Annotated in this window: 60 protein-coding genes (1 of these 60 running past the window's edge); 34 read left to right on the top strand and 26 right to left on the bottom strand. The window is 73.5% G+C overall.

What is annotated here, in order from left to right; all coding sequences use genetic code 11:
- Window positions 1-389 carry the 3' portion of an MFS transporter gene (locus Q8791_RS06820; RefSeq protein ID WP_330090733.1) on the top strand. It extends 922 nt beyond the left edge of the window, so only the last 389 of its 1,311 coding nucleotides appear in the window; the start codon falls outside the window, past its left edge; its stop codon occupies window positions 387-389.
- Between the two features lie 25 nt (window positions 390-414).
- Here the strand turns inward: Q8791_RS06820 and Q8791_RS06815 are convergent, their stop codons facing one another.
- Window positions 415-1,290, bottom strand: a complete 876-nt coding sequence (locus Q8791_RS06815) for an AraC family transcriptional regulator (protein WP_330090732.1) — start codon at window positions 1,288-1,290, stop codon at window positions 415-417.
- A 257-nt stretch (window positions 1,291-1,547) separates the two neighbouring features.
- Here Q8791_RS06815 and Q8791_RS06810 point away from each other — a divergent pair, with 257 nt between their 5' ends.
- On the top strand, window positions 1,548-2,684 hold the full coding sequence (locus Q8791_RS06810; RefSeq protein WP_330090731.1) for a baeRF2 domain-containing protein: 1,137 nt from the start codon (window positions 1,548-1,550) through the stop codon (window positions 2,682-2,684).
- Window positions 2,685-2,774: 90 nt separating this feature from the next.
- Here Q8791_RS06810 and Q8791_RS06805 read toward each other — a convergent pair whose 3' ends face one another.
- The 6 genes from Q8791_RS06805 to Q8791_RS06780 form a co-directional block, all read right to left on the bottom strand.
- Window positions 2,775-3,824: an exonuclease domain-containing protein gene (locus Q8791_RS06805; protein WP_330090730.1), complete on the bottom strand. Its 1,050-nt coding sequence runs from the start codon at window positions 3,822-3,824 to the stop codon at window positions 2,775-2,777.
- A 219-nt stretch (window positions 3,825-4,043) separates the two neighbouring features.
- Entirely contained in the window at window positions 4,044-5,372 is a 1,329-nt protein-coding gene (thrS, locus tag Q8791_RS06800) for a threonine--tRNA ligase (protein ID WP_330090926.1), read from the bottom strand.
- 161 nt (window positions 5,373-5,533) lie between these two features.
- Window positions 5,534-5,866, bottom strand: a complete 333-nt coding sequence (locus Q8791_RS06795; protein WP_330090729.1) for a rhodanese-like domain-containing protein — start codon at window positions 5,864-5,866, stop codon at window positions 5,534-5,536.
- On the bottom strand, window positions 5,863-6,129 hold the full coding sequence (locus tag Q8791_RS06790; RefSeq protein WP_330090728.1) for a hypothetical protein: 267 nt from the start codon (window positions 6,127-6,129) through the stop codon (window positions 5,863-5,865). Before Q8791_RS06790 ends, Q8791_RS06795 begins: the two co-directional genes overlap by 4 nt.
- A complete protein-coding gene (locus tag Q8791_RS06785) occupies window positions 6,126-6,581 on the bottom strand; it encodes a hypothetical protein (protein ID WP_330090727.1) in 456 nt (151 codons plus the stop codon). The genes Q8791_RS06790 and Q8791_RS06785 overlap by 4 nt, the downstream gene beginning before the upstream one ends.
- A gap of 21 nt (window positions 6,582-6,602) precedes the next feature.
- The gene (locus tag Q8791_RS06780) at window positions 6,603-7,022 is read right to left on the bottom strand and encodes a MarR family winged helix-turn-helix transcriptional regulator (protein ID WP_330090726.1); all 420 of its coding nucleotides are present in this window, start codon (window positions 7,020-7,022) and stop codon (window positions 6,603-6,605) included.
- Window positions 7,023-7,289: 267 nt separating this feature from the next.
- Here Q8791_RS06780 and Q8791_RS06775 point away from each other — a divergent pair, with 267 nt between their 5' ends.
- Genes Q8791_RS06775 through Q8791_RS06760 form a run of 4 tightly spaced genes read left to right on the top strand, consistent with a single transcriptional unit; the run spans window position 7,290 to window position 11,005 of the window.
- A complete protein-coding gene (locus Q8791_RS06775) occupies window positions 7,290-8,207 on the top strand; it encodes an ABC transporter ATP-binding protein (protein WP_330090725.1) in 918 nt (305 codons plus the stop codon).
- Window positions 8,204-9,082, top strand: coding sequence for an ABC transporter permease (locus tag Q8791_RS06770; protein ID WP_330090724.1), 879 nt, complete (start codon window positions 8,204-8,206; stop codon window positions 9,080-9,082). The genes Q8791_RS06775 and Q8791_RS06770 overlap by 4 nt, the downstream gene beginning before the upstream one ends.
- Before the next feature lie 29 nt (window positions 9,083-9,111).
- Window positions 9,112-10,380 carry a sensor histidine kinase gene (locus tag Q8791_RS06765; RefSeq protein WP_330090723.1) on the top strand — a complete coding sequence of 423 codons (1,269 nt, stop codon included), beginning with the start codon at window positions 9,112-9,114 and terminating at the stop codon, window positions 10,378-10,380.
- Window positions 10,361-11,005, top strand: coding sequence for a response regulator transcription factor (locus Q8791_RS06760; RefSeq protein WP_330090722.1), 645 nt, complete (start codon window positions 10,361-10,363; stop codon window positions 11,003-11,005). The genes Q8791_RS06765 and Q8791_RS06760 overlap by 20 nt, the downstream gene beginning before the upstream one ends.
- An 88-nt stretch (window positions 11,006-11,093) precedes the next feature.
- On the opposite strand, the gene Q8791_RS06755 is transcribed toward Q8791_RS06760, so the two are convergent.
- The 4 genes from Q8791_RS06755 to Q8791_RS06740 form a co-directional block, all read right to left on the bottom strand.
- Window positions 11,094-11,963, bottom strand: coding sequence for an alpha/beta fold hydrolase (locus Q8791_RS06755; protein ID WP_330090721.1), 870 nt, complete (start codon window positions 11,961-11,963; stop codon window positions 11,094-11,096).
- Window positions 11,960-12,436 carry a GbsR/MarR family transcriptional regulator gene (locus Q8791_RS06750; RefSeq protein ID WP_330090720.1) on the bottom strand — a complete coding sequence of 159 codons (477 nt, stop codon included), beginning with the start codon at window positions 12,434-12,436 and terminating at the stop codon, window positions 11,960-11,962. Before Q8791_RS06750 ends, Q8791_RS06755 begins: the two co-directional genes overlap by 4 nt.
- 108 nt (window positions 12,437-12,544) lie before the next feature.
- The gene (locus Q8791_RS06745; RefSeq protein ID WP_330090719.1) at window positions 12,545-13,372 is read right to left on the bottom strand and encodes a lipase family protein; all 828 of its coding nucleotides are present in this window, start codon (window positions 13,370-13,372) and stop codon (window positions 12,545-12,547) included.
- A 549-nt stretch (window positions 13,373-13,921) separates the two neighbouring features.
- A complete protein-coding gene (locus Q8791_RS06740; protein WP_330090718.1) occupies window positions 13,922-14,965 on the bottom strand; it encodes an NAD(P)/FAD-dependent oxidoreductase in 1,044 nt (347 codons plus the stop codon).
- A gap of 217 nt (window positions 14,966-15,182) precedes the next feature.
- On the opposite strand from Q8791_RS06740, the gene Q8791_RS06735 reads away from it, so the two are divergent.
- The 3 genes from Q8791_RS06735 to Q8791_RS06725 are packed head-to-tail and all read left to right on the top strand — an operon-like array spanning window position 15,183 to window position 17,763.
- Complete coding sequence (locus Q8791_RS06735; protein WP_330090717.1) at window positions 15,183-16,121, top strand: metal ABC transporter substrate-binding protein; 939 nt, start codon at window positions 15,183-15,185, stop codon at window positions 16,119-16,121.
- Window positions 16,122-16,126: 5 nt separating this feature from the next.
- Window positions 16,127-16,873, top strand: coding sequence for a metal ABC transporter ATP-binding protein (locus Q8791_RS06730; RefSeq protein WP_330090925.1), 747 nt, complete (start codon window positions 16,127-16,129; stop codon window positions 16,871-16,873).
- Complete coding sequence (locus Q8791_RS06725; protein WP_330090716.1) at window positions 16,861-17,763, top strand: metal ABC transporter permease; 903 nt, start codon at window positions 16,861-16,863, stop codon at window positions 17,761-17,763. Before Q8791_RS06730 ends, Q8791_RS06725 begins: the two co-directional genes overlap by 13 nt.
- Window positions 17,764-17,945: 182 nt before the next feature.
- Here the strand turns inward: Q8791_RS06725 and Q8791_RS06720 are convergent, their stop codons facing one another.
- A complete protein-coding gene (locus tag Q8791_RS06720) occupies window positions 17,946-18,926 on the bottom strand; it encodes an NAD(P)-dependent alcohol dehydrogenase (protein ID WP_330090715.1) in 981 nt (326 codons plus the stop codon).
- Window positions 18,927-19,033: 107 nt separating this feature from the next.
- Between Q8791_RS06720 and Q8791_RS06715 the strand changes: the two genes are divergently transcribed.
- From Q8791_RS06715 to Q8791_RS06705, 3 genes are all read left to right on the top strand, one after another.
- Window positions 19,034-19,645, top strand: coding sequence for a TetR/AcrR family transcriptional regulator (locus Q8791_RS06715; protein WP_330090714.1), 612 nt, complete (start codon window positions 19,034-19,036; stop codon window positions 19,643-19,645).
- Between the two features lie 170 nt (window positions 19,646-19,815).
- Window positions 19,816-20,802 (top strand): RNA polymerase subunit sigma-70, encoded by a 987-nt coding sequence (locus Q8791_RS06710; RefSeq protein ID WP_330090713.1) that lies wholly within the window; start codon window positions 19,816-19,818, stop codon window positions 20,800-20,802.
- Window positions 20,803-21,107: 305 nt separating this feature from the next.
- The gene (locus Q8791_RS06705; RefSeq protein WP_330090712.1) at window positions 21,108-21,551 is read left to right on the top strand and encodes a hypothetical protein; all 444 of its coding nucleotides are present in this window, start codon (window positions 21,108-21,110) and stop codon (window positions 21,549-21,551) included.
- Here Q8791_RS06705 and Q8791_RS06700 read toward each other — a convergent pair.
- On the bottom strand, window positions 21,521-22,150 hold the full coding sequence (locus Q8791_RS06700) for a CGNR zinc finger domain-containing protein (protein WP_330090711.1): 630 nt from the start codon (window positions 22,148-22,150) through the stop codon (window positions 21,521-21,523). The genes Q8791_RS06705 and Q8791_RS06700 overlap by 31 nt on opposite strands.
- Before the next feature lie 119 nt (window positions 22,151-22,269).
- Between Q8791_RS06700 and Q8791_RS06695 the strand changes: the two genes are divergently transcribed.
- Entirely contained in the window at window positions 22,270-23,013 is a 744-nt protein-coding gene (locus Q8791_RS06695) for a metallophosphoesterase (protein WP_330090710.1), read from the top strand.
- Window positions 23,014-23,171: 158 nt separating this feature from the next.
- Here Q8791_RS06695 and corA read toward each other — a convergent pair whose 3' ends face one another.
- Window positions 23,172-24,146 carry a magnesium/cobalt transporter CorA gene (gene corA / locus Q8791_RS06690; protein ID WP_330090709.1) on the bottom strand — a complete coding sequence of 325 codons (975 nt, stop codon included), beginning with the start codon at window positions 24,144-24,146 and terminating at the stop codon, window positions 23,172-23,174.
- A 304-nt stretch (window positions 24,147-24,450) separates the two neighbouring features.
- Here corA and Q8791_RS06685 point away from each other — a divergent pair, with 304 nt between their 5' ends.
- Entirely contained in the window at window positions 24,451-24,990 is a 540-nt protein-coding gene (locus tag Q8791_RS06685) for a putative immunity protein (protein ID WP_330090708.1), read from the top strand.
- On the opposite strand, the gene Q8791_RS06680 is transcribed toward Q8791_RS06685, so the two are convergent.
- The gene (locus Q8791_RS06680) at window positions 24,918-25,253 is read right to left on the bottom strand and encodes an alpha/beta hydrolase family protein (protein ID WP_330090707.1); all 336 of its coding nucleotides are present in this window, start codon (window positions 25,251-25,253) and stop codon (window positions 24,918-24,920) included. The two genes, Q8791_RS06685 and Q8791_RS06680, sit on opposite strands and share 73 nt — an antisense overlap.
- A gap of 75 nt (window positions 25,254-25,328) precedes the next feature.
- On the opposite strand from Q8791_RS06680, the gene Q8791_RS06675 reads away from it, so the two are divergent.
- Entirely contained in the window at window positions 25,329-25,892 is a 564-nt protein-coding gene (locus Q8791_RS06675; protein WP_330090924.1) for a DUF3887 domain-containing protein, read from the top strand.
- A gap of 53 nt (window positions 25,893-25,945) precedes the next feature.
- Window positions 25,946-26,917: a CPBP family intramembrane glutamic endopeptidase gene (locus tag Q8791_RS06670; RefSeq protein ID WP_330090706.1), complete on the top strand. Its 972-nt coding sequence runs from the start codon at window positions 25,946-25,948 to the stop codon at window positions 26,915-26,917.
- Window positions 26,918-27,107: 190 nt separating this feature from the next.
- Here the strand turns inward: Q8791_RS06670 and Q8791_RS06665 are convergent, their stop codons facing one another.
- Complete coding sequence (locus tag Q8791_RS06665; RefSeq protein WP_330090705.1) at window positions 27,108-27,914, bottom strand: thioesterase family protein; 807 nt, start codon at window positions 27,912-27,914, stop codon at window positions 27,108-27,110.
- Between the two features lie 135 nt (window positions 27,915-28,049).
- On the opposite strand from Q8791_RS06665, the gene Q8791_RS06660 reads away from it, so the two are divergent.
- Window positions 28,050-28,826 (top strand): MerR family transcriptional regulator, encoded by a 777-nt coding sequence (locus Q8791_RS06660; protein ID WP_330090704.1) that lies wholly within the window; start codon window positions 28,050-28,052, stop codon window positions 28,824-28,826.
- A gap of 182 nt (window positions 28,827-29,008) precedes the next feature.
- On the top strand, window positions 29,009-29,551 hold the full coding sequence (locus tag Q8791_RS06655) for an NUDIX domain-containing protein (RefSeq protein ID WP_330090703.1): 543 nt from the start codon (window positions 29,009-29,011) through the stop codon (window positions 29,549-29,551).
- Between the two features lie 110 nt (window positions 29,552-29,661).
- Here Q8791_RS06655 and Q8791_RS06650 read toward each other — a convergent pair whose 3' ends face one another.
- On the bottom strand, window positions 29,662-30,156 hold the full coding sequence (locus Q8791_RS06650) for a hypothetical protein (RefSeq protein WP_330090702.1): 495 nt from the start codon (window positions 30,154-30,156) through the stop codon (window positions 29,662-29,664).
- A gap of 130 nt (window positions 30,157-30,286) precedes the next feature.
- Here Q8791_RS06650 and Q8791_RS06645 point away from each other — a divergent pair, with 130 nt between their 5' ends.
- Complete coding sequence (locus Q8791_RS06645; protein WP_330090701.1) at window positions 30,287-30,922, top strand: hypothetical protein; 636 nt, start codon at window positions 30,287-30,289, stop codon at window positions 30,920-30,922.
- On the opposite strand, the gene Q8791_RS06640 is transcribed toward Q8791_RS06645, so the two are convergent.
- A complete protein-coding gene (locus Q8791_RS06640; RefSeq protein ID WP_330090700.1) occupies window positions 30,876-31,868 on the bottom strand; it encodes a GNAT family N-acetyltransferase in 993 nt (330 codons plus the stop codon). The genes Q8791_RS06645 and Q8791_RS06640 overlap by 47 nt on opposite strands.
- Before the next feature lie 91 nt (window positions 31,869-31,959).
- Complete coding sequence (locus Q8791_RS06635) at window positions 31,960-32,370, bottom strand: DUF2000 domain-containing protein (protein WP_330090699.1); 411 nt, start codon at window positions 32,368-32,370, stop codon at window positions 31,960-31,962.
- A 108-nt stretch (window positions 32,371-32,478) separates the two neighbouring features.
- On the opposite strand from Q8791_RS06635, the gene Q8791_RS06630 reads away from it, so the two are divergent.
- The 5 genes from Q8791_RS06630 to Q8791_RS06610 all read left to right on the top strand — a co-directional run bounded on the left by Q8791_RS06630 (window position 32,479) and on the right by Q8791_RS06610 (window position 38,640).
- Window positions 32,479-32,934: an Lrp/AsnC family transcriptional regulator gene (locus Q8791_RS06630; RefSeq protein ID WP_330090698.1), complete on the top strand. Its 456-nt coding sequence runs from the start codon at window positions 32,479-32,481 to the stop codon at window positions 32,932-32,934.
- Between the two features lie 213 nt (window positions 32,935-33,147).
- Complete coding sequence (locus Q8791_RS06625) at window positions 33,148-33,381, top strand: hypothetical protein (protein WP_330090697.1); 234 nt, start codon at window positions 33,148-33,150, stop codon at window positions 33,379-33,381.
- 212 nt (window positions 33,382-33,593) lie between these two features.
- On the top strand, window positions 33,594-34,982 hold the full coding sequence (locus Q8791_RS06620; protein ID WP_330090696.1) for a nitrate/nitrite transporter: 1,389 nt from the start codon (window positions 33,594-33,596) through the stop codon (window positions 34,980-34,982).
- Window positions 34,979-37,051, top strand: a complete 2,073-nt coding sequence (locus tag Q8791_RS06615; RefSeq protein ID WP_330090695.1) for a molybdopterin oxidoreductase family protein — start codon at window positions 34,979-34,981, stop codon at window positions 37,049-37,051. The genes Q8791_RS06620 and Q8791_RS06615 overlap by 4 nt, the downstream gene beginning before the upstream one ends.
- Before the next feature lie 134 nt (window positions 37,052-37,185).
- Window positions 37,186-38,640 carry an FAD-dependent oxidoreductase gene (locus Q8791_RS06610; RefSeq protein ID WP_330090694.1) on the top strand — a complete coding sequence of 485 codons (1,455 nt, stop codon included), beginning with the start codon at window positions 37,186-37,188 and terminating at the stop codon, window positions 38,638-38,640.
- Between the two features lie 175 nt (window positions 38,641-38,815).
- Here Q8791_RS06610 and Q8791_RS06605 read toward each other — a convergent pair whose 3' ends face one another.
- Complete coding sequence (locus tag Q8791_RS06605) at window positions 38,816-39,889, bottom strand: alkene reductase (protein WP_330090693.1); 1,074 nt, start codon at window positions 39,887-39,889, stop codon at window positions 38,816-38,818.
- A gap of 102 nt (window positions 39,890-39,991) precedes the next feature.
- Here Q8791_RS06605 and Q8791_RS06600 point away from each other — a divergent pair, with 102 nt between their 5' ends.
- Window positions 39,992-40,363, top strand: coding sequence for a MerR family transcriptional regulator (locus Q8791_RS06600; RefSeq protein ID WP_330090692.1), 372 nt, complete (start codon window positions 39,992-39,994; stop codon window positions 40,361-40,363).
- Window positions 40,364-40,402: 39 nt separating this feature from the next.
- Here Q8791_RS06600 and Q8791_RS06595 read toward each other — a convergent pair whose 3' ends face one another.
- The 5 genes from Q8791_RS06595 to Q8791_RS06575 form a co-directional block, all read right to left on the bottom strand.
- Window positions 40,403-40,891, bottom strand: a complete 489-nt coding sequence (locus Q8791_RS06595) for an anthrone oxygenase family protein (RefSeq protein ID WP_330090691.1) — start codon at window positions 40,889-40,891, stop codon at window positions 40,403-40,405.
- A 241-nt stretch (window positions 40,892-41,132) separates the two neighbouring features.
- The gene (locus Q8791_RS06590; RefSeq protein WP_330090690.1) at window positions 41,133-42,299 is read right to left on the bottom strand and encodes a PP2C family protein-serine/threonine phosphatase; all 1,167 of its coding nucleotides are present in this window, start codon (window positions 42,297-42,299) and stop codon (window positions 41,133-41,135) included.
- A 428-nt stretch (window positions 42,300-42,727) separates the two neighbouring features.
- Complete coding sequence (locus Q8791_RS06585; RefSeq protein WP_330090689.1) at window positions 42,728-43,855, bottom strand: hypothetical protein; 1,128 nt, start codon at window positions 43,853-43,855, stop codon at window positions 42,728-42,730.
- Window positions 43,856-44,087: 232 nt separating this feature from the next.
- Window positions 44,088-44,729, bottom strand: a complete 642-nt coding sequence (locus tag Q8791_RS06580) for a DsbA family oxidoreductase (RefSeq protein WP_330090688.1) — start codon at window positions 44,727-44,729, stop codon at window positions 44,088-44,090.
- A 15-nt stretch (window positions 44,730-44,744) separates the two neighbouring features.
- Window positions 44,745-44,906 carry a hypothetical protein gene (locus tag Q8791_RS06575; protein WP_330090687.1) on the bottom strand — a complete coding sequence of 54 codons (162 nt, stop codon included), beginning with the start codon at window positions 44,904-44,906 and terminating at the stop codon, window positions 44,745-44,747.
- A gap of 85 nt (window positions 44,907-44,991) precedes the next feature.
- On the opposite strand from Q8791_RS06575, the gene Q8791_RS06570 reads away from it, so the two are divergent.
- Together Q8791_RS06570 and Q8791_RS06565 are read left to right on the top strand one after the other, a co-directional pair.
- A complete protein-coding gene (locus Q8791_RS06570) occupies window positions 44,992-45,393 on the top strand; it encodes a winged helix-turn-helix transcriptional regulator (protein ID WP_330090686.1) in 402 nt (133 codons plus the stop codon).
- Between the two features lie 293 nt (window positions 45,394-45,686).
- Entirely contained in the window at window positions 45,687-46,379 is a 693-nt protein-coding gene (locus tag Q8791_RS06565) for a hypothetical protein (RefSeq protein WP_330090685.1), read from the top strand.
- A gap of 151 nt (window positions 46,380-46,530) precedes the next feature.
- On the opposite strand, the gene Q8791_RS06560 is transcribed toward Q8791_RS06565, so the two are convergent.
- A complete protein-coding gene (locus tag Q8791_RS06560; RefSeq protein ID WP_330090684.1) occupies window positions 46,531-47,427 on the bottom strand; it encodes an ADP-ribosylglycohydrolase family protein in 897 nt (298 codons plus the stop codon).
- Window positions 47,428-47,729: 302 nt separating this feature from the next.
- Between Q8791_RS06560 and nirB the strand changes: the two genes are divergently transcribed.
- From nirB to Q8791_RS06525, 7 genes are all read left to right on the top strand, one after another.
- Window positions 47,730-50,240, top strand: a complete 2,511-nt coding sequence (nirB, locus tag Q8791_RS06555) for a nitrite reductase large subunit NirB (RefSeq protein WP_330090683.1) — start codon at window positions 47,730-47,732, stop codon at window positions 50,238-50,240.
- A complete protein-coding gene (gene nirD, locus Q8791_RS06550) occupies window positions 50,237-50,611 on the top strand; it encodes a nitrite reductase small subunit NirD (protein WP_330090682.1) in 375 nt (124 codons plus the stop codon). The genes nirB and nirD overlap by 4 nt, the downstream gene beginning before the upstream one ends.
- A 125-nt stretch (window positions 50,612-50,736) precedes the next feature.
- The gene (locus tag Q8791_RS06545) at window positions 50,737-51,843 is read left to right on the top strand and encodes a uroporphyrinogen-III synthase (RefSeq protein WP_330090923.1); all 1,107 of its coding nucleotides are present in this window, start codon (window positions 50,737-50,739) and stop codon (window positions 51,841-51,843) included.
- Window positions 51,844-51,895: 52 nt separating this feature from the next.
- Entirely contained in the window at window positions 51,896-52,588 is a 693-nt protein-coding gene (locus Q8791_RS06540) for a sirohydrochlorin chelatase (RefSeq protein WP_330090681.1), read from the top strand.
- A 309-nt stretch (window positions 52,589-52,897) separates the two neighbouring features.
- Window positions 52,898-54,052 (top strand): dual specificity protein phosphatase family protein, encoded by a 1,155-nt coding sequence (locus tag Q8791_RS06535; protein ID WP_330090680.1) that lies wholly within the window; start codon window positions 52,898-52,900, stop codon window positions 54,050-54,052.
- Between the two features lie 194 nt (window positions 54,053-54,246).
- The gene (locus Q8791_RS06530) at window positions 54,247-54,960 is read left to right on the top strand and encodes a septal ring lytic transglycosylase RlpA family protein (RefSeq protein WP_330090679.1); all 714 of its coding nucleotides are present in this window, start codon (window positions 54,247-54,249) and stop codon (window positions 54,958-54,960) included.
- 196 nt (window positions 54,961-55,156) lie between these two features.
- A partial coding sequence (locus tag Q8791_RS06525; protein WP_330090678.1) for a hypothetical protein occupies window positions 55,157-55,463 on the top strand: 307 nt, incomplete at its 3' end.

Genomic DNA, 55,463 nt, shown 5'->3' with positions numbered 1-55,463 from the left:
CCGCCGCCTACACCGCCGTCGCGGTGGTGCCCGGGATCGCCGTGTTCGCGGTCCTGTGGATGCTGGTCGGCTTCAGCACCGTGTGGTGGAACGTGCTCACGGTGTCCCTGCGCCAGCGCATCATCCCCGACCGGCTCCTCTCCCGTGTCCTGTCCGCCTACCGCACGATCGGTTGGGGGACCGCGCCCGTGGGGATGGCGCTCGCCGGGGTGATCGCCTCCGGGCTCGAACCGGCGCTGGGCCGCGCGGCCGCCCTGTCCGCGCCGTTCCTGGTCGCGGGAGGCATCAGCGCCGTGCTGGTGCTGTTCTCCGCCAGGTACCTGACCACCGCGCGGATCCGCGCGGCCCTGGCCGAGGCCGAAGGGGACCGCGCGGACCGAGGGGCCTAGATCGTCACCGGGCCCCGGACGGGCGTCAGCGCGCCCGTTCGACGGGAAGCCACAGCTCCCCCTCGGCGGCCGTGGGGTCCTCCCCGTACTCCACCCGCAGGAGCTCCGGCCCCTCAGCGGTCCGGTAGGACGGGTGGGACGGGAACCAGTGGGCGAACGCGTCCGCCCACATCCGCTGCAACGACTCCGGGAAACTGCCCGAGGGACCCGAGAACGGGAAGACCACCCAGGTCCCGGCGGGCACCTCCAGGACCTCCATGCCCTCAGGCGCGGGGGCGGACGTGGCCGCCGCCTGGTAGTAGTCCAGCTCACTGCCCTCCTCACGGGAGGGGTCGACGTGGGCGCTCACCGACAGGACGCCGTGCGGCTCCTGGTCGGACAGCCGCCCCACCTCCTCCAGCGCGGCCCGGCCCAACCCCTTCGTGAACGCGACGACGGCCGGGTTGGGCCCCTCGTGCACGAGGGGGACCCGGGCCCTGTGCCCCACGAGGCGGAACGCCTCCTTCTCCACGATCCGGTAACGCATGGTGGTGCTCCCTTCGACGGTCAAACGGAACGTCATCCGCGGTTGGGAGGCGAGGACCGCACCGGTCCTGCGGGCCTCGCCCGGGCCCACGCCGTGCAGGGCCCGGAACGCCCGTGCGAACGCCTCCGCCGACCCGTAGCCGTGGCGGACGGCGATGTCGAGCAGGGGGGCGTCGCCGTGGATCACCTCGGCGCCGGCCAGCGTCAGCCTGCGCCGCCGCGCGTACTCCGACAGCGACATCCCCGCCAGCGCCGAGAACAGCCGGCGCAGGTGGTGCTCCGAGGTCAGCGCGTCCCGCGCCATCCCCGCCACGTCCAGCGGCGTGCCGGGGTCCTCCTCGACCCGCTCCAGGGCCCTGTTCAACCGGTCCAGCACGGCCTCTCCTCCCTCTCGCGTTCCGACTCCACCGACGTTAGGGACGGGAACCCCTTCCGCGCCCGACACTTCCCGTGCCTCTCCGGTCGGGGGACCACCGTTCCGTTCCGGGGCAATTCGAGGGAATTCTTCGACAAGGAGCGTGTCGTCCTCGACGTCTCGTACGTACGGTTAGCACCATTGGCCCGAGGATGGCCCGCAGACCGACTCCCGAGAAGGAGGTGGGCGGGGCGGGGGGAACCACGCCCCGCGGATACATGGACATGGGTTTTCTGCGACCTCTGTACGAGAGCGGCGCTCCTGTGGCTTCGGTTCACATGGACACCAGCCGCGACACCACCGACGCCGACAAAAAGATCGAACTGCGCTGGCGGCACCTGCGTGAGGAACTCGCAGCGCTGGGCACGGACGAGACCACCCTGGACGTCCTGGAGCAGGCCGTCGGGGAGGGGTCGTCCCGTTCCTACGGCGACCACGGCCAGGCCCTCTTCGCCTCCGAGGGGAACCTCCTCGGAGCGCACACCCTGAGCGAGGCCCCCGTCCAGGACCGGGCCTCGTACCTTCCCATCCCGGACGTGCTCCCCCTGGCCGTCGACCGGGGCCGACGCCTGCCCTACGTGCTGGTGGCCCTGGACCGGGTCAACGCCAAGGTCACGGCCTACGCCTCCCATCCCACCGCGGAGCCGGTCCTGGAGGCCGACTCCACCGGTGAGTCCCTCCGCAACATCGACGGCCTGGGCGGACGAGGCGGCCGCGGCCGGCGCAACAACCCCGGCGGCCCCGGCGCCGACTCGCAGGCCGCCCAGGAGCTGTGGCGGGAGAACACCGCGAAGGTCGCCGAGCACGTGCGCTCGGCCGTACGGAAGGTCGGCGCCGAGCTGATCATCGTCGGCGGTGACGAGGAGGCCATCGCCTACCTGCGCGACAACCTGGGCCCGCGCCAGCTCACGACCCCGATCCGGATCGTCCCGGGAGGGCGCGGCGGAACCGACGCCGAGGAGCGGCTGCACAAGGCCGCGGAGGACGCCCTGCGCGAGTTCGTCGTGGAGAGGCACGACGCGTTCCTGGACGACTACCAGCGCAAGCTCGCCCACGACCAGGCGGTGCGCGGAACCACGCCCCTCCTGCCCATGCTGTCGGAGGCGCGGGTGGAGACCCTGCTCCTGGGCGCGGAGCGCGACGGTGAGCCCGAGCTGTGGGGGTCGTTCACCGAGCCTCTGCTCGTGGACACCGATCCCAAGGGCCTGGACGACCCGAACGGGGCGTTCCGCGCCCCGGCCAGCGCCCTGATGCTGCGCTCGGCGGTGATGGCGGACGCGGCGTTCACCGAACTCCTCGACCACGGCCGGACCAGTGCCGAGAGCGGGGCCACCCTGCGCTTCCCGAAGCAGTAGGCGGCCTCTGGCCGGAGCCGCCCGCGTCCCCTCCGGGGGTGCGGGCGGCTCCGGCGTTTCCACGGGTCCCACGACGGGCCACGTCCCCGGTCAGGGGCCGGTGGTGGTCATCCCCAGCAGGGCCAGGAGTTCGGCCTCGGTGACGAGATCGATGCGCTGGCCGCGCTCGCGGTACGTCTCGGCCTGGCGGTGCTTGGAGGTCTTGCCGGCGCCGTCGTGGCCGCCGAGCACGAGAACGTCGGTCTTCTTGGTGACGTTCTTGGCCGGATGCCCGCCCGCCTCGGCCACGCGCCGCCACACCTCGGGTTTGTCCATGGAGGCCAGGTCGCCGGAGACGCACACGGTACGTCCGTACAGGGGTCCGGCCGGGTCGGCGTCGGGGGAGGGATCGGGGAGCGGGGTCTGAGCGACCCGCTGCCACCTGCTGAAACGGTCCTCCCCCGACGCGGGGGCGGGAGCCGTCATGGTGCGGGCCGGGGCGGACGGGCCGACCGCGGCCCGCTCGGAGACGGCCGGGGCGGCGGCCCCTTGCGCCACGGGCAGCGCCTCCTGGACCGGGAGCGCACGAGCCGCCTCCATCCGGCGCAGGTTCAGGCCGGCGGCACGGGCGAGGTCGGTGAGGGAGGACGTGCCGTAACGGGTCATGGCGGCGATCATGATGCTCGCGGCGGCCTCGGCGTCGGCGTCGGCCCGGTGGTGGTGTGTCACCAGGTGGCCGATGTGGGCGCACACCGTGGGCAGCTTGTGGTCGGGCAGGTCCGCCCAGGTGCGCCGGGACAGTGCCAGGGTGCACGCGTACTGCCACGCCGGTCGGGCCAGTCCGGTGTGCTCGCAGGCCTGGCGCAGCACGCCGACGTCGAAGGCCGCGTTGTGCGCGACCAGCGGGTCCCCGTCGGCGAACTCCACGATGCGGGCGTGCACCTCGGGCCAGGCGGGGGCGTCGGCGACGTCGGCGGGGGTGATGCCGTGGACGGCGATGTTGTGCCGGGAGAAGAAGTCCACCTGCCGGGGCGGCCGGATCAGGGTGGTGAACCGGTCCGCGACCGCGCCGTCACGGACGCGCACCAGGCCGACCGCGCACGCGCTGCCGCGGTCGTGGTTGGCGGTCTCGAAGTCGATCGCGGTCCAGGTGTGGGACACCACGTGCCTCCTGCAACGTACGGGGAATCGGGTCGAGGTTACCCGCGCCGGGGCCCCGCCGGGGACCGAACGGTCGCCCCGGGCGCCCCTGCCGGTCCCGTGCGCCTCCCACCGCCGGCGGCCCGGGCCGGGCGATGGGAGGCATCGGGGCACGCCACCGGGGTATTCCGGCCTCCGGGCCCCGTCGGGGGCCCTGAGGCCGTGCGGCGGCGGGTGCGGTCAGGCGGTCCCGTCCCACAGGTCGGTGCTGTGGGCGCCCACCAGCGCCCGGATCCGCTCCAGGACCTCTCCTGCCGGGAGCGGGTCGAGGCGGCGGCCGTCGCGCAGGCGCAGGGCCACCTTGCCGTCGACGGCCTCCTTCGCCCCGATGACCGCCTGGTAGGGCACCAGCCGGGCGGCGCGGATCCGCGCCCCCAGGCTGCCCCTCTCCGGGCCGCTCACCCGGACGCGCAGGTCCGGTTCCCCGCACCTGCGGGCGAACTCCTCCGCGGCGGGCACCTGGTCGCCGCTGACAGGAAGGACCTCCATCTGGGTGGGGGCGAGCCAGGCGGGGAACGCCCCTCCGTGCTGTTCGATCAGGTGGGCCACCGCCCGCTCCACGCTGCCGACGATGCTGCGGTGGACCATGACCGGCCGGTGCCCGGCGCCGTCCGCGCCCACGTAGCGCAGGTCGAACCGCTCGGGCTGGTGGAAGTCGACCTGAACGGTGGACAGGGTGGATTCGCGCCCCGCCGCGTCGGCGACCTGGACGTCGATCTTGGGCCCGTAGAACGCGGCCTCCCCCTCGGCCGCCTCGTAGGCCAGCCCCGAGCCGTCCAGGACGTCGGTGAGCAGGGCGGTGGAGCGCCGCCACAGGTCAGGGGAGCCGACGTACTTGCCACCCGGGCCGGGCAGGGACAGCCGGTACCGGGCCGGGACGATCCCCAGCGCACGGTAGGCCCGGACGATCAGCTCCAGCGCCGCGCCGACCTCCTCGGCGACCTGGTCCGGGGTGCAGAAGACGTGCGCGTCGTTGAGCTGGATGGCGCGGACACGGGTGAGTCCGCCGAGCACGCCCGACGGCTCGGACCTGTACATGCCGCCCAGTTCGGCCATGCGCAGGGGGAGTTCCCTGTGGCTGCGGGAGCGGGACCTGAAGATCACCGCGTGGTGGGGGCACAGGCTCGGCCGCAGGACGACCTGCTCGGAGCCGTCCCGACCGGCGTCCCCCGCCTCCGGGGCCATGGGCGGGAACATGTCCCCGCGGTAGTGGGACCAGTGTCCGGAGATCTCGTACAGCTCCCGTTTGCCCAGGACGGGGGAGTAGACGTGCTGGTAGCCCGCTCGCCTCTCGACGGTGCGGACGTACTCCTCCAGTGAGTGCCGGACGGCGGCGCCGTCCGGGAGCCAGTAGGGAAGGCCCGCGCCGATCAGCGGGTCGGTGCCGAACAGCTCCAGCTCACGGCCGAGCCTGCGGTGGTCGTACATGGCGGTCTCCTCGCGTGGGTGGAGCGAGTGACCGTACGACGAAGCCCCGGGGCACTCGCCCCGGGGCTTCGAACAAGACAGATGTCAGCGCGCCGGGACACTCTCCGGCGTCGTCGTCATGGCAGCGCGCTTCATGGGGCCGACGTTAGCAGAACCTTCGCGGGTGCGCCCGGGGCGTCCTGGGCGGGGCGGGAGCCACGCACCGGGCGCGGGGGCTCCCTCGTCCACGCGGCGCCGACCGGTCACCCGGTGGTGAGCGGTCCGCCGGCGGCGCGCCAGTCCACGAGGCCGCGGCTCATGTTGACCGCCTCGAAGCCGTACTCGACCAGCAGGTTCGCCGCCCCCGCGGACCGGATGCCGCCGGTGCAGAAGGTGATGAGCAGACGGTCCTCGGGGAGCTCCGGGCAACGTTCGGGCAGGACCTCCAGCGGCACGTGCACGGCGCCGGGGATGCGCACCCGGTTCCACTCGAAATCGCGTCGCACGTCCACGACGAGCGCGCCCTCCGCGACGAGGCGGACCGCCTCGGCTGCGCCGACGGCCGGTGGCCGGCGCAGGTAGTGCCGCAGGCTCATGCGCTCCGCGCCTCCCGTCGCACGTTGACCATGGTGAGGGGGCCGCTCAGAAGCGGCAGGAGCGCGCCGATGCGGGTCCGCGCCGTCAGGCCGCGGCCCAGAAGTGCCGTGACGGCGACGGCCAGGTAGAGCGCGCCGTGGGTCGGGCCGAGGAGGCTCGTGAGAGTGGCGTCGTGCACGGTGGCGAGGTTGACCAGCAGCCCGAGGACACTGACGAGTTCGAGGGTCGAGAGCACGGACAGTGTGCGCAGCAGTGCGTTCATGAGTAGCTCGATCCGGGGCGCACGATCATGAGCACGACGACGGCCGCCCACAGCAGGTTGAAGACGCCGACCACCATGGCGAGGCGCCGCAGCTGGGCCCCGTCGTCGGGGGTGTCGAGCGCCTCCCGCTGTCGCGGCGTGATCTGCAGGGCGAGCAGCGCGCCGGCGACGGCGGTGAGCACCATGGCGACGACGACCCAGACCTCGGTGGTGCGGTCTTGGACGAGGGCGAGCACGAGGCCGACGACCGGGACCACGATCGCCAGGGCGCCGTAGACGCGGGTGATGCGGTGCAGCAGGCGTGCGGTGTCGAGGCTCCGCTCGACCCGCGGTGGGCCTGCGGGCGCGGCGGTCACCGGCGCGTACCGGGGAAAGAGGCTGGTGCTCACGGCGACGGGGCCGACGAAGAGGATGCCCGCCACGACATGGACGGACAGCAGTAGGGCTTCCATAACCTTCAGGCTAACTGAAGGTCAGTCGGCGCCCGACACCACCCGGGTCAAGTGGATACGCAACGCCTCGGTCAGCTCGGGGTGCTGCTCGGCGAACTCCGCGTCGAGGCGGGCCACCACCTCGGCGGCCCGCGCCAGCAGCGACTCGCCCTCGGCCGTGACCCGCAGGCTCGACGCGGCCCCCGCGTGCGCGGTCCCGTCGTCGACGAGCCCCGCCGCGACGAACGCCGCCACGGCGGTGTGCGCGCTCTGCACGGTGATGCGGGAGCGTCGGGCGAGCTCGCTGAACGAGATGCCCGGGGTGCCGCGGACGTGCCCCAGCAGCCCGTACTTGCGGGTGGTCAACCCGAGGGGTTTCAAGGCCGCGTTGAACGCGGCCTCCCACACACGGCCCACGGTGAGCAGCGTGACGGTGGGGCTGAAGGGAGGCGGCTCGGACATGGGGCCAGGCTATCCGTCGAAGGGCCGGGGTTCGCGGGGGAGTCCGACGCGCAGCCGCCGCGCGAGGCGGGCCCGGGTCCGCCGGCGCGGAGCAGCTCCTCCGCGCCCCGACTCCCCGCCGGCCCCGCCGGCCCTGCGGAAAACCGCACCCCCGGCGGGGGTGCGCGCCCCCTCCCGGCCGACGGCGCACCCCATGGCCCGGGGAGGCCCCCGGTTCCTACCGTTGTCCTGCCGCCGAAAGCCGACAGCCGACACGACAGGACGACCATGATCACCTTGCGGGGACTGACCAAACGCTACGGGGACACCCTCGCCGTGGACTCCCTGGACCTGGAGGTCCGGCCCGGCATGGTCACCGGGTTCCTCGGCCCCAACGGCGCGGGCAAGACCACGACCATGCGGATGGTCCTCGGCCTGGACCGGCCCACGTCCGGGGAGGCCCTGGTCGACGGGCGCCCCTACCGGGAACTGGACCGGCCCCTGCACCGCGTGGGCGCCCTCCTGGACGCCCGCGCCGTGCACCCGGGGCGCAGCGCCCGCTCCCACCTGCTGTCCCTGGCCCGCACGCACCGCATCCCCGACCGCCGGGTGGACGAGGTCCTGGACGCCGTGGGGCTCACCGAGGCGGCGCGCAGACGCGCGGGCGCCTTCTCGCTGGGCATGGGCCAGCGGCTGGGCATCGCCGCCGCGCTGCTGGGCGACCCGCACCTGCTCGTCCTCGACGAACCGGTCAACGGCCTGGACCCGGACGGGGTGCGCTGGGTGCGCGGCCTCATGCGCTCGCTGGCCGACGAGGGGCGCACCGTGTTCGTCTCCAGCCACCTGATGAGCGAGATGCAGCTGACCGCCGACCACCTGGTGGTCATCGGACGGGGGCGGCTCATCACCGACGCGCCCCTGGCCGAGGTGCTCGGCAACAGTGCGTGGAGCGCCGTGCTGGTGCGCGCCCCCCACCCCGAGGACCTGGTCACCGCCCTGGAGTCGGAGGGGGCCGGGGTCGAGCGCCCCGACGCGGGCGAACTGGTCGTCACCGGCGTGCCCATCGAAAGGGTCGGGGAGCTGGCCCACCGGGCGGGGGTGGCGCTGCACGAGCTGAGCCCCCGCGAGGCCTCCCTGGAACAGGCCTACCGGGAACTGACCGCCGACAGTGTGCAGTACGCGACGCCGACTGGGAGCCGACGGTGACGACCTCCACGAACACGACCGCCGCCCGGACCGGGGCCGCGCCGCCGCCGGCCGCCCGGACCGCCGGCCCCGCACGCGTCCTGTCCGACCTGGCCGCCACCGCCTCCGCCGAGTGGGTCAAGCTCCGCTCGGTGAGGTCCACCTGGTGGGGGACGGCCCTCGCCCTGGCCCTGACGGCCGCGGTCGCCCCCCTCACGGCGGTGGCCACCATCGGCAACATGCAGCGTGACCTCATCGCCTCCGCCGACGTGCCCGCCTCGGAGATGGCGGTCTACGCGGCGGTGTGGGGGGCACAGTTCGCCGTGATCGCCCTCGCCCTGCCGGTGATGACCGCCGAGTACTCCTCACGCTCCATCCATCCCACCCTCCAGGCGGTCCCCGCGCGGGTGCGCCTCCTGGCGGCGAAGACGGTCACCCTGACCGCGTTCGTCTTCGTGTCCGGACTGGTCATGGGCGCCGTCGGCACCCTGGCCGCCCACCTCGTGATGCTGCACCCGCTGATCGAGGGCTACGGAACCCTGCGCCCGGCGCAGGCGGCCGCGGACGTGGTGCGCATGTCGGTGTACCTGGCGCTGGTCGCGGCGCTCACCCTGGGGGCGGGCGCCGCGCTGCGTTCGACGGCGGGAACCCTGACCGCGGTGTTCGCCCTGCTCTTCGGCCTGCCGGTCCTGCTCCTGCTGCTGGGCGGCGGAGCGGGAGCCCACCTCGCCGACCGGCTGCCGCTCCTCGCAGGCGTGTCCTTCCTGGACAGCGTGTTCGTGGTGGGACGGACCGGGGACGCCCTCTCGCCCGGGGCCGGGGGGATGGTACTCCTGTGCTGGACGGCCGCGTCCCTGGTGGCGGGGGCGCTGGTGCTCACGCGCCGGGACGCGTGAGGCCGGGCGAACGGGGGCGAGGAGCGCGGATGGTCGAGTCGGACGGAGCACGGGAGGCGGGCGGCCCGCGTGCCCGGGCGGGGACCGTACCGCTCAGGCGGGCGGCGGGGGAGTTCGTCGGGGCGGTCCTGGGGCTGTTCACCGCCGCCCTCACCCTCGTGTGGGGCGCGGCGGCCGTTCTGCTCCTGGGGGCGGCCCTGATCCTGCCCTCCGCCCGCGGGCGGGCGCGGGCTGCCGTCGCCCGCTGGGCGGTACGCCTGTGCGATCTGGACCTGGCCCGCCTGGAGCGGTGGACGGGGTGCGCGGTCGAACCCCGGTCGGGAGTCTCGGCCCGCGTCGCCTACCTGCTCCTACGGCTGCCGCTGGCCCTGGTGTGCGGCTACCTGGCACCGTCGACGGCGTTGCTGGTGGCGGTGTTCCTGGGCGGTGCGGCACTGGAGGCCGCCACGGGCACAGGCAGCAGTGTCGCCGTCGTCCTGCCCGGCGCCCGGCTGTTCGTCTCCAGCGTCAACCTGGGGCTGACCATGGGGCTGGTCGTCCTCGCCGCGGCGTGGCTCGTGGCGGCCCTGTCCGCCACCGCCGACCGTGCCCTGGCCCGCCGCCTCCTGGGACCCAGCCGCGAGGACCTGCTGAACCGCCGGATCGACGAGCTCACCCAGACCAGGTCCGGGATCGTCCGCGCCGTGGACGAGGAGCGCCGCCGCATCGAACGCGACCTGCACGACGGGGTGCAGCAGCGGGTCGTGGCGCTGGCGATGCTGCTGGGCCGGGCCCAGCGCGGCGCCGATCCCGAACGGACGGCGCGGCTGGTCCGCGAGGCGCACACCGAGTCCCGGGTGCTGTTGGACGAGCTCCGCGACGTCGCCTGGCGGGTCTACCCGACCGCCCTGGACACCTTGGGACTGGAGGCGGCGCTGACCGAGGTGGCCAGGCGCAGCCCGCTCCCGGTGTCGGTGCGCTCGGACCTGCCCGCGCCGCCGCCGGGCGAGCTTGCCACGGCCGTGTACTTCGTGGCGCGCGAGTCCATCACCAACGCCGTCAAGCACGCCGGGGCCGGTGAGGTGATCGTGCACGTGGACGGCCACGGCGGGGTGTTGGACCTTCGGGTCCTCGACGACGGCCGGGGTGGCGCGGACCCGTCCGGGAGCGGACTGACCGGTCTGGCGCGGCGGGTGCAGGCGCTGGACGGGACACTGTCGGTACACAGTCCCGAGGGCGGGCCGACCACGGTGCGCGCCACCCTGCCCCTGCCCGACGAGCAATGGATACGGAGCCCCCATGCGCCTGGTGATCGCTGACGACTCGGTTCTCCTCCGGGAGGGCCTGGTGCGGCTGCTGGAGGAGGAGGGCCACCAGGTGGTGGCGGCCGTGGGCGATGCCGAGGCCCTGCTGGAGGAGGTCGCGAAGCACACGCCGGACGCGGCCGTGGTGGACGTGCGGATGCCGCCGACCCACACCGACGAGGGGTTGCGCGCCGCCCTGCGCATCCGGGCCGAGCACGAGGCGGTGGCGGTGCTGGTGTTGTCGCAGTACGTGGAACAGCGCTACGCCGCCGAACTGCTCGCCGGTTCGCCGGGCGGGGTCGGCTACCTGCTCAAGGACCGTGTCTCGGAGGTGGGGGAGTTCCTGGACGCCCTGGAGCGGGTGCGCGGGGGCGGGGCCGCGTTCGACCCCGAGGTGGTGCGCCAGCTGCTGGCCCGCACCACCCACGCGGATCCGCTGGCGCGGCTGACCCCGCGTGAGCGCGCCGTGCTGGAGCTCATGGCCCAGGGGTTGAGCAACGCGCTGATCGCCGAGCGCCTGTTCGTGTCGTTGAGCGCGGTGGAGAAGCACGTGAACGCGATCTTCGACAAGCTGGACCTGGGGCACACCGCCGGGTACAGCCGCCGGGTGCTGGCGGTGCTGCGCTACCTGGGCTCCTGAGGGGAGGCGCGGGACCGCCCGCGCGGGGCCGACGGCGCCCGCCACGGCCTCCCCGTCCGGAGGAGCGCGCGGGGCGGTCCGCCCGGTCTCAGGCCGGAGGTTCGGCCAGGAACTCCCGGACCAGGACGTTGACCCGGTCCGGCGACTGCCTGTTGACCCAGTGGCCGTTGCCCTCCAGGATCTCCAGGCGGGCCCCGGGCACCCTGCGGGCCGCCTCCACGGTTCTGCCGGGACGGACACCGACGTCCTTGTCACCCTGGATGAACAGGGTCGGGCAGGAGATCTCCGCCAGGCGCGGACGCAGGTCCACCCTCATCCGCCAGGGGCCGATGGAGGCGTTCTGCCAGTCGGAGGAGCCGGTCCCGCTCACGCGCGCCTCCTCCAGGACCTCCTCGACGATCGAGTCGAAGTCCTCGACCGGCCCGGCGAACAGGCCGCGCCGGAGGAAGCCCGCCACGCTCTCGCGGGTCCGGAACATCCGCTCGGGCAGGGTGCTGTTGAGGAACCTGCTCCGCGCGATCAGCCACAGCAGCTGGTGCACCCCGGGAGGGAAGGCGATGATCCCGGCGGGGGCCATGGCGACGAGCCGCTCCACCCGTTCGGGGTGGTCGATGGCGTAGGACAGTGCCATGGCCCCGCCCTGGGACATGCCCACGAGGGTCACCCGGTCCAGGTCGAAGTAGTCCAGGACGCGGGTGACGACGGCCGTCAGGGCGTCGTGGTCGGCGAGGCCGTTCCACGGTCTGCTGTGCCCCTGCTTGGGCCAGTCGGGTGCGAACACGCGGTGTTCGGCGGCCAGGGCGGGGAGGAGGTGGCGCCAGCTGAGCAGGGCGTTGTCCTGGCCGGCGCCGCTCAGCAGGACGACGGGACTGCCGTGGTCGCCCGCGGTCACCACGCTCAGCCGCCCTTCGGGGAGGTCGACGGCGGTGCGCTCGAAGGGGGTCGGGGGGTGGTTCATCGGTCGTGGTCCTCCTCTTCGTGCCGCCAGCGCCGGAGCACGGCGGGGAGTTCGGCCTCCAGGAAGCCGTAGAGACGGTTGACGTTGGCCAGGCGTTCGCGGCGCTGGGGGGAGGAGTCCTCCAGAACCCTCAGCCCCCGCTCGGTGACCTCGCGGAACCCGGCGGCCTGGGCGTAGCGGCGCTCCAGCATCCGGCTCCAGCCGTCGGCCGCGATGCGCAGGTACTCCTGGCGCTCCCCGCGGCGGCGCACCCCCTCGACCAGTCCGCTGGGGGTGAGGAGCCGGGCGGCGGTGCTGATGGAGCTGCGGCTGACCTGGAGCGCCTCGGCGATCTGGGCGGCGCTCTGCTCGGGAGGGTCGCTGATCAGCAGCCAGCCGATGACACGGCCGGAGATCAGGGGCAGACCCTCGCGCGCGAAGAACCCCGCGACGTCGTCGACGAAGGCGAGTTCGTCCTCGGTGGGTTCACTCATGGCCTCACATTACAGTCATTGCAGTAGTTACTGCAATGACTGTAATGACAGGGGTGCAAGCCTCGGGTCCCCCCGCCGCCGGGGGGCCGGTCGGCGGGGCGGGCCCCGTCAGCGGCCGGCCGTCTCCAGGCAGGCGATGTAGGCGTCCATGAAGTGGTCGGTGATCCCGTCGGCGTCGAGCTTGAACGCGGCGGCGTCCAGCGCGTAGCCCCTGGCCCGGTCCGAGAGCCCTCCCAGCAGCCCCGGCGCCTGGGAGCGCAGGCGTCCGTCGGCGTCGAAGTAGCGCTCCTCGGCCACGTGCGCGTACAGCGGCCCCGGGGGCACCTGCGCGACGATGTCGTTGTTGTTGACGAAGCGGAACGTGCGCCCCCTGAGCGCCTCGTCGTAGGCCGCGGCCAGTTCGCGGTCACAGGTGCGCGGCTGCCCGAAGGTGTACACGCCGTCGGCGAGCTGGGACGGGGTGTCGAAGTACGCGCGCGCGGCGGCGAGCATGGCCAGCGCGCCGCCCAGGCTGTGGCCGGTGAACCACAGCGACTGGCCTTCGGTGCGGAACTCCTCGACGGCCCGGCTCATCTGCGGGTGGACGGCGTCCACGGCGGTGCTGAACCCCCAGTGCACCCTTCCCTGGGCGGAGGAGTGCCTGACCATGGGGGCCTTGCTGTCGGAGAGCCAGTCCATGATCTGGGTGGGCTCGGTTCCGCGGAAGGCCGTGACGACCATGGTGTCGCTGGCCATGGTGTAGCCCTGGGTGTGGTCCAGGGCGAAGGGCGGGGCGAAGTCGGCCTCGAAGAAGCGGAAGCGGTCGAACCCCCACTCGGCGGCCTGACGCCGCGCCGTGTCCGGGTCGGCGTAGGCGAGTTTGGACGCGTGCGCCAGGCACAGGGCGTGCGGCACCCGGTAGTCGGTGGTGGTGTGGTCGAAGGCGACCGTCGTCATCGTGTGATCTCCCTGAGGCGGAACGCGGAGGCGACGCGGCTCCGGTGGAGGCCGGGCCCCGCGCCGCGCGGAGGAGGGGGCTCGCGGTGAGCCCTCTCCTCCGCGCGGCCGGTCACGTCGCGTGCCTGATCGTTTCCGAAAGACGCGCGTCACCAACGCCCGGCGCGGAGTTTCGCACAGAAGGAGGGGGCGTATCGGGTCCAGGCGGGAGAACTGCCGTGGCCGAAAAACGGTATCGGCCGCACGGGACGGGCCTTGGCGGTCGGACCCCAGCCCGCCCCGGGGAGGAGCCTCGGTCCGTCCATGACCGCTCGGAGGGGCGGGGACCGCCGGCCGTCACCCGCCGGCAGTGCTCGGCGAACCGGCGTCGGCCCCCTCTCCGCAGCCCGCGTCCGGGGCCGTGCCGGGCGCGAGGCCTCCGGCCTCCGCCACCAGCCGCGCACCGGGCCTGCGACCGCCGCCCCGGAGTCCCCGTGTCCGTGGCCGCGTCAGCGCTCCTCCCGGTACTCCTTGTCGAACTCCTGCGACACAGCGCTGTCCTCGCGTTGTTCACAGGCCATGGTTGCGGTCGCCCGTCACCAGTGCGCTCACACGTGCCTCGGACGCGGCCGAGAACGCGTCCCTGGCGGCGTCGACCGCCCGGCCGGTCTCCTCGGTGATCAGCTCCATGTTGATCTGGGCTCCCGCGCCCGCACCCGCCGCGGCGGAAGCGCCCACCTGGGCGGACAGGTCGGTCACGTTGCCCGCGACCCACACCCCTGGCACGCTCGTGCGCCCGGCGGCGTCGGCGGGGACGAGTTCGCCGACCCCCGACGGGTGCTCCACCGCCCGCAGACCGAGGTCCGCGAGGAAGCCTGCGCGCGCCACCATCCGCGAGGAGACCGCCACCGCGTCACGGTCGACGACCGTGCCGTCGGCCAGCCGCACTCCCGTGAGGCGGTCGTCGGCGACCTCCAGCGCCGCCACCTCGCCGGCCACGACCCTGATGCCCCGGGCGGCGAACTGCTCCACCTGCTCCTCGGTCAGCGGCTCCGCCGTGTGGGAGAAGAACGTGACGTCCTCGCTCCACTGGCGGAACAGCAGCGCCTGGTGCACCGACATCGGCCCGACGGCCAGCACGCCGATGGCCCGGTCGCGGATCTCCCAGCCGTGGCAGTACGGGCAGTGCACCACGTCGCGCCCCCACCGGTCCCGCACCCCCGCGATGTCGGGGAGCTCGTCGACCAGCCCCGTGGTCACCAGCAGCCGACGCGCGCGCACCGTCCGGCCGTCGGCGAGCGCCACCGTGAACCGATCTCCGTCGCGGGTCACCCCGTCGACCCGGCCGGACACCACCTGGCCGCCGTAGCGGCGCACGTCCGCCCGGCCGCGCTCCAGCAGTTCGCCGGGCGCCGTCCCGTCCAGGGCCAGCAGCCCGTGGACCCCCTCGGCGGGAGCGTTGCGCGGAGCTCCCGCGTCGACCACCACCACCGACCGGCGCGCCCGCGCCAGCATCAGCGCCCCGCTCAAACCGGCGGCGCCACCTCCCACAACGACCACGTCATAGCGGTCCTTCAACTGATCGGTCACCGCGATCACCTCCACGTCCACCATGCGCGACCTCAGGCCATAACCACAACTTCCGTTGCCGTTATGGCAAAACTACGGAGAGAGGGTCCTCGGCTAGCAGGGCGGTGCGGCCGGGGACGCCGGAACGAGAGCCCGCGCCCCCGCCCCGCCAGTCCCACGGGGTCCGCACGCCCGCCGCCGACCGTCGACCGCCGCCTCTCACCGTCGCCCAGTTTGGCGCAGTTGTGATAAAAAGTTAGGTGTGCCGAACTCTAGAGGTTGGTCCCCTTCAACATCCTGGTCGGTGGTGCTTCCCGCCGCCGCTCTGGCCCTCGTTCTGCCCCTCACCGCCTGCTCCTCCACGGCCGGACAGACCCGTGACGACACACGGCCCCTGGTCCTGACCACGTTCACCGTCCTGGCCGACATGGTCGAGAACGTCGCGGGCGACCGGGTCGAGGTCGCCTCCCTCACCCGGCCCGGCGCCGAGATCCACGGCTACGAGCCCACCCCCGACGACCTCGTCCGAGGACAGGACGCCGACCTCATCATGGAGAACGGGCTCGGCCTGGAAGCCTGGTTCCAGCAGTTCACCGAACGGGTGGACGCCCCCACCGCCCTGCTCAGCGACGGCATCGAGACCATCCCCATCTCCTCGGGGGAGTACGAGGGCGAACCCAACCCCCACGCCTGGATGTCACCCGACAACGCCCTGGTCTACGTCGACAACATCCGCGACGCCCTCACCGACCTCGACCCGGAGGGCGAGGACGCCTACGCCGAGGCCGCCGAGGCCTACAAGGCGCAGATCGGCGAGGTCGGCGACTACCTGGACACCGAGCTCGCCGAGGTCCCCGAGGACTCCCGCGCGCTCGTCACCTGCGAGGGCGCCTTCTCCTACCTGGCCCGCGACGCCGGACTGACCGAGCGCTACCTGTGGCCGGTCAACGCCGAGACCGAGGGCACCCCCCAGCAGATCGCCGCCGTCACCGGGTTCGTGCGCGACAACGGCGTGCCCACGGTGTTCTGCGAGAGCACCGTCAACGACGGCACCCAGCGGTCCGTGGCGCGCGAGACCGGAGCCGCGATGGGCGGCACCCTCTACGTCGACTCCCTGTCCGAGGACGACGGCCCCGTCCCCACCTACCTCGACCTGCTCCGGCACGACGCCGAGACGATCGTCGCCGGACTGAGGGGGTGAGCACCGTGACGGCCGCCATCGAGGTCACCGGAGCCACCGTGCGCTACGGCGACGTCCTCGCCCTGGACGACGTCTCCCTGCATGTCGCCCCGGGCCGCGTCTGCGGGCTGCTCGGCACCAACGGCTCGGGCAAGTCCACCCTGTTCAAGACCGTCCTCGGACTGGTCCCCACCGACCACGGCAGCGTGCGCCTCCTCGGCAGGGCCAGCGCCGACGCCCGCCGCGCCGGCCTGGTCGGCTACGTGCCCCAGTCCGAACAGGTCGACTGGGCCTTTCCGGTGCGCGTGCGCGACGTGGTGATGATGGGCCGCTACGGACACATGGGGCGCCGCCGCCGACCCCGGCCCGCCGACCGGGAGGCCGTCGAGCACGCACTGGAGCGCACCCACCTGAGCGACCTGGCCGACCGCCAGATCGGCGCCCTCTCCGGCGGCCAGCGCAAACGCGCCTTCGTCGCCCGCGCCATCGCGCAGGGCTCCTCCGTGCTGCTCCTCGACGAGCCCTTCGCCGGGGTCGACAAGCGCTCGGAGGCCACCATCGTCGAACTCCTCCGCGCACTGCGCGGGGAGGGGCACACCCTGCTCGTCTCCACCCACGACCTCGCCCAGGTGCCCGCCCTGTGCGACGAGGCGGTCCTGCTCCAGCGCCGCGTCATCGCCCACGGCACCCCGGCCGAGGTCCTGCGCCCGGAGGTCCTGATGGAGGCCTTCGGCATCCACTCCGACGAGGAGGGACCCGTATGGACGCGCTGATCACCGGCGTCACCGAGTGGTTCACCGTGCCCCTGCAGTTCGAGTTCGTCCAGCGCGCCCTCCTGGTCAGCGTCGTCGCGGGGGTGGTCTGCGCCGTCCTGTCCTGCTGGATGACCCTCGTGGGATGGTCGCTGATGGGCGACGCCGTCTCCCACGCGGTCCTGCCCGGGGTGGTGCTGTCCTTCATGTTCGGGCTGCCCTTCGCGGTGGGCGCGCTGGTGTTCGGCGCGGGGTCGGTCGCCCTGATCGGGGTGGTCAACCGCACCTCCCGGGTCAAGGAGGACGCCGTCATCGGTGTCGTGTTCACCGCCATGTTCGCGCTGGGCCTCGTGCTCGTCTCCAGGGTGCCCAGCCAGACCGACCTCGGCCACATCCTGTTCGGCAACGTGCTCGGGGTGTCCGACACCGACATCTGGCAGGTGCTGGTGCTGGCCGCCGTGGTCCTGGCCGTGGTCTGGTACAAGCACCGCGACCTGACCCTGTACGCCTTCGACCCCGTCCACGCGCACGCCCTGGGCATCAACCCGCGTCTGCTGGAGACCCTGCTGCTGGGGCTGCTCTCGGTCACCGTCGTCGTGGCGCTGCAGGCGGTCGGGATCATCCTGGTCGTGGCCATGGTCATCATCCCCGGGGCCACCGCCTACCTGCTCACGGACCGGTTCGAGCGCATGCTCCTCATCTCGGCGTCGATCGCGGTGGCGGCGGCCGTGGCCGGGGTGTTCACCAGCTTCCACCTCAACGTGTCCACCGGCGGGTCGATCGTGCTCGCGCAGGCCGCGGCGTTCGCCCTGGCCTACCTCCTCGCACCCCGCCAGGGCGTGCTCTGGCGCGGACGGGCCGCCCGCCGCTACCGCGCGCGCCAGAGCTCCGCCGTCGCACCCGCCCCCTAGGCCGCGTTCCGCGGATCATTCCGGGCTCGCGTCCCCCAGGCTGCCTCTCGCTGAGCCGACTGCGCTCGGACAGCCAAACCCGGGCTGACCTGCGCTATTCGCCTTGCGAGAGATGACCTGGAAGCCGCTCGCGTCGATCGGCGCAAGCGCCGAGTCAACCGAAAGCATCCACAGAACACGCCCTAGGTTCGGTGGGCGTCGGCCGCCGACGAACGCCGCATGTCGATGACGTACTTTCCGCGGACGCCGCCCGCCTCGAGCCTGCGGTGCGCCTCCGCGATGTCGGCCATCGGGAAGGCCGTGTCGACCACGGGTCGGATCATTCCCGTCTCGACGGCCCGGGTGAGCTCGGCGATGCGCTCCGCCGAGGGGTCGTTGCTGAAGATCTTGACCTGGCGGGGCCGCACGGCGGCCCTGAGCGCGGTGCCGAGCAAGGACCCGACGACGCGGTCCGGGTCGAAGGCGAGGGCGACCATGCGACCCCGCGGGGTGAGCAGTGCCTGGTAGGCGCCCAGGTCGGTGCCGACCACGTCGACGATGACATCGAAGCGGCCGAGGTCCTCCGGCCGGGTCGTGCGGTAGTCCAGGGCGGTGTCGGCTCCGAGTTCCCGGACCCAGTCGAGGTTGCGGGCGCCGGCGAGGGCGGTGACCTCGGCCCCGAGCGCCTTGCCCAGCTGCACGGTGAGGCTGCCGACGCCCCCGGCTGCACCGCGCACCAGGAGGTGCTCACCGGCGGCGAGGTGCGTCTTGTCCGTCAGCGCGGTGAGGGCGGTGGTGCCCGACGAGGGGAGGGAGGCGGCCTCCACCGGGCTCAGGTTCTCGGGCGCCCCGGCCAGTTTCTGCTCGGGAACGGCGACGTAGTCGGCGATGGCTCCGAAGGCGAAGTGCGGCATCAGGCCCCACACCGCGTCTCCGGACCGCCACGTGCTCACACCGGCGCCCACCGACGCCACGCGTCCCGAGAAGTCGCCGCCGGTGCGACGGGGGAACCCGCCGCGGGCGATCCCCCTCATCCTTCCCGCGCGGAAGGAGGTCTCCGCCCCGTTCACGCTCGCGGCGTGCACCTCGACGAGGACCTCGCCCGGCTCCGGCTGGGGCGTCGGCACGTCGTGGACGGACAGCACCTCGGGCGGGCCGTAACGGTCGTACTGCACTGCACGCATGGTCGGTCTCTCCGGGATCTCTGGTCTCAATAAATGGGGTGGCCCCCCACTTATATGCGCCACTATAATCGGAGAGGCACCCCGTTCAGCAACAGCAGGAGGTCCCGGTGGTCGGCAGCGCAACGCGACGACCCTTGCGCGCGGACGCCCGGCGCAACTACGCACGCATCGTCGCCGCAGCCGAGGAGGCGTTCGCGACCCACGGCGCCGCCGCCTCCCTGGAGGAGATCGCCCGCCGGGCCGGGGTGGGCTCGGCGACCCTGCACCGGCACTTCCCCTCACGGCGGTCCCTGCTCGAAGTCGTCTCCCGCGACCGTGTCGAAGCGGTCTGCGCGAGCGCCCGCGAGCACGCCCGGACGAGCGAACCGGGCGCCGCGCTCTTCTCCTGGCTTCGAGAACTCACCGCCTACGCGGTGACCAGCCGCGGGCTGGCCTCCTCGCTGCTGCGGGACGGCCGTGACGCCGACATGCTGGAGGACGGGGGCTGCGGGGCGATCCTCACCGCCACGGCGGGTGAACTCCTGGACCGTGCCCAACAGGTGGACGCGGTACGCCCGGACGTGCGCGCCGAGGACCTGGTCGCGTTCGTCAACGCCATCTCACTGGCCGTGGAGGGCCGGGACGACGGCGTCCAGGCGGACCGACTGCTGGACATCGCGATCGCGGGCGTGCGCTCGCAGTCCTGTCAGCACGCGGCCACGGCGCCCGGGGCGCCCTGAGCCCGCGCGGGGCCGTCGGCGTTCGCGGCCCTCGCAGCAGACCGCACACGGGCGCGGGCGCGCTGCCCGCAGCCCGCGCCCGCCGGCGCTCCTCCGTCGCACCCGCCCCCTAGGATCGGTGGGCGCCGGCCGGGGAGCGGCCTCGGGGCGCGGGGCGAGGGGCGGGGCACGTGAGCGGGAACAGCGCGGTGGACGACGAGACCGCCTTCTCCGAACTGGCCGAACGCCACCGGCACGAGCTGCGCGTGCACTGCTACCGCATGCTCGGCTCCTTCACCGAGGCCGAGGACATGGTGCAGGAGACGCTGCTCAAGGCCTGGCGCCGCCGCGCCTCCTTCGAGGGGCGCTCCACGTTCCGGGCGTGGCTGTACAAGATCGCCACCAACACCTGCCTGGACGCCCTCGAACGGCGCCGCACCCGGGACAGGCCCGTGGCCGAGGGGACGGGCGCCTCGCCCTTCTCCGAGGTCCCCTGGCTCCAGCCGTACCCGGACGAACTCCTGGACCTGGCCGCACCTGTCGAGGGGGAGCCGGAGGCGGTGGCCATCGCCCGCGAGACCGTCGAACTTGCCTTCCTCGCCGCCATCCAGCACCTGCCGCCCCGCCAGCGGGCCGTCCTCATCCTGCGCGACGTCCTCGGCCGGCCTGCCGAGGAGACCGCGAACGTCCTGGAGGTGTCGGTCCCCGCGGTCAAGAGCGCCCTCCAGCGCGCCCGGGCGACACTGCGCGAGGCGCTGCCCCCGCGCAGGGCGGACTGGGGGCCGGTCACGGCGCCCAGCGAGGAGGAGCGCACCGTCCTGAGGCGCTACGTCGAGGCGTCCCGCAACGCCGACCTGGACGGTCTGGCCGCCCTGCTGCGCGAGGACGCACGCCAGACGATGCCCCCCGCCTCGCTGGTGTACGAGGGCCGCGAAGCCGTCCTGGACCTGTGGCGACCGGTCCTGTCCGGCGCGCGGGCCTGGGGGGAGTGGATGCCGGTACCCGTGGACGCCAACCGCCGGCCGGCCGTCGCCAACTACGTGCGCATGCCGGGGGAGGCGTCGTACACCGCCGTCAACATCGACGTGCTGCGGATCGAGGACGGCCTCGTCGCGGAGATCACCACGTTCGGCCCCGAGACCCTGCCCGCGTTCGGCCTCCCGCCGACCCGCCGGTAGCGCGGCGACCGGAGGGGACCACGGCCCCGCCCCTCCGCCGTGATCCCCTGCTCGGCGAGGCAGAGCGTCGACACCGGCTCCGGGGATGAGGAACATCGGGTCAGGAACCCTCGTGTCCCTTCGGCGCTGCTCCCGACCCACCGGCCCCGGCGGCCCGTGCCCGCGCGAACTCCCGGAGGACGCCGTGGCCGACGCGGCCGGGAGGCCCCCGACGCCCCGGACCGATTCCTTCCGCCGCGCGGTCCGGTCATACGGGTGAGAGCGACGCGGCGCCGCCGCGTACCGGACCCGGAAGAGGGCACGACATGACCGCGTACGGACAGAACACCACCGCCCCCGACCCCGCCCTGGCCGCCCTGGACCGCCTCACGGGCACCTGGAAGGTCACCGGCGGGGCCGAGGGCACCGTCACCTACCGCTGGATGGAGGGACGGTACTTCCTCCTCCAGGACATCGCACTCGTCCAGGACGGCCAGAACGTCGTCGGCCTGGAGGTGATCGGCCGGGACAGGCCGTTCGGCGCCGAACGGCCCGGCGAGGACGTCCGGTCGCGCTTCTACGACAGCGTGGGCAACACCTTCGACTACGTCTACGAACTGGTCGGCGACACGCTCACCATCTGGGCGGGGGAGAAGGGCTCGCCCGCCCGCTACACGGGCACGTTCAGCGCCGACGGGAACACCGTGACCGGGCCGTGGACCTACCCGGGTGGCGGCGGCTACGACTCCACGATGGTCCGGACCGCCTGAGGCCCGGTACGGGCCAGGACCTGGCGCTCGTAGTGCCGTGCGGCCCTAGCCCGGTTGCCGCACGCGGTCCCGCACCACTGCTGGCGGCCGTGGGCCTGCACGAAGTAGCGCACGCAGCGCGGCGCGGTGCAGGCCCGCAGCCGCTCCCGGTCGGGTCCGTCGAGGAAGGCGATGGCGGCACGGGCCAGCGCCGCCACGACCCGGGTGTCGGAGGCTCCCCCGCAGGACCGGAGCTCGACCACGGGCACGTCCCCCTCGTCCCAGCGCAGGTGCGGCACGACGGGCTCGCGCGCGGCCGACGCGTTGAGCCGGTCCAGGGCCTGCTCCGCGGGCAGGAGCCGGTGGGAGTCTGCCGGACTGGGCGGCCCGGGGAGCACGGCACGGGCGAACAGCGCCCTCACCGCCCCGCGCAGCGCCAGGACCTGGTCCCGCAGGTCCTCACCGATCCCGGCCTCGAACCCGCCCGTCCCGGGCAGCAGGTCGGCGACCGACGCCAGCCACCGGGCCGTGTCGGGAACGGTGTCCAGATCGTCTGCGACGCCGCCCGAACCGTCGTGGCGGATCGTACTGGCCAGTTCGAGCGCCAGGTGGCGTTGCATGGCTTCCCCGTCCTCATCCCGTTTGCCCGTTGTCTTGCCCACGGGCTAACGTTCTAACGCTTAAAGCTAACTTATCCGTTAGAAGTGCGGGGCGGGAACGTGCCCGCGAGAGGACGACCATGACGGTTCTGCTCGCCCACATCAGTGACCTGCACCTGGACGGGTCCGAGCGCGCCACCGAGCGCGCCACCCGGACTGTCGAGTACCTGCGGGGACTTTCCCAGGCGCCCGACGCCCTCCTGGTCAGCGGGGACACCGCCGACCACGGGGCGCACGAGGAGTACGCGGAGGCGGCCGGGCTGCTGGACCTGCCCTTCCCGGTGCTGAACTGCCCGGGAAACCACGACGACCGCGCGGCGTACCGCGAGGTGCTGCTGGGGGAGCCGGCGTCGACAGAACCCGTCAACCAGGTTCACCACGTGGCCGGTGCGGCCGTGCTGGCCTGCGACTCCACGATCCCCGGAGAGGACGGCGGCCACCTGGACGCGGCCACCCTGGTCTGGATCAACGACACGCTGAACGGGCTGCCCGGAGACACCCCCGCACTCCTGGCCCTGCACCACCCGCCGGTGCGCGTCCACCACCCGCTGCCCGACTCGATGCGGCTCGACAACGCCGACGACCTCGCCGGTCTCCTCGCGGCCCACCCCCGGGTGGCGGGGATCCTGGTCGGGCACGCGCACACCGGAGGGGCGACGACCTTCGCCGGCCGGCCCCTGCTGCTGGCACCCGGCGTGACGTGGACGCTGCGCATGCCGTGGGAGGGCGAGCCGGTCGCCAACCGCGACCAGCCGCCCGGTGTGGCCTTCCACGTCCTTGACGAGGACCACCGGCTGACCACGCACTTCCGCGCGGTGGTGTGAACGCGGTCGCGGTGTGGAGGACACGGCACACCGGTGGTCGCTCCGGGCGGCCCACGGGGGACCGCGCCGTCACGGGCGTCAGCCGGGCCGGGCAGCGCCCCTCGGGACGTCCGCGACGGCGTTGCTCGGGCGGGGGGAGCGCCCCCGCCCGAGGAGGCCTACAGCCAGCCGTTCTTGCGGAGCTGGCGGTACGCCAGCGCCGAGGCTCCGACCATCACGCCCATGACGATCGGGTAGCCGAAGAGCCAGTGGAGCTCGGGCATGTGGTCGAAGTTCATGCCGTAGAACCCGGCGATCATGGTGGGGATCGCGATGACGGCCGCCCAGGAGGAGATCTTGCGGACGTCCTCGTTCTGCTGCTTGCCCAGGAGGGCCAGGTGGGCGGTGAGGGCGCTGGTGAGCAGTTCGTTGTGGTCGTCGACCTGGTCGTCCACCCGCAACAGGTGGTCCAGGACGTCGCGGAAGTACTCCTTGGTGTCCTCGAACTGGCGGATCCGCCCCTTGGCGATCTCCTCCAGGACCGGGATGAGCGGGCTCTCAGCGCTCCGGAACTCCAGGACCTCGCGTTTGAGGTGGTGGATGTCCTCGGTGACGTCGCCTCCGCGCGGCCGGAAGACCGCCCGCTCCAGTTCGATGATGTCGGACTCGATCTGGTGGACCACCGTGCCGTAGTGGTCGACGGCCTCGTCGACCACGCCGTACAGCACCGCGGCGGGACCCGCGGACAGCAGGTCGGGGTCGGCCTCCAGGCGCCTGCGGACGGTCCCCAACGGGTTGCCCGTGCCGTGCCGGACGCTGACCACGAAGTCGGCGCCGACGAACAGCATGGCCTCGCCGACCTCCACGTCGGAGGTCGCCTCGTGGTAGGTCAGCGTTTTGACCACGACGAAGAGGGTGTCGTCGTAGCGCTCGATCTTGGGGCGCTGGTGGGCGGTGAGGGCGTCCTCGACCGCCAGGGGGTGGAGGGAGAGTTCCTCCTCGATGAGGGCGAACTCCTCCTGGGTGGGCTCGTGGAGCCCGATCCACACGAAGCAGCCGTCCTTGTCCCGGCGGGCCTCGTCGAAGGCGTCACTGATGTCGCCGTCGATGTCCTGCCGCTGACCGGCGTGGTAGATCGCCTTGTCTATGATCACGGAGCCCAATTATGGGTGCGCCGTCACGCTCCCGGGACCCTTCCCGACCGCGGGCGCACTCCTGCGGACGGCCTCCGCGGGGGAGGCGGGGACACCGTGGCGTCGACCCACGGGACGCCCGGGTCCGGACCCGGCGGGCCCCTCCCCGTCCTCGTGTCGGCGGACCGCCCGCACGCCGCCCCGGGGCCCGTGCACCGTGTTTGAAGGTTCGGACCCGTCGGCAGGCGGAAACGCCGCCAAAGTCTCCACCAGGGGTTCAGAGATACGTTGGAAGGGACCCCGCCCCCGACAGAAAAGTGACGCCATGGCGGACGACCCCGCGACGATCGGACTGCCCCGGAGCGAACTCCGCGAGATCACCGGCTACGCGGTGGCGTGCGCGCGGCCGGCACTGGAGATCTTCGAACGCGAACGCCCCGACGACCGGCGGCCACGGGCCGCGATCGACGCCGCGCAGGCGTTCGCGGACGGAGCCGAGCGGACCAGGCTGCTGCGCGACAACGCGTGGGCGGCGCACCGGGCGGCCCAGGAGACCCGTGACGCGGGGCAGGCCGCGGCGAGCGACGCCGCACGGGCTGCCGCCAACGCGTGCGGTGCGGCGTTCCTCCATCCCCTGCCGAAGGCCACGCAGGTCAAGCACATCCTCGGGTCGGCCGCCCATGCCGCGCGGGCGTTCGAACTCTTCGCGGGGGACGATCCCGCCGTCGCAGCCGACCGCGTCGCGCGGTCGCGTGACCTCGCGGCTCCCGTCGTGGTCGACGTCCTGAGCCGCTACCCGGTCGCCCCGGCCGGTGGCGGGCGGGTCGGGGAACTGATCCGCCTGTTGGACGCGTCGCTCCGGTGATCCCCGCCGGGGGCGCCCCACCGGTCGAACCAGGTGCGGACACGCTGGAGCATGTCGATCTGGTTGTCCCGTCCGGAAATGGAGTGCCCCTCGCCGGGGTAGGTCACGAACTCGTTCTCGACGCCGAACCAGCGCAGTGCCCTGTGCAGGTAGACGGCTTGGCCCACGGGCACGTTGGTGTCCTCCTCGCCGTGCAGGATCAGCACCGGCGTGCGGACCCGGTCGGGCAGTGTCGCACACCGTTGCGCGCACCCTCCTGGCACACACGCCGCGTGTAAAGCTATACTTTACAAGTGCAAGAAAAGTTGACAGATGCGCTGCGGGCCTTGAAGGGGCACATGGAGGCGTTCCTCGCGTCGCGCGTCCTGACGAGCAGCGACGACTGGGCCGGCTCGATCGAACGCGCCGTGAGCATGCAGGCGGCTGCCGACGACGTCGTGCGTGCTGTCGTGCAGCAGGCGCGCCAGAACGGCGCCACGTGGCAGGTCGTCGGCGATGCGCTCGGCGTGAGCCGGCAGGCGGCGTTTCAGCGCTATGGCAAACCGATGGATCCAAGAACGGGAGAACCCATGAACACCACGCCGCTACCCGGCGCTGCAGAACTGGCCGCCTCGGTGATCGAAGATCTCGTGGCCGGGCAATGGCCACGAGTCGCCGAGCGGTTCGATCCGGCCATGCGCGACGGTCTGTCCGAGGACGCGCTCGCCGCAGCGTGGGCGCAGATCGTCGGCCTGGCGGGAGCCTTCGAGGGGCATGGAGAGCCGGAGGTCACCCGGGCCGGCGACGTGACGATCACGAACACGCCGCTCTCGCTGGAGGCAGGCGACTACACGGCACGGATCGCGTTCCGCGACGACCGCACCATCGCCGGTCTGCACATCCTCGAAAGGCAAGCGTCGTGACCCTCGAATCCCCGAGCGGAACGAACACGACCACGACCCGAGGCGGACCCCGCATGAGCGGCCGCGATCTGCGATCCGTCGGCGTGTTCACCGCCCTCGCGTTCGCGCTCGCCTGGCTCCTCGCGCTCCCGCTCTGGTTCGGTGACGGGCTCGCCAGCTCCTGGTTCACCCTCATGGCCACCGCCACGATGATGACCCCCGCGATCGCCGCCCTCGTCGTCGTGTTCTTCGTGGAGCGGCCGAAGCAGAAGGCGTGGACGCTCGGACTGTGGCCGCTGAGACCGGTGCGCAGACTGCTCGGCTACGGGGCGCTGGGGATCATCGTGCCCATCGCGCTCGTCCTGGTGGCGCTCCCTGTCGGCGCGCTGCTGGGGGTCTATCCGGCCGACTTCGCGAACTTCTCCGCGTTCCAGCAGGTCATCGACGAGCAGGCGGGCGCCGCGGGAGCGGCCGACATCCCGATACCGATCGGCGCGCTCATCGCCGTCCAGCTCGCCACACTCCCCTTGGCTGCGTTCATCAACCTCGTCCCGGCACTGGGCGAGGAACTCGGCTGGCGAGGGTGGCTGCTCCCGAAGCTGATGCCGCTCGGCACACTCCCGGCTCTCCTGATCTCGGGCGTGATCTGGGGCCTGTGGCACGCCCCGCTCATCCTCCTCGGGTACAACTACCCGGATGCACCGGGTTGGCTCGGTCTGACCGCGATGGTCGGCATGTGCATCCTGGTCGGCACGGTCTTCGGCTGGCTGCGGCTCCGATCGGGATCGGTGTGGCCCGCAGCCCTCGCGCATGCCGCGTTCAACGGCGCGGGCGCGACCTACCTCCTCTTCGCCGCGGCGGGCGAGCACGTCGACACCACGCAGGCGACGATCCTCGGCTGGAGCGGGTGGGTCGTGCCGCTCGTGCTCGTCGTGGCCCTCGTCGCCACGGGACAGTTCGCTCCCGCGAAGCACCCGTCCGCCCCGCCGTCGAGGAAGGGGCGTTCCCCCGAACATCCGGCGACGGGACGAGTCACCGGCGAGTAGCAACAGCGCACCGTGTGGCCTTCACCAGCGCCGGGGACCGGACAGGGCCGCAGCGGTTCACCGAACCGCGACCAGGTCACCCGTCCTGGTCACCGGGGAACACCGGCGTTGCCCCTTGCCGGCTCACCGTGTCCCTCCCGAGATCGGCCCCCGACCCGTGGCCGGCGCGGCGGCCCCGAGGGCCGGCGCCTCAGAGGAGCATGGCGAGCTGGCGGGCCTGGGCGACGAGGGTGCCCTCACAGTCCCAGATCTCCATGTCCTCCTCGTGCAGGCCGCCGGAGACGTGCTTGGTGAACACCCGGCAGGCCAGCCATCCGGGGGCGGGGCGGGCACGCACGTGCACGCTCAGTTCGACGGTGATGGTGCTGAACTCACCGATCTCCAGGACCGCCGGAACGGCGAAGTCCACCATGGCGGGCAGTGAGTGCACGTCGGCGTCGCGGCCGTCGGCGAAGCGCATCCAGAACTCGACGTGCGGGTGCCCGTCCTTCTTCCCGTCCAGCCAGCCGGGCCGCGCGGGGTAGCGGTACTGGACGCTGTGGGCGATGGTCAGCCCCTCGGGGGCGTCGAACTCGGCGGGGACCAGGCACTCGTCCGGGGCGGGAAGCCGCGGCGGGCCCTCCAGGTGCAGCACGCGCCCCTCGGCGGCCAGGTCGCCGTAGGTGGCCGTGGCGCGCAGGACCTCCTTGCCGCCCTGTTCCAGGACGACCTGGCCGGTGGCGGTGCGGCGGCCCTCCCGGATGGTCTCGGTGCGGACCGTCGCCTCGCCGGGGGCGGCGGGGCGCAGGAAGAACGCGGAGACGGCGAGGGGGTCGGGCTGTGTCAGCCCCTGGCCCAGCGCGTTGAGCGCCGTGCCCAGGACGTAGCCGCCGTTGGGGTGCGAGGTGAAGGTGGTCCACCCGTCGGTGAGGGTGGCGGTGAACTCGCCGTCGCTCCGCTTCTCGACACGGGTGTCCCGGTCGAACTGGAAGCCCTCGGTGGTGTGGTCAAGGCTCATACCCCGATGTTACCGGCGAGTAGAAACGTCCGGTGTGTCCGGGTCCGCCCCACCGGGGAAAGGGCTTGACCCTCACGCGACGTGAGCCCCTAACGTCGTGCACACGTCACCACCAGCGATGGAACAGGAAACACCATGGGCCACACCGTCGGTGAGGTCGCCCGGATCAGCGGGCAGACCGTCCGCACCCTGCACCACTACGACAGCATCGGGCTCCTCGTCCCCGCCGAACGCACCGCGTCAGGCTACCGCAGCTACGCGGACGCGGACCTGGAGCGGCTCCGGCAGATCCTCACCTACCGGGAACTGGGCTTCGGACTGGAACGGATCGCCGAACTCCTCGACGACCCCGCCGCCGACACCCGCGCCCACCTGGTCCGGCAGCACACACTGGTGACCGACCGCATCACCCGCCTGCGCGCCATGGCGCAGGCGCTCGAACGCCTGATGGAGGCCGACACCATGGAACTCGATCTCACCCCGGAGGAACGCCTCGAACTCTTCGGGGACTTCGACGTCGACGCGCACACCGAGGAGGCCCGCGCACGCTGGGGGGACTGCAACCCCGAGGCGTTCGACCGGTCCCGGCGCGGCGCCGGCGACCACACCGGGGCCGACTGGCAGCGCATCCAGGCCGAGGCCGCCGAGATCTACCTGGCCCTGGCCCGCGCCATGCACGACGGGGTCCCCGCCGACAGCGGGACCGCCACGGACCTGGCCGAGCGGCACCGCGACCACATCACCCGCTGGTTCTACGACTGCGCCACCGACACCCACCGGGGACTGGGGCGGCTGTACGCGGACGACGAGCGGTTCACCGCCACCATCGACGCGTACGGCCGGGGGCTCAGCGCCTACCTGCGGGACGCCTTCGCCGCCAACGCCGACCGCCGCGGGGCGGACGAGAGCTGACACAGCGGGGGCAGGCCGCGCCGACCACTGCCCGGGCGCACAGGAGCGCGGACGCCACCCCCTCCTCACACACCCACTGCGACCACGCCATGGACGCGACGGGTGACGGCCTCCCGGCACGGGTACACCGACGGCGGCGCCGCCCGGCGGCCACCACCCTCGTCCACCAGGGGAGAACGTTCGTGCGCTGGACCGTCCACTCGGAGAAGCCCCTCTACACCGACTCCTGGATCGACGTACGCGTCGCCGACGTCGAACTGCCCGACGGGCACCGGTTCGGCCACCGGGTGATCCGCACTCCGGGCGGGGCGGGGGCCGTGGTGGGGGACGGGCACGGCAACGTGCTTCTGCTGTGGCGGCACCGGTTCATCACCGACACCTGGGCCTACGAGATCCCCATGGGCGGCCTGCACGAGGGGGAGTGCCCCGAGGCCGCCGCGGCCCGCGAGGTCGAGGAGGAGACGGGCTGGCGGCCCGGACCGCTGCGTCCCCTGGTGCGCACCCAGCCCTCCAACGGGCTGATGGACAGCGAGCACCACGTATTCGTCGCCGACGGCGCCGAGCGGATCGGGGAGCCCACCGACACCTGGGAGGCGGAACGCGTCGAGTGGGTGGCCCTGGACCGTGTTCCCGCACTGGTCCGGGAGCACAAGCTGGTCGGCGGCACCTCGATGAACGCGCTCCTGTACCTGTACGCCGTCGGAGGTCCTGGCCCGCAGGACTGAACGCCCGCCCGCACCTCCGGGCCGCCGTCCGCGGTGCACCGCGCGGCGCCGGGTCCGTCCCCCGGTGCCGGTCTTCGGAGCCCGGCACCGGGGGCGCCCCACCCGCGTGCTCAGCCCTTCCGGCGGCGGGTTCCGTCGTCGTACTGGCTTCCGATCACGTCGCCGCCAGGCCCGGCCCCGCGCGTGTCGACGTGGTCGCCCCGGTAGGTGTGCTGGTTGACGCCCCCCTCGATCCGCCCGGCCTGGATGAGGACGGCGTGGTCGCGGATGTCGCCGTGGTGGATGTTGGTGACGCCGCCGCGACCGCGTTCGGGCGCGATCTCGTCCAGGAGGGCGTGCAGCTCCGCGACCGCCTCGGGGTCGTTCTTCAGGCGCTGGCGCAGCCGCACCTTCCACATCCCCCTCACGCTCTCGGTCAGCTCCTCGTCGTCCTCCAGGACCTCCTCGCGCGAGGCCTCCAGTTCGGCGAGGGTGCCCTCCTGGGCCTCGCCGCGGCCGAACACCCTGGCGAAACCGCCCTTCACCAGCTCCCAGCCGGTCCGGGTCATCTCCTGCACGAGGACCTTGGACCCCTCGTCCGCCAACACCGCCGGGTCGAACTCCACTGTGTGCCGCCTTTCGTGTGACAGGGACGGGATTCCCCTGTGGGTAGGAGACACCAGTCTGCCGCGCGGTTCCCCGCGACGGGCCGAAAATCCCCTCGCGCCCCGACGGGCCCCGGGTTAGCGTGCCGGCATGGGGAGCACACGCCGTCTGTGGCGCAGCCGGGAACTGGCCGAGACCATGGAGCTGATCGGCGCCGAGGTCGACAGGGCCTGGTCCCGGGTGTGCGCGGTCTGGGGCGCCGAACCGGGCAGCCCGCAGGAGCTGGACCTGGCACGGCTCGTGGCCGACGGACCCGACCAGTTCGAGTGGCGCGTGGTCGACGCCGCCCTGAACCGCCTGACCTGCGGCGACTGTGGCGCGAGGCTGGGGTCGGGCCGACGCGGCTGCCTTCCCTGCGACCGGGCCGACGGGTTCCGCTACGCGGCGCGCGAGGTCGACCGCCCCGGAGTGCCGCCGGGCAACGAGCACGCCGTGCGGGTGGCCTGGGCGGTGGCGAGCCACCCCCACCGGGTCCGGCCGCGGGCGGTGTGCGGCATGGAGCTGGGGTTGCACCTCCTCCACGCGGGAGGCCTGCCCACCAACGAGCAGGCGCACGCCTACCGGCGCATGATCAACCAGCTCAGCGAGGCGGAGGTCGAACGCGTGGCCTCCCTGGAGGAACTGGAGGCGCTCACGGCGTGCCACCGCGACCGAGGCGGACCGGCCCCGGGCCGCCGACTCACGCCCCGTGGATCAGGGACTCCTCCACCAGCAGGCGCTCGTTGATCCGCTGGTAGCCGAGGGAGCGGTTCACGGCGAGCATCGGGGCGTTCTGCTGGTTGATGGTCACCGCCATGGCCTCGACGTGGGGGAACAGGTCGTGTACGCGCAGCGCCTGGGTGGCCTTGACCCGGCTGGCCAGGCCCCGCCGCCGGTGCGCGGGCAGAACCGCCGTGTCGTGCTGGTCCGCCACACGACCGCGCATCACCGTGCTCACCGTCGCGGCGACCACCTCGTCGGAGGTGCGGTCCAGCGCCGCCCCCACCACCAGACGCGATCCGTCGTCGGCCATCCGGCGCTCCCACTCGCGCACCTGCGCCACACCCCAGCGGCGCGCGCCCGCCTGGAGGGCCGCCCCGGGCGCGTCGAGCACGTGGTCCATCACCCGCCCGAAGGACGCGGCCAGGGACTCGGGGGCCGTGTCGAGCCAGTGGGTGAGCCGGTACCCGGGCCGCGGCCGGGAGGCGATGCTCCAGCAGCGCTGCAGGGTCTCCTCGTCCAGGTACTGCTTCTGGAGTTCCAGGCGCAGCAGGGTCCGCAGGTAGGGGCTGCTGTGCGCGAAGGGCTCCCCCGGAGGCCCCACCAGCACCGTGCTCTGCAGTCCCACCACCTCCCGGGAGCGGGCCTCGGCGACCACCGCCTCGCGCAGGGCCCGGCCCAACCCCCTGCGCCGCGCCGGTTTCGCGACGAAGAGGCGCAGGAAACCGAGCTTGGCGTCGTGCGGTTGTCTGCGCAGCTCGGCCACGCCCTGAACGGGACCTTCCGGGGCCGACCGGGCCGACCAGCGCCACGCCTCCCCGCCCGGTGTCCGGCGCAACTGCCTGGCCAGGTCCTCGGGCTCGAGCACGCTGCCGGACACCTCGCCCTGCCCGTCGGCGTAGACCGCCGTCCACGCGGCCAGGTCGGCGAGCGTGGCCGTGGCGGGATCGAGGACTTCCACCAGGGATCTCACAGTGACACCGTGTCACACGAACGCTCGTGTGTCCCCTCACACGGCGGACGGTCCCGGTGCGTACGCCCGTCGACGGGCGCACGCACCGGTCTCAGCGCATGAGCTCCAGTTTCCTGGTGAGCCTGTTGAGCGCGGTGCGCGGACCGTGGACCGCGACACCCGCGTACTCCATGTCCCGGGCGGGGGTGGCGGCGAGCGCGTCCAGGTACGCGTCGTAGTCGCGGGAGCGTCGCGCCACCTCGTTGAACCCCACCACGGTCAGACCCTGCTCGTCGGCCTCGGCCTTGATCTCCCGCAGCCGTTCGCCGGAGGCGACCAGCGTCGGGACCGGGTGGGGGTTGAGCCCGGCGTGCACCCCGCCGTCGGCGTCCTTGCCGTCGGCCGCCAGCGAGTTCTCCAGCCGCCCTCCCAGTGCGAGTCCGAGCACCACGCCGGCGTTGGCGGCGAGCGCGGGGGAGAGGTCGTCGCGCAGGATGACGACGAGTTTGGTGGACATGGCCATGAAGTACCCCGTTCATATGTCGTGTCAGCGCTCAAGAACCTATCCATACGAACGCGCACTCGGGCTTACGGCCGAACACTATTCGCTGCGGATTCTAGACTGGAGGACATGGACGAACTAGATTCGGCGATCGTGCGCGAACTCCAGCAGGATGCGCGGCAGACCAACCGCGCCCTCGCCCAGAAGCTCGGTGTGGCCCCCTCCACCTGCCTGGAGCGGGTCCGGCTGCTGCACCAGCGCGGGGTCATCCGCGGCTACCACGCCGACATCGACCCGGCCGCGCTCAACCGGCGGGTGGAGGCGTTCGTGTCGGTGCAGCTGCGCCCGCCCAGCCGCCAGGTCATCGAGGGGTTCAAGGCGGCGATGTTCGCCCTGCCGGAGGTGCTGGCGGTCTACGTGGTGGCGGGGGAACAGGACTTCCTCGTACACGTGTCGCTGCCCTCGCTGGACACCCTGCACAGCTTCCTCATCGACCGGCTCACCGAGCGCCGGGAGGTGGTGAGCTTCCGCAGCCAGATCATCTACGACAGCGCCCGCAAACACGTCACCGCGCCGCTCGGCTGACATCCGGGCCTGCGCCGCTCCGCGTGGCCGCGGCCTCCGCCCCGCCCGAACGCCGCCCCTCGGCCTCCGGGCCGCCGCGCGCCCGGCCCCGAGCCGCCCTCCGTTCGGCCTCCGGCCGGGACGAAGCGCCGACCACGCTACCTTTGTGGCGTTTGGGAACCACGGGGCGTGTGTGCATGTCACGCCCGGGCCACCACCGACCACGAGGGACGTATGAGCAAGAAGAACAACAGCATCGGGACGGGCCTCGCCCTCGGGCTCTCCCTCGGAGCCGCCTTCGGCCTGATCATGGACAACCTCGCTCTGGGCCTCGGTGTCGGCATGGCGGTCGGAGTCGCCCTCGGCTCGTTCTTCGGCGGCGGCGGGACCGAGGACGACAGCGCCGAGGACGAGGACAGGGACGACGGCGACGACCCGGACGAGGCCGGGGACGACGGGAAGCTCTAGAAACCCGGCGTGTGCCCCGCCACATCCCGGAGCCGAGGGCTCCGCTCCCACCTGCGAAGACGCAGGCCTCACCGCGCGTACGGCGCCCGGGTGAGCCGACTGTTTCCCGTGTGTTACGGCCCGACACGTCCAGGCAATGCGGGCTTCCTACCTTGGGTTTCGTCAGCACCCGTCGAATCCGTCAGTATCCGCCGAACAGGAAGGCCCCGGTCGTGACCCCCGAGACTGGCCAGCGCGCACCGCGCACCGGTAAGAGCTGGATCTCCCGCTGGGACCCCGAGGACGAGGGTTTCTGGAACAGCGAGGGGCGTCCCGTGGCCCGCCGCAACCTGTGGGCCTCCATCGCCTCCGAGCACATCGGATTCTCCGTGTGGAGCATCTGGTCGGTGCTCGTCCTGTTCATGATCCCGGAGCACGGCTTCACCACCACACCCGAGCAGAAGTTCCTGCTCCTGTCGGCGGTCACCCTGGTCGGCGCCATCCTGCGCGTCCCCTACACCCTGGCCGTGCCGATCTTCGGCGGACGCAACTGGACGATCATCTCCACCCTGCTGCTCATCGTCCCCACCGGTGCGGCGTTCTTCCTCGTCCAGAACCCCGGCACCCCCTTCTGGCTGATGCTGGTCCTGGCCGCGACCGCCGGCCTGGGCGGAGGCAACTTCTCCTCCTCCATGGCCAACATCAACTCCTACTTCCCCGAACGGGAGAAGGGGTGGGCGCTGGGCCTGAACGCGGGCGGCGGCAACATCGGGGTCGCCACCGTCCAGCTCGTCGGCCTGGCCGTCATCGCCCTGTTCACGACCTCCGCGGGAGAGCTGGTCCCGCTCTTCTACGCGCCGCTGATCCTCCTCGCCGCCTGGTGGGCGTGGAGGTCCATGAACAACCTGGTCCACGTGCGCAGCGACATCGCCGCGCAGCTCTCGGCCACGCGCGACCGCCACTTCTGGATCATGTCGCTGCTCTACATCGGCACCTTCGGATCGTTCATCGGCACCGGGTTCGCCTTCGGCCTCCTGCTCCAGTCGCAGTTCGGCCTGGCCCCCGTCCAGTCGGCCGGGATCGCCGTCCTGGGCCCCGTCATCGGCTCCCTCATCCGCCCGGTCGGCGGACGCATGGCAGACTCCCTGGGAGGCGCCCGCGTCACCCTGTGGGTGTTCGCCGCCATGGCCGCCTGCGCCGCCGTGCTCGTCCTGGCCGTCCAGGCCTCGCAGCTGGGCCTGTTCATCGGCGCGTTCGCGGTGATGTTCGTCCTCACCGGCCTGGGCAACGGCTCCACCTACAAGATGATCCCGTCCATCTACGCCGCCAAGGCGGAGGACGCCATCGCCGCGGGCGAGCCCCGCGAGGAGGCCCTGGCACGGACCAAGCGCGTCTCCTCCTCCATGCTCGGCCTGATCGGCGCCGTCGGCGCCCTGGGCGGTGTCGCCATCAACGTCACCTTCCGCGAGTCGTTCGCCGCCACCGGGTCGACCGCACCCGCCTTCATGGCCTTCGGCGTCTTCTACCTGCTGTGCGCGCTGGTCACCTGGGCCGTCTACCTGCGCAAGCCCGCCCGCGCCGCCGCACCGGCGGCCACCGCAGCGGAGACCGTCCAGCGATGACCACCACCCACTGCCCCTACTGCGCGCTCCAGTGCGCCATGCGCCTGGAGCCCGGTCCGGACGGGCGCCTGGCCGCACGCCCGGCCCCGTTCCCCACCAACCGTGGAGGACTGTGCCGCAAGGGGTGGACCTCCGCCGAGGTCCTCACCGTCCCCGACCGCCTCACCCGCCCCCTGATGCGCAAGGACCGTGACTCGGACCTGGTGGAGGTGGACTGGGACACCGCCCTGGACCACGTCGCCGAACGCCTGCTGGCCCTGGCCGCCGAGTCCGGACCCGACACCGTGTCGGTGTTCGGCAGCGGCGGACTCACCAACGAGAAGTCCTACACCCTGGGCAAGTTCGCGCGCCTGGCCCTGGGAACCTCCCAGATCGACTACAACGGCCGGTTCTGCATGTCCTCTGCCGCCGCAGGGGGCATGCGGGCCTTCGGCCTGGACCGGGGGATGCCCTTCCCCCTCGCCGACGTCGGCGAGGCCGAGGCGGTCCTGCTGGCCGGGGCCAACCCGGCCGAGACCATGCCGCCGATGATGGGGCACCTGTCCGCGCCCGCCCTCCTCGTCATCGACCCCCGCCGCTCGGCCACCGCCCAGGTCGCCCTCGACAACGGCGGCCTGCACCTGGCGCCCCGGCCCGGCACCGACCTGGCCCTGGCCCTGGGGCTGCTCCACGCGGTGCGCGTCCAGGGGTGGGTGGACGAGGAGTTCGTCGCCACCCGCACCACCGGATTCGAGGCCGCCTGGGAGCACGCCGCCGCCTGGTGGCCCGAGCGCACCGAGCAGGTCACCGGGGTGCCCGCCACGCGTCTGCGCGCGGCGGCCGACGTGCTCGGCGCCGCCGCCCGCAACCGCTCCGCCTACGTCCTGACCGGGCGCGGCACCGAACAGCACGCCAAGGGCACCGACACCGTCTCCGCGTGGATCAACCTCTCCCTCGCCCTGGGCCTGCCCGGCCGCACCGGGTCCGGCTACGGGTGCATCACCGGCCAGGGCAACGGCCAGGGCGGACGCGAACACGGCCAGAAGGCCGACCAGCTCCCCGGGTACCGCCGCATCGACGACCCCGCCGCCCGCGCCCACGTCGCCGGGGTCTGGGGCGTGGACCCCGACACGCTGCCCGGTCCGGGCCGCTCCGCCTTCGAACTCCTGGACGCGCTGGGCTCCGCCGACGGGCCGCGCGCCATGCTGCTGTTCGGCTCCAACCCGGCGGTCTCGGCCCCCGACAGCGCCCGGGTGCTCTCCCGGCTGGCCTCCCTGGACCTGCTGGTCACCGCCGACTTTGTCCTGTCGGAGACCGCCGCGGTCTCCGACGTGGTCCTGCCCGTCGCCCAGTGGGCGGAGGAGTCGGGGACCATGACCAACCTGGAAGGACGCGTCCTACGACGCAACCGGGCCGCCGCACCGCCCGAGGGGGTGCGCACCGACCTCCAGGTGCTCTCCGACCTGGCCGTGCGTCTGGGACAGCCCGCCGGACGCTTCCCCACCGACCCCGACACCGTCCTGGCCGAACTGGGCCGCGCCTCCGCCGGTGGCTCCGCCGACTACTCCGGGGTCACCCCCGAACGGCTCGACTCCGGCGAGGCCCTGTACTGGCCGGTGCGCGCGGACAGCGCCCCCACGCCCCGCCTGTTCCTCGACGCCTTCGCCCACCCCGACGGGCGCGCCCGCTTCGTCGCGGTCGCCCACCGCCCCCCGGCCGAGGCCACCGACTCCGACTACCCGCTGATCGCCACCACCGGTCGCCTCATGGGCCACTACCAGTCCGGCGCCCAGACCCGCCGCGTCCCCGAACTGGGTCTGGCCGAACCGGAGGTGTACGTGGAGGTGCACCCCGACACCGCCGCCCGTGCCGGGCTGACCGCCGGGGCCTGGGCCCGTGTCACCTCCCGGCGCGGCCACACCCGCGCCCGGGTGCGCCTGACCCCCACCGCCCGCCTGGACACGGTGTTCCTGCCCTTCCACTTCGCCGGCGCCCAGGCCGCGAACAACCTCACCAACCCGGCCCTGGACCCCACCAGCCGCATGCCCGAGTTCAAGGTCAGCGCCGTGCGCCTGGAACCCGAGCCCTGACTCCGGGGCGCCCGGGACCGGGCCCTGCCGTCCACGCACGCGCCACACGCCACCCGTCCGGCGCCCGCCCGGACCCCCACCGCCCACCCGGCCGACGCCGCCCGGGAACGCCCACCCACACCAGGAGGCAGAAGTTGAGCACCGTGCAGGGCGCGTCCCCGCGTCAGATCGTGGTCGTCGGCAACGGCATGGTCGGAGCCCGCTTCGCCGAGGAGGTCGCACGCCTGGACCCCGCGGGTGAGCGCGTCCACGTGCGCGTGGTCGGCACCGAGCCCCACGCCGCCTACAACCGGGTGCTGCTGTCGGGGATCGTCGCCGGCGACTACAGCGCCGACCAGATCCGGCTGCCCGTCCCCGACACCCCGGGCGTGACCGTGCGCACCGGCGTCACCGCCACCGCCCTGGACACCGAACGGCGCACCGTCGCCCTGGACGACGGCACCCGCCTGGACTACGACGAACTCGTCCTGGCCACCGGCGCACGCGCCGCCTTCCCCCCGATTACCGGGGCGACCGCGGCGGACGGCGCACCGGGGGAGGGCGTGACCGCGCTCCGCGACCTCGCCGACTGCCAACGCCTGCTCGCCCTGGCACGCCCGGGGGCGCCCGTGGTGGTGCTGGGCGGCGGCGTCCTGGGCCTGGAGGCCGCACGCGGCCTGGTGGGCCGCGGGGCCCGGGTGTCGGTCGTGGAGTCCTCGCCCTGGATCATGCGCCGCCAGATCGACCAGCCGGCCGCCAAGATCCTGGCCGACCGCTACTCCGCCCTGGGCGTGGCCGTGCACTCCTGGCGGGTGGCCTCCCGGTGGATCCCGGGCACGGGCCTGGAACTGGACGACGGCCGCGTCCTGCCCGGCGACGCCCTCGTGGTCACAGCCGGGGTGCGCGGCAACACCGAACTGGCCCGGGACGCCGGGATCGGGGTCGAGCACGGCATCCTGGTGGACGACGCCCTGACCACCTCCGACGCGCGCGTGCACGCCATCGGCGACTGCGCCCAGCACCCCGGAGGCGGCGCCGGCCTGGTCCAGCCCGGCTGGGAGCAGGCGGGAATCCTGGCCCGGCGGCTCACCGGCACGGCCCCGCACGCGCTCTACGCCGGGGCACGGCCGCTGACCCGGCTCAAGGCCGAGGGGATCGAGCTGACCGCGTTCGGCCGGGTGCACGAGGACGACGACGCCGACGGGCTGGAGACGGTCACCATCAGCGACCCCTACGGGGGGCGCTACGCCAAGCTCTCGGTGCGCGAGGAGAAGGTGGTGGGGGCGGTTCTCCTGGGGTTTCCCGAGGCCGCGGCGACCCTGTCCCAGCTCTTCGACACCGGGGCGCCGGTGCCCGCCGACCGGCTGGCGCTGCTGCAGGGGCTGCCGACCGCCGCCCCGGAGGGCCAAGGCGCGGTCGCGGAGGCGCCGGTGTGCCGGTGCAACGCGGTGACGCGCACCGACATCGAGCACGCCTGGTTGGACGGCGCGCGCACCCGCGAGGCCATCGCCGAGACCACCAGGGCCACCACCGGGTGCGGCGGGTGCGTGCGCGACGTCAACGCGCTGCTGGCGGGGATGGGAACCCAGGACCCCGCCCCGGTCGGCTGAACCCGCTCGGCGCCGGGGCCCGTGGCGGCACGCTCCCCGGCGGAGGGGCCCGCGCAGCCGGACGCCGCGCGGGCCCTTCGACCTCGGCGCCCCCGGCGGCGGTTCCGGTCCCGGGCGCACCCGGTGGGCCGGGACCTCCGCCCGCACGGCCCCTCACGCGGAGCCGCCCGTGGGGTCACCCCCCGTACTGGTACGTGGGGTAGGTGAGGTACCCCTGCTCGCCTCCCTGGTAGTAGGTGTCCCCGTCCGCCGGGGCGACGGGCAGCTCGCCACGGAGGCGTTCGACCAGGTCGGGGTTGGCGATGAAGGCGCGGCCGAAGCTGATGAGGTCGGCGCCCAGGCCGAGCCAGTGGTCGGCCTCGGCCCGCCCGACCTGCTCGGGCCCCATCGGCAGGCTCGGATTCATGATCAGCGCCGAGGGCCAGGCGCGGCGCAGCCGGAGCAGCAGGTCCTCGTCGGCGGTGCCCTCCAGGTGCACGTAGGCCAGGTCCAGGCGGGTCAGTTCGCGCAGGAGCGCGGTGTAGAGCCCGAGCGTGTCCTGCTCCTCCACCCCCCAGAAGGCCCCCGCGGGGGAGAGGCGGATACCGGTCCGGTCCGCGCCCACCGCGTCGGCGGTGGCCTCGGCCGCCTCGACCGCGAAGCGGATCCGGTTGGCCACCGGGCCGCCGTAGGAGTCCGTGCGCAGGTTGGCGTTGGAGGACAGGAACTGGGAGACGAGGTAGCCGTTGGCGCCGTGCAGCTCCACCCCGTCGAACCCGGCCCGCACCGCTCGGCTCGCGGCCCGGGCGTAGGAGTGGGCGTGCTCGGGAACCTCCTCGGTGGCCAGGGCCCGGGGGACGGGCACCGGCTGGGGGCCGGACGGGGTGAAGACCTCGCCCGGGGCGGCGACGGCCGAGGGCCCGACCGGCCGCACTCCGGTGGTGTCGGGGTGCGAGACGCGGCCGCTGTGCATGATCTGGGCGAAGATCCGCCCTCCGTTGGCGTGCACCGCGGCCGTCACCGGCTTCCAGGCGGCCTCCTGCGCGTCGGTGTGCAGGCCCGGGGTGCCGACGTTGGACTGGCCGACCCCGCTGGGATGCGCCCCTTCGCTGATGATGAGCCCGGCCGTGGCGCGCTGGGCGTAGTAGGAGGACATGAGAGGCGTCGCCTCACCGGTCGGGGTGGCGCGCACACGGCTCATCGGAGCCATCACCACCCTGTTGGGCAGGGCGAGGCCGCCGAGGTGGTACGGCTGGAGGAGGTCGGTCACTGACTGCTTCTTTCGTGGACTGCGATCGGTACAGCGCCTACGCTAAAACCTGACATTGACGTGAGAGGCAAGTCCTGTGCCGCAGATCACCCAGGAGGCCGCGTGAGAATCGGCGAACTGTCACGACGGACCGGCGCCAGCATCCGGTCCCTGCGCTACTACGAGGAGCAGGGGCTGCTCACCAGCACACGCAGCGCCAGCGGACAGCGCCACTACACCGAGGACGCCGTCGAGCGGTTGGGGTACCTGCGGCGCATGTTCACCGCGGGCCTGTCCAGCAGCACCATCGCCAAGCTGCTGCCCTGCATCGACGCGCCCAGCGAGGACAACAGCCGCAGCGCGATGACCCGCATGGAGGTGGAACGCGACCGGCTCACCGAGCACATCGGGGAACTCCTGCACACCCGCGACATGCTGGACGACGTGATGCGCTCGGCGCGCGAACACCGTGAACGCCAGGCTGCGGGCCGCTGACCGCCGGGCGCGGCAGGGGTCCTCCGGGGGCGCCGACCCTCAGCGCACGGTCAGGGCCACGACCGAGCAGACCAGCGCCACCACCGAGGCGAGGGAGCGCAGGTGGTTCCAGCGCACCCACACCGGCTCGAAGGCTTCACGCACCGCCGCCGCGTCGGCGATCCGCTCCGCGGGGCCCGCCTTCTCCAGAACGTTGTTGCGCGGCACGTTGACCCCGAAGGTGATGCCCAGCGCCGCCACCAGGCAGGCCAGCGCCGCACCGAACCAGGCGGCCGGGGCCGCCTCGGCCACGCCGGCGTAGAGCACCACCGAGGCCAGGGCCCCCACCGGCGCTCCGATGAACACCGCGGCGAAGAGGGGATTGAGGATGGCGACGTTGATGCCCTGCATCGACTCGATCATCGCGCGGTCGCCGACCCGGCCCAGGCCGGGCATCACAGCGATCGAGAACCCGAAGAACAGTCCCGCGAACAGTCCCGTCAGCACTGCGGAGGCCACCGGGACGACCGCGTACACCATGTCCGCCATTGCGCTCCCCGGTTCTCCAGTTGTCATCGAGCTTCTGGGCGGATTGTATGCCTGGATCCGGTGCTCGCGCGCCCCTGGGACCGGTTCCTGTGGGCGAACGGCGGCGGACGGCTGTGCCCGCCCCGCTCGTCGGCCGCGAGGTGGAACGGCAGCGGCCGCGCACCGCACCGTTCGCCGTCGCCCCTGCCTGCGAGGTCGACCGCCCCCGCTCGCCGTCGCGCACGTGCGCCCGCACGAGAGGTCAGCCGAGCCACTCGCAGAAGAGGACGGTGGCGTCGTCGCCGAACTGGCCGTGGTGGTAGTCCAGGACCGCGTGGACCAGGCGCCGCAGGGTCTCGGGGACGGGCATGCTGTCGGCCTGGTGGCGGATGACGAAGTCCACGAACCTCTCCACGCCGAACTCCTTGCCCTCGGAGTCGCGGGCCTCGATGATGCCGTCGGTGTAGAGCAGGAGGCGGTCGCCGGGTTCGAGCTGCTCGTGACAGACCGTGACGGGCAGCCCCAGGTCCATGCCCAGGGGGTGGGAGGGCGCGCACTCCAGGTCGCGGACCTCCTCGCCCCTGATGAGGATGGGCGGCAGGTGGCCACAGTTGACCCAGCTCAGCTCGCCGGTGCTCAGGTTCAGCTCCGCCAGGATGGCGGTGGCGAACCGGGTGCGGACGAACTCCTGGATCAGGGTGTTCTCCACGCCCCGGGGGATCTCCTCCAGCGGGACGCCGCGTCGGCGCTCGTTGCGGAAGGAGCCCACCGCGAGGTTCGCGATCAGCCCGGCGGCGGTGTCGTGGCCCATGGCGTCGAACATGGCCAGGTGGGCGATCTCCCCGGCCAGGGCGTAGTCGAAGGAGTCCCCGGCGTTGTCGTAGGCGGGCTCGGTGGCGGCGGAGATGGTCACCCGGGAGTCGGCGAAGGTGCCCGGGGGCATCAGGGTCCACTGCATCTCCGCCGAGACGGACATGGGGCTGACCCTCACCAGGCGGGCGTGCGCGTCGCTGTTGGAGCGCTTGGCGATGACCAGCAGGCTCACCATCGCGGCCAGGTCGCGCATCGCGGAGCGGTCGGGATCGCCCTTGTAGGCCACGTGGAGCACGCCCAGGCGCTCGGCCCCGTCCAGGATCGGAACCCAGTAGTGGCCCCGGGTCCCGACGGGCACGGTCACCCCCATGATGTAGGCCTGCCCCGCGGTTGTCCCGTCGACCTGCAGGTCGTTCCCGCCCTCGTGTGCGTCGAGTCCGAGGCCGGTGACCTCGCGCAGGACCCGCTGCTGGCGGTCGGCGAGGTAGATGCGGGCCTCGGTGAGGTCCGCGGCCGCGGCCTTGTGCGCCACGAGGGAGGGGAGCTCTTCGAAGGCGGCGAGGTGCCCAGCCCTCACCAGGGACGTCATCAGCTCGTTGGACCCGTTCACCGGCATGGCATGACCCCGGAATCTCGCGAGGCGGCAACTACTTCGGAACCTCTACCCGGTTTGCCATATTTCGAGCCGAAAGTCCAATTTGGGAACCTGGCCGGGCGCGATCCCGACCCCACTCCGCCACCGCCATCAGCGGCACAGCGGGCGCACGGGCCCCACAGGAATCGTTCACCGGCCCGGACGGTCGCCGCCTCGGCAGACCTGGGCACCGACGGACGCACCCACACACGGATCCCCACCCCGCGGAGGCCGGCGGGAAGGAGACCCCGGACCGTGCCCACACGTGTGACCGGAGCCCGTACGGCGATCGCGCGCCCTGTCGCCCGGCTCCCGCGCCGTCGTCCGGGGCCGGACCGGGGGAGGGGCGGCCCGGGAGTCCCGCGCCCGCCCCCTCCGCCCGCCAGGCCCCGGGCCGCATCCTGGACCGGTCAGGCCGCCGCGGCCCCGATGTCGCGGGGCGCCGCCTCGGGCAGGCCCCTGCCGCACCGGCCGCACTCCGCCCGGCGCCGCACCGCGTAGGCGGCGGTGGCCGCCCCCAGGGCCAGACCCCACACCCCCATCGACACGAACACCGCACTGTGCGCGTCGACGCCCATCGCCTCCGGCCCCCCGCGCAGGATCGCGGTGAGGGAGCCGCGGCCCATCGCCACCAGACCCACCGCGACCAGCGCCGCGGGGGCCACCGCCAGCGCCACCGGCACCCGCCGCCCGGCCAGGCCCGCCGTCCACCGCGGGAACCGCACACCCCAGCCCTGGACCAGCCCCAGCATGAGCACGGCGCCGACCACGCCCGCGGACCCGAGCCCCACACCGATCACCAGCGTGAACGGGTCGGCGGAGATCACGGCGAAGGCCTCCTCGCTCATCCCGACCGGGACCCCGAAGATCCACGGGATCCGCATCGACGGGTAGAGCAGGGCGGTCGCCGCCCCCACGGCCACCGCGATCCGGCCCGCGCGCAGCGCCCGGACCCGGGTGCCGCGCTCGGCGTCCGCGGACCACAGCGGGGTCCGCCCGCACCGCGCGCAGGCGCGGAGCACCGCCCGGCGGTGGGCGAGGGCCGCGACCGCCCACACAGCCACGCCCGCGGTGAAGAACAGGCCGGTGAGGGCGGCGGGCTCCAGCACCGTGAGCGCCCAGGTCCGGGCCAGGTCTGGAACGATCCATCCCACCACGGGCATGATCATCGTGTAGCCGAGCAGGACCAGCAGGTTCCCGTCCACGAACACCAGCAGGGTGACGGCGGCCAGGGCCCAGGCGCACGCCTCCGCCACGCGGCCCCCGCCGCCGCGGAGCATCAGCACCGCGCACACCGCGCCCACCGCCCCCAGGGCCAGGGCGAGCACCACGGGAAGGGCCTCGCCGTGGCCGGAGAAGAGCGAGCCGAAGCCGGGGTCCTCCCGCACGCTCAGGGCCAGCACCCCCGACAGCCAGCCCAGTCCCAGGGCCAGGGAGGCCGCCGACCACGCCAGGGCGGTCCACGGCGCCGTCGGCGGGTCGTGCTCTGCGTGTCCCGGATCGGCGTCGGACGGGGGAAGGGGCTGGGCTGCGGCCATGGTCGGCTCCTCGGGTGGGTCGGACTCGATGCCCCCACCCTGGCGCTCACCGCCCGTCGCGCACCTCCCCAAGCAGCGGGAGGGGGCTCCCCCTTCCGGGGGAGCCCCCTCCGCGCCCGCCCCCGCCGCCCGGGGAGACGCGCTCCCGCGTGCGGGGGACAGGCGTGTGCGCGAGGTCCGGTCGACCACACCGCGGGCTCCGGACTCCACCGGGGCGCCCCGGCCGGACGCCTCAGGCCTGCGCGGCCTGGTGGGCCTTCTCCAGCGCCGCGACGAACACCTCGACGGGCTGGGCGCCCGACACACCGAAGGCGCGGTCGATCACGAAGAACGGCACCCCGTTCCCACCGAGCCGCTGCGCGGTGGCACCGTCCTCGCGGACGTCCTCGGCGTAGTCGTCGCCCTCCAGCACCCGGCGGGCCTCCTCGGGGTCCAGGCCGATCTCCGCGGCCACCTCCACCAGGGTGTCAATGTCGGAGAGGTCCCGCGCCTGCACGAGCTGGGCGTGCATGAACGCCTCGTGCGCCCTCGTGCCCAGGCCGCGGCTCTGCGCCAGGTGAACGAGCCGGTGCACGTCGAAGGTGTTGACCATGACCCCGTTTGCGAAGTCGTACTCCAGCCCCTCGTCCGCGGCGACCTTCTTGACCTGGTCGGTCATGGCGCGCGCCTGATCCCGGGTCGTGCCCATCTTCGAGGCCAGGGCGTCGTAGACCGGCTGGCTGCGCCCCTGCGGATAGGAGGGGTCGAGCTGGAAACTACGCCAGACGACCTCGACCCGGTCGGCGTGCTCGAACTGCTCCAGAGCCTTCTCGAAGCGCCGCTTGCCGATGTAGCACCACGGGCACACGATGTCGGACCATACCTCGACCTGCACGGACAATCCCCTCACTCACCAGCACGTTCCGTCCGAGCACGTCGGCGCGTCCTCGGTTCCCAGCGACACCAGACCGGTGACCACGGCGAGGGGGCGCTCCTCCTCGGCGGCCTGCGGCCGCGGCGCCTGCTCCGCGTCCCGCGGTTCGGTCGGCGGCTCCGGACTGCTCCCGCTCACGTCGGCCCCTTACATACTTATTGTGCGTAACGACATTATCAGTCAGTATGGAGTGGTCCCAGGTCAGGCACAAGGAGGCACATTGATGTCCCAGGCGCACACCCGTGTTCCCCTCACCGAACGCACCCCCGAGGACTGCCCGGTCCGCGAGGTCCTGGACCGGGTCGGCGACAAGTGGAGTGTGCTGATCATCGTCATGCTGGGACGGAGCACCCACCGCTACAGCGAACTCCACCGCACCATCGACGGCATCAGCCAGCGCATGCTCACCCTCACACTGCGCGCGCTGGTCCGCGACGGCCTGGTCAGCCGCACCGCGCACGCCAGCGTCCCGCCCCGGGTGGACTACGCCCTCACCGACCTGGGGCACACCCTCCTGGAACCCCTCACCGCCCTGGACCACTGGGCGACCCTGCACCGCGAGGACATCCGCGCCGCCCGCGAACACCACGACCGCGCACAGGCCCCGCGACCGGACGGCCCCTGAACCACCGGCCTCCCCTGCGGCCGGGACGGACCCGAGGGCCCGCCCCGGCCGCAGAGGCGACCGCCGCCCGTGGCAGCCCCGCCCGGGCGCCGCAGGAGCACCGACACCCCCCAGCGCCAACCCCGCGCTCACGGCCCCCGCCGGCCCGTACGAGAACGCCTCCATGCCGGAGGCGAGCCCCGCCCCTTCCGTCCCGGACCGCCGCTCCGCCCGAACGTCCGCATTGGCCAAACCGACCCCAAACATCGGCAAGGTCACCCGAACCCGCAGGTCACACGTGCCACACTCGCCCTATGGCACAACCGCCTCCCGGTCCCGGGGGCCCGCCGCCCGCGGTGGACCCCCGCGTCCTGCGCCCGGGGCGCCTCTGGTACTGGGTGGGAGGCGCCCTCATCCCGCTGTCGCTGATCACCGGCCTGGTCCTGTGCGCGGCCCTGCTCCTGAACGCGCTCACACCGCCCGCCTTCGAGGCCCGGACCCGCGGCACCGGCAGCGTCGGCTTCACCGTCGACTCCCAACTCCACCCCGACCGCACATGGCTGCTGTACGCCTCACCCGCCGGAGGCGGCGAGGACGAGTGCGTGGTCACGACCCCCACGGGCCAGGACGTGGCGATGGGGGAGCCGCCCTACGACTACCGGGTGGACAGCCCCCGCGGCGGGTCGTGGCAGCTGGTCGGCTCCTTCGACCTCACCGAGGAGGGGGAGCACACCCTGACCTGCCTGGCGCCCGAGTCCAGCACCCACGTCATCGCCTACGGGGTGGGCTCCGGGCCCTGGTGGTTCGCCGAGGTGGCCGGGGGGATCACCCTCCTGTTCCTGGTGCCGCTGCTGGGCCTGGCCGCCGGGGTGACGGTGATCGTGCTGACCGCGCGCCGGCGCGACCGCCACCGGCAGCAGATCCTCGCGGGCCGGCCCCACACGCCCCGCCCGCCGCCCCAGGGCACGGGCACCGGCCCCTCCTGGGAGGGGCCGCCCCCGGAGTGAGACCGCCCCTGCGGGGCCGAACCGCCGAGTGAGCGCACGACGGGCTCCCGGCCGGCGGGTGCGCACCCCGGGACAGGGCCCGCTCCCGTCCCCACGACCGGAAGACCGCACCCCGGCAGGAACCGGCAACACAGGGGGCGCCGCCCACGGCTCAGCCGTGCAGCGCCCACCCGGGCAGGGGTTCGGTGCGCTCGGCCCACTCGGCGGGCACCCGGCCGCCGGGCAGGCCCCCGCCCAGGATCCCCGCCACGATCGCGCAGGTGGTGTCCACGTCCCCGCCGGGCGCGGCGGTCGCCCACATCGCCGACGCGAAACCGCGCCGGTACCGGGCCGCCGCCCACAGGGTGAAGGGAACCGTGTCCAGGGCGCTGACCCGCGACCCGTTGCCCAGCGCCCGGGCCACGCCGACCGGATGGCCGGTGACCAGCAGCAGGCGCGCACCGCGCACCGCCTCGCGCATCCGCCCCGCGGGCAGGTGCGCGATCACCCCGTCCAGCAGCGGCCCGGGAGCCGTCGGCTCGCCGCGCGCCACCAGAGCCGCGGCCACCGCCACCGCCACCGCTCCGTCCACCGCCTCGGGGTGGGTGTGGGTGACGCGCGCCGACACCGCCGCCTGCTCGGCCGCCGCACCAGGGTCGTCGGCGAACCAGGCGCCCAGCGGCGCCACCCGCATCGCCGCACCGTTGCCGAAGGAACCCGACCCGTCGAACAGCCCCGCCGCCAACTCGCGCCAGTCACCGCCCTCGCGCACCAGGCGCAGCAGACGCCCCGTCGCCGGACCGTACCCCCGGTCGAAGTCGTGGTGGCGGGCGAAGGAGGCGACCAGCCGGTCGGGGTCCACCACCCCGCCCCGGACCGCCTCGGCGTGGACCGACGCCGCCATCTCGGTGTCGTCCGTCCACTGCCAGGGGCCGGGAGGCAGCTCCCTCCCCTCCAGGTAGGCCCGGTTTCCGGGGACGAAGAACTGGGAGCCGAAGGCGTCGCCGACGGCCAGAGCGGACAGGGAGGACAGGGCGCGCGCCCGGCGCGGGTCAGGGATCGTGTGCATCGCCGACCATCCTCGCCAAATCCGACCCCGCTGTCCACGCCCCGGCCCCGACCCGACCGCCCAGCCCCGACCGCCCCGGCACCGCCCGGTGTGACCGAACACCCACCCGCCCACATCCGCCCCCTCCCGGCGCCCGCACCCGCCCCTGGCTGGCCCGACGCCGCCCCCGCCACGAATCACGCAGCCCCCACCTGCGGTGACAGCACATCGAAACAGCGGCGACACACCAGGCTGACCCGCGGGTAACACCCTGCGGGTTGCCTGAGAACTGTCCGACCCCGCAGCAGGAGGAGCCGCGCACCATGGAAGAACTCGTCGTCATCGGCAACGGCATGGTCGGCCACCGACTCGTCGAGGCCCTCCGGGACCGCGACAGCGCCCACCACTGGCACGTCACCGTCGTGGGCGAGGAGCCCCGCACCGCCTACGACCGCGTCGCGCTCTCCTCCTACCTCGACGGCGCCAGCGCCCAGGACCTGTCCCTGGGGGACCTGTCCGGCCCCCACGTGGACGTGCACGTCAACGAACGCGCCACCACCCTGGACAGGGACGCCCGCACCGTCACCACCGCCTCCGGGCGCACCCTGCGCTACGACCGGCTGGTCCTGGCCACCGGCTCCACCCCGTTCGTGCCGCCCGTCCCCGGCCACGACCTGCCCGGCTGCCACGTCTACCGCACCATCGAGGACCTGGACGCCATCACCGCCTCCGCCCGGGGCGCACGCACCGGCGTGGTCATCGGCGGCGGACTGCTCGGCCTGGAGGCCGCCAACGCCCTGCGGCTGCTGGGAGTACAGGCCCACGTCGTCGAACTCGCCCCCCACCTGATGCCCGCCCAGATCGACGAGGGCGCGGGCGGCCTGCTCCGCAACCTCGTCACCGACCTGGGCGTGCACATCCACACCGGCTCGGCCTCCACCGCCGTCGAAGCCGGCGACGACGGCCGCGTCAGCGGCCTCCTCCTGGGCGACGGCACCCGCCTGGACGCCGACCTGGTCGTGTTCTCGGTGGGCATCCGACCCCGCGACGACCTGGCCCGCTCCGCCGGCCTGCAGGTCGGCGAGCGCGGCGGCATCGTCATCGATGACACCTGCACCACCTCCGACCCCCGCATCCACGCCGTCGGCGAGGCCGCCGCACACCGCGGCACCGTCTACGGGCTCATCGCCCCCGGCAACGCCATGGCCGAGGTCGTCGCCGACCGCCTCCTCGGCGGCCCGGCCACCTTCACCGGCGCCGACACCTCCACCAAACTCAAACTCCTGGGCGTGGACGTGGCCAGCTTCGGCGACGCCCACGGCCGCACCGCCGACTGCCTGGACGTGGTCGTCAACGACGCCGCCAGCGGCCGCTACGCCAAACTCGTCCTGTCCGACGACGCCACCACCCTCCTCGGCGGCATCCTGGTCGGCGACGCCTCCGCCTACGCCACCCTGCGCCCCATGATCGGCTCGCCCCTGCCCGGCGACCCGCTCACCCTCATCACCCCCGAGGGCGGCGCCGCCCTGGGCGCCGACGCCCTCCCCGACGCGGCGCAGATCTGCTCCTGCAACGCCGTCACCAAGGGCGCCCTCACCGACGCCATCCACACCCAGGGCGCCTGCGACGTCGCAGGCCTCAAGGCGTGCACACGGGCGGGCACCAGCTGCGGGTCGTGCGTGCCCATGCTCAAGCAGATCCTCGCCCAGGCCGGCATCGAACAGTCCAAGGCCCTGTGCGAGCACTTCACCCAGTCCCGCGCCGAACTCCTGGAGGTCGTGCGCGCCACCGGCACCACCACGTTCTCCGCCCTCATCGAGAACCACGGCACCGGTCACGGCTGCGACGTCTGCAAGCCCGCCGTCGCCTCGATCCTCGCCTCCCTGGGAGGCGGGCACATCCTCGACGGCGAACAGGCCGCACTCCAGGACACCAACGACCGCTACCTCGCCAACATGCAGCGCAACGGCACCTACTCGGTGGTGCCCCGCATCCCCGGCGGCGAGATCACCCCCGACAAGCTCATCGTCATCGGCGAGGTCGCCCGCGACTTCCAGCTCTACACCAAGATCACCGGCGGCCAGCGCATCGACCTGTTCGGCGCCCGCCTCGAACAGCTCCCCGCCATCTGGACCCGCCTGGTCGAAGCCGGATTCGAGTCCGGCCACGCCTACGGCAAGTCCCTGCGCACCGTCAAGTCGTGCGTGGGCACCATCTGGTGCCGCTACGGCGTCCAGGACTCCGTGGGCCTGGCCATCCGCCTGGAGGAGCGCTACCGGGGCCTGCGCTCACCCCACAAGCTCAAGTCCGCCGTCTCCGGGTGCGCCCGCGAGTGCGCCGAGGCCCGCAGCAAGGACTTCGGCATCATCGCCACCGACCAGGGCTGGAACCTGTACGTGGGCGGCAACGGCGGCTTCACCCCCCGCCACGCCGAACTCCTCGCCTCGGACCTGGACGAGGAGACCCTCATCCGCTACATCGACCGGTTCCTGATGTTCTACATCCGCACCGCCGACCGCCTCCAGCGCACCGCGCCCTGGATCGAGGCCATGGACGGCGGCCTGGACCACGTGCGCGACGTCGTCGTCCACGACACCCTGGGCATCGCCGAGGAGCTCGAAACCGCCATGGAACGCCACGTGCACGCCTACACCGACGAGTGGGCCGCCGTCCTGTCCGACCCGGCAAAGCTCGCCCGCTTCGAGTCCTTCGCCAACGCACCCGACACACCCGACCCCACCATCAGCTTCACCACCACCCGCGACCAGCCCGTCCCGGGCGCACCCCTCGACCTCGGCATGCCCGCCCCCCGCCCCCAGGAGGCCACCCGATGACCGTCACCACCACCCACGCCCCGCCCGCCCTGTGGATCGACGCCTGCCCCGCACACCGCCTGGGCACCGACGACGGCGTGGCCGTCCTGCTCCCCGACGGCCACCAGGCCGCCCTCGTCCGCACCCGCGACGGCCGACTGTTCGCCGTCGACAACATCGACCCCTTCACCGGGGCCGCGGTCATCTCCCGCGGCATCGTCGGCGACCGCCGTGGCGAACCCACGATCGCCTCGCCCATGCTCAAGAATGTGTTCTCCCTACGGACCGGCCGGAGCCTGGACGACCCCCAGGTGCGCCTGCGCACCTGGGCCGTCCGCGACACCGGCACCACCGTCCAGATCAGCACCCGCGCCGAAGAGGAGTCCCCTTGAGCACATCCGCGTCCGCGCCGTCCCACTCCGCGCCCGCCGTCCCCGACCCCCGAGCCGACCCGCCGACCGGGCACGGGACCGACGGCACGAGGGAGGGGAGCGGCGCGCCCGCGACCACAGCCCCCCTGGCCGGGTTCACGGTGGCCGTCACCGCCGCCCGCCGCGCCGACGAGCTCAGCGCCCTGCTCCAGCGCAAGGGAGCCCAGGTCATCGCCGCACCCGCCCTGCGCATCGTCCCGCTCAGCGACGACCAGCGCCTGGCCTCGGTCTCCGACGAACTCGCCCGGCGCCCCGCCGACATCGTCATCGCCACCACCGGCATCGGCTTCCGCGGCTGGGTCGAGGCGTGCGAGACCTGGGGCACCGTCGACCCGCTCCTGGCCAGCATGCGCACCTCCCGCCTCCTGGCCCGCGGCCCCAAGGCCAAGGGCGCCATCCGCGCCGCCGGGCTCACCGAGGAGTGGTCACCGCCCTCGGAGTCCTCCGCCGAGGTCCTGGACTACCTCCTCGAACAGGGCGTCACCGGGCTGCGCGTGGCCATCCAGCTCCACGGCGAGCCCCTGCCCGACTTCACCGCCGCCCTGCGCCTGGCCGGGGCCGACGTCGTGGAGGTCCCCGTCTACCGGTGGACCCAACCCGAGAACACCGCCCCCCTGGACCGGCTCATCGACGCCATCACCGACGGGGGAGTGGACGCCGTCACCTTCACCAGCGCCCCCGCCGCCGCCGGGCTCCTGGCCCGCGCCCACACCACCGGCCGGACCGGCGCCCTGGTCGACGCCCTGCGCGGCGACGTCCTGGCCATGTGCGTGGGACCGGTCACCGCCCGCCCCCTCATGGCCCACGACATCCCCACCGTGTGGCCCGAACGCGCCCGCATCGGCGCCCAGGTACGCAAACTCACCGAGGAACTCCCCGCACGCTTCCCCACCCTGGGCGTGGCCGGCCACCGGCTGCGCCTGCGCGGCCACGCCGTCCTGGTCGACGGCACCGTGCACACCCTCTCACCCACCCTGATGCGCCTGGTGCGCGAACTCGCCCGCCGCCCCGGCCAGGTCCTGGACCGCACCCGCCTGCTCACCTGCCTGGGCGAGGACGCCGACGCGCACGCCGTGGAGACCGCGGTCGCGCGCCTGCGCACCGCCCTGGGCGACGCCAGGATCATCCAGACGGTCGTCAAACGCGGCTACCGCCTGGCACTGGACACCCCCGACTGCGCCCCGCAGCCCTGACCCGCACCCGCGAACGCCCGGCCGCCGGCCCCGCCACCGACACCTGAGAGCCATGAACCGACACCCGACGCTGCTGCTGGCCGTCCACGGCACCCGCAACCCCCACGGCACCGCCGTGGCCCACTCCCTGGCATTGCGCGTGGAGGAGCTGACCCGACGCCCCACACGGCTGGCCTTCGCCGACGTGCTCACCCCCAGCGTCGGCGACGTCGCGGCCACCACCCCGGGCCCCCTGGTGGTCGTCCCCGCCTTCCTGGCCTCGGGCTACCACGTGCGCACCGACATCCCCGACCAACTCGCCCGCGCCGGTCGCGCCGACGCCGTCATCACCCCGGCCCTGGGCGCGCACCCCGCCGTGCTGGACACCGCCCTGCGCCGCCTGGCCCAGGCAGGCCACCGCCCCGGCGACGCCGTGGTGCTGGCCTGCGCCGGCACCTCCGACCCCCACGCGGGCGCCGAACTGGCCCGCACCACAGCCCTCCTGGCCCGGCGCCTGGGCGCCCCCGTCACGGCCGGGTTCATCGCCACCGGCCGCCCCACCGTCGCCGAACAGGTCGCCCGCCTGCGCGCCCGGGGCCACCGCCGCGTCGTCGTGGCCAGCTGGCTGCTCGCACCGGGCCTGTTCCACGACCGGCTCGCCGACGCGGGCGCCGACGCGGTGGCCCGACCGCTGTGCCCCGACCCGGGTGTCGCCCACGCCGTGGCCGACCGCTACCACCGGGCCGCCGTCCTCCAGCACGCCTGAACGGGCCCGCGCGGGCGGGGAAGGCACGGCGGCCGGGCCGCGGACACACGGCCCCCGCCGTCCGGCGGGGGCCGGGCGGGCCCGCTCCGCCCGCCGTCCGGTGCTCCGGACGGCCCGTTATCCGGTCTCCGGACGGGCACCGGGGGTCGTCACCCGGTGGCACAGGGCCCGCCCGGCCGTGACCGGTGAGGGCCCCGCCGAACCGCGGATGGCCACAACCGGCAACACGTGCGCAACACGGGGTCCTCCCGGGAAGACCACCCCTGGGACACCACCCAGCACCATCCCACCGCGCCCACGAGGACGGCCATGTCCGCAGTACCCGCCACCGCACTCGACTTCCACGATCCTGCCGCCGACCGGTCCATCGGCGCGATGCTCGGCGCTCCCGTGGCCGCAGCCCTGATCGGAGCCCCCACCTCTTTGACCCTCGGGTTCACCGACCCCTCCGCCCGGCTGCCCCTCCTGGTCCGGACCGCCCTGAGCGAGCTGACCGCCACCGCCCGCATCCCCGTCCCGCCCCAGGACCCCGCCGAACAGGCCTGGGTGCAGGTCCTGCGCAGCACCGCGCGCACCGGCACCCCGCCCGGCAGGGCCCCCGACCTGGAGCACACCCCCGCCGACGACCCCCTGGGCGCGTCCTGGCGGGCCCTGACCCGCACCCCGCGCCCCGCCGACGACCCCGCCGGGGGATCCTTCGCCTGCGCCCACCTGGTCGACGCCGTCTGGTCCGCGTACACCGCCGCCGGGGACGCGGCCGCCATGTACACCGGCGCCCTCGCCGGGGCCCTGTGGGGCGCCTCCGCCGTCCCCCTGCACGCCCTGCGCCGCATGTCCGAGACCCTGGACCCGCACGCCCTCACCACCGCGGCGCTGACCGCCGTGCGCGGCGCCCACCCCACCGCCTGGCCCGAGCACCCCGTCCTGGTCCAGGAACCGCGCCGCCTGCCGCCCTTCGCCGTCCCCCACCCCCTGGACCCGCAGGTCCTGCTCGGCAACCTCGACCACCTGCGGCACCACCCCGGGAGCGTGGACGCCGCCGTGTCCCTGTGCCGCACCCACCCCCAGGACGCCCCCCACCTGCCCGCCTCCGACTGGGTGCGGGTGTGGATGCACGACCGCCCCACCGCCAACGCCAACCTGCACTTCACCCTGGACGAGGCCGCCGCGGCCGTGGCCGCCCTGCGCGCGGAGGGAAAACGCGTCCTCCTGCACTGCTGGGCGGGCGCCTCCCGCACCCCCGCCGTGGCCACCCGCTACGCCGTCGCCGCCCTGGGCGCAGCCCCCCTGCCCACCCTGGCCGCCATGATCCGCACCGTCGGCGGACACCTGGACAACCCCGCCCTGTCCCAGGCCGTCGCCCAGCTCAGCGGGGTCCACCTGCCCGACCCGGCCCGCCGCCTCTTCCCCGACGGCGTCCCTCCCCGCCGCCCCGAACTACCCGAACCCCACATCACCGGGTGACAAGTTCCACAAACCCTCACTTTCCGGTAACGTTACGCTCGCGTGACCCCTAAGCTCTGCGCCCAGACCCCGTGCAACACCACCGGTGGTCCCGGCTCCGCCCGTGCCACGCCCTCCCGCACAGTCCGGGGCGTCGCACCACCCCGCACCCGGAGCGGTCCGCCACGCCCTGTTCCCGTACGAAGGAATCCGTTGTGGGCAAACACGAGCCCCAGACCCCGCCGGTCGAAGACGACCGCACCGACGCACCCGCCGTCGGCCCCCGCGTCGCCGCCAAGCGCAGCCGCCGCAAACGCACCATGATCCTGGCCTCGGCCACGGGTCTGACCCTGCTCGTGGGAGGGACCGCCACCGCCGCCGTCATCGCCTCCGGCGCCGACCCCGGCACGGCCACCAACGCCGCCGGGGTCCCCGACGCCGACCCCGACCCCCTGGTCGCCGACGACGCCACCCCCCAGGCGGGGCAGGACGCCCTCCAGCAGGCCGAGAACGCCGTCGCCGCCGCCACCCAGAGCACCAGCTCCGACGCCTCCGACGTCCTCGAGGAACCCGAAGAGGAGGAGGACGAGGAGCCGGAGTCGGCGCCCGACACCGGGGGAGGCCAGACCGGCGGCGGCGACGGCGGCACCTGTCAGGCGTCCTTCTACGGGGCCGAACTCGCCGGAAGCTCCACCGCCAACGGCGAGTCCTTCGACCCCAGCGCCATGACCGCCGCGCACAAGTCCCTGCCCTTCGACACCCAGGTCCAGGTCACCAACCCCAGCAACGGCAAGTCCGTGACCGTGCGCATCAACGACCGCGGCCCCTACATCGACGGGCGCTGCCTGGACCTGTCCACGGCCGCCTTCGACCAGATCATCGGCACCGGGGCCGGCGTCGGCCAGGTCGAGTGGCAGGTCGTCGGCTAGGGACACCGGCCCCGGCCCCGTGCCCGGGCGCCCGCATCCGCGCACGCCCCGCCGGCCGCCACGCGCACCACCCCGTGTGCCCCGCCCCGCAACCCCGGAGCGGGGCACACGCGCGTGTGAGCCCCCACACGTCACCGCGACGTGGCACAATCCCCAGCACCCGCGCACCACCACCGACACACAGGGAGCAGGGGCGTTGTTCCGCACCACCACCGGCTGGGTCGTCTCGCCCACCGACCTCGTCGACACCCTGGAGTGCGACCACCGCAGCGCCCTCAAGACCGCGCTGGCCGCCCGCCTGCCCGGAGCACCCGCCCCCGACAAGGTCGACGCCCTGGTCGCCCACCACGGCCACGTCCACGAACAGGCCGAACTCGACCGCGACGGGCGGGCGGGTGTGGGTGCTGTCGGGGTCGCTGGTCTCGGTGACGGTGAGCGAGTCGGCGTCGGCGGCGGAGATCGGGGCGGGGGCTGCGGTGGCCGGGGGTCCCGGGGCGCCGGGG

The organism is Nocardiopsis codii (assembly GCF_036327455.1).
Lineage (GTDB): Bacteria > Actinomycetota > Actinomycetes > Streptosporangiales > Streptosporangiaceae > Nocardiopsis > Nocardiopsis codii.
This window is presented reverse-complemented; position numbering and strand designations above follow the sequence as displayed.

Coding starts and splice junctions, on each gene's coding strand:
- Q8791_RS06750 (WP_330090720.1), bottom strand. CDS start 12,436: ATGAGTGAACCCACCGAGGACGAACTCGCCTTCGTCGACGACGTCGCG.
- Q8791_RS06625 (WP_330090697.1), top strand. CDS start 33,148: ATGAGCAAGAAGAACAACAGCATCGGGACGGGCCTCGCCCTCGGGCTC.
- Q8791_RS06585 (WP_330090689.1), bottom strand. CDS start 43,855: ATGGCCGCAGCCCAGCCCCTTCCCCCGTCCGACGCCGATCCGGGACAC.
- Q8791_RS06780 (WP_330090726.1), bottom strand. CDS start 7,022: ATGTCCGAGCCGCCTCCCTTCAGCCCCACCGTCACGCTGCTCACCGTG.
- Q8791_RS06635 (WP_330090699.1), bottom strand. CDS start 32,370: ATGGCCATGTCCACCAAACTCGTCGTCATCCTGCGCGACGACCTCTCC.
- Q8791_RS06745 (WP_330090719.1), bottom strand. CDS start 13,372: ATGACGACGGTCGCCTTCGACCACACCACCACCGACTACCGGGTGCCG.
- Q8791_RS06740 (WP_330090718.1), bottom strand. CDS start 14,965: ATGGTGGACGTGGAGGTGATCGCGGTGACCGATCAGTTGAAGGACCGC.
- Q8791_RS06560 (WP_330090684.1), bottom strand. CDS start 47,427: ATGCACACGATCCCTGACCCGCGCCGGGCGCGCGCCCTGTCCTCCCTG.
- Q8791_RS06705 (WP_330090712.1), top strand. CDS start 21,108: ATGACCGCGTACGGACAGAACACCACCGCCCCCGACCCCGCCCTGGCC.
- Q8791_RS06630 (WP_330090698.1), top strand. CDS start 32,479: ATGGACGAACTAGATTCGGCGATCGTGCGCGAACTCCAGCAGGATGCG.
- Q8791_RS06775 (WP_330090725.1), top strand. CDS start 7,290: ATGATCACCTTGCGGGGACTGACCAAACGCTACGGGGACACCCTCGCC.
- Q8791_RS06765 (WP_330090723.1), top strand. CDS start 9,112: ATGGTCGAGTCGGACGGAGCACGGGAGGCGGGCGGCCCGCGTGCCCGG.
- Q8791_RS06660 (WP_330090704.1), top strand. CDS start 28,050: ATGGGCCACACCGTCGGTGAGGTCGCCCGGATCAGCGGGCAGACCGTC.
- Q8791_RS06790 (WP_330090728.1), bottom strand. CDS start 6,129: ATGAACGCACTGCTGCGCACACTGTCCGTGCTCTCGACCCTCGAACTC.
- Q8791_RS06615 (WP_330090695.1), top strand. CDS start 34,979: ATGACCACCACCCACTGCCCCTACTGCGCGCTCCAGTGCGCCATGCGC.
- Q8791_RS06665 (WP_330090705.1), bottom strand. CDS start 27,914: ATGAGCCTTGACCACACCACCGAGGGCTTCCAGTTCGACCGGGACACC.
- Q8791_RS06675 (WP_330090924.1), top strand. CDS start 25,329: ATGGAGGCGTTCCTCGCGTCGCGCGTCCTGACGAGCAGCGACGACTGG.
- Q8791_RS06785 (WP_330090727.1), bottom strand. CDS start 6,581: ATGGAAGCCCTACTGCTGTCCGTCCATGTCGTGGCGGGCATCCTCTTC.
- Q8791_RS06685 (WP_330090708.1), top strand. CDS start 24,451: ATGGCGGACGACCCCGCGACGATCGGACTGCCCCGGAGCGAACTCCGC.
- Q8791_RS06725 (WP_330090716.1), top strand. CDS start 16,861: ATGGACGCGCTGATCACCGGCGTCACCGAGTGGTTCACCGTGCCCCTG.
- Q8791_RS06670 (WP_330090706.1), top strand. CDS start 25,946: ATGAGCGGCCGCGATCTGCGATCCGTCGGCGTGTTCACCGCCCTCGCG.
- Q8791_RS06760 (WP_330090722.1), top strand. CDS start 10,361: ATGCGCCTGGTGATCGCTGACGACTCGGTTCTCCTCCGGGAGGGCCTG.
- Q8791_RS06590 (WP_330090690.1), bottom strand. CDS start 42,299: ATGCCGGTGAACGGGTCCAACGAGCTGATGACGTCCCTGGTGAGGGCT.
- Q8791_RS06540 (WP_330090681.1), top strand. CDS start 51,896: ATGAACCGACACCCGACGCTGCTGCTGGCCGTCCACGGCACCCGCAAC.
- Q8791_RS06565 (WP_330090685.1), top strand. CDS start 45,687: ATGGCACAACCGCCTCCCGGTCCCGGGGGCCCGCCGCCCGCGGTGGAC.
- Q8791_RS06695 (WP_330090710.1), top strand. CDS start 22,270: ATGACGGTTCTGCTCGCCCACATCAGTGACCTGCACCTGGACGGGTCC.
- Q8791_RS06810 (WP_330090731.1), top strand. CDS start 1,548: ATGGACATGGGTTTTCTGCGACCTCTGTACGAGAGCGGCGCTCCTGTG.
- Q8791_RS06700 (WP_330090711.1), bottom strand. CDS start 22,150: ATGCAACGCCACCTGGCGCTCGAACTGGCCAGTACGATCCGCCACGAC.
- Q8791_RS06595 (WP_330090691.1), bottom strand. CDS start 40,891: ATGGCGGACATGGTGTACGCGGTCGTCCCGGTGGCCTCCGCAGTGCTG.
- nirB (WP_330090683.1), top strand. CDS start 47,730: ATGGAAGAACTCGTCGTCATCGGCAACGGCATGGTCGGCCACCGACTC.
- Q8791_RS06570 (WP_330090686.1), top strand. CDS start 44,992: ATGTCCCAGGCGCACACCCGTGTTCCCCTCACCGAACGCACCCCCGAG.
- Q8791_RS06720 (WP_330090715.1), bottom strand. CDS start 18,926: ATGCGTGCAGTGCAGTACGACCGTTACGGCCCGCCCGAGGTGCTGTCC.
- Q8791_RS06755 (WP_330090721.1), bottom strand. CDS start 11,963: ATGAACCACCCCCCGACCCCCTTCGAGCGCACCGCCGTCGACCTCCCC.
- Q8791_RS06645 (WP_330090701.1), top strand. CDS start 30,287: ATGGGGAGCACACGCCGTCTGTGGCGCAGCCGGGAACTGGCCGAGACC.
- Q8791_RS06795 (WP_330090729.1), bottom strand. CDS start 5,866: ATGAGCCTGCGGCACTACCTGCGCCGGCCACCGGCCGTCGGCGCAGCC.
- nirD (WP_330090682.1), top strand. CDS start 50,237: ATGACCGTCACCACCACCCACGCCCCGCCCGCCCTGTGGATCGACGCC.
- Q8791_RS06535 (WP_330090680.1), top strand. CDS start 52,898: ATGTCCGCAGTACCCGCCACCGCACTCGACTTCCACGATCCTGCCGCC.